The organism is Rhodoglobus galactosidasius (genome assembly GCF_054957775.1).
The window spans coordinates 1-46,733 of sequence record NZ_JBQIAV010000014.1; the positions used below are offsets into that span (position 1 = coordinate 1).

Annotated in this window: 46 protein-coding genes; 22 read left to right on the top strand and 24 right to left on the bottom strand. The window is 61.0% G+C overall.

Annotated features, from left to right (window positions below; translation table 11 throughout):
- Positions 1-161 precede the first annotated feature (161 nt).
- The gene (locus ACTJJW_RS13980) at positions 162-1,454 is read left to right on the top strand and encodes a nicotinate phosphoribosyltransferase (RefSeq protein ID WP_462645663.1); all 1,293 of its coding nucleotides are present in this window, start codon (positions 162-164) and stop codon (positions 1,452-1,454) included.
- A gap of 24 nt (positions 1,455-1,478) precedes the next feature.
- Here ACTJJW_RS13980 and ACTJJW_RS13985 read toward each other — a convergent pair whose 3' ends face one another.
- The 3 genes from ACTJJW_RS13985 to ACTJJW_RS13995 are packed head-to-tail and all read right to left on the bottom strand — an operon-like array spanning position 1,479 to position 4,442.
- Entirely contained in the window at positions 1,479-1,739 is a 261-nt protein-coding gene (locus tag ACTJJW_RS13985; protein ID WP_010206294.1) for a DUF3039 domain-containing protein, read from the bottom strand.
- Between the two features lie 28 nt (positions 1,740-1,767).
- Complete coding sequence (locus tag ACTJJW_RS13990) at positions 1,768-3,339, bottom strand: hypothetical protein (RefSeq protein ID WP_462645666.1); 1,572 nt, start codon at positions 3,337-3,339, stop codon at positions 1,768-1,770.
- The gene (locus tag ACTJJW_RS13995; RefSeq protein ID WP_462645667.1) at positions 3,315-4,442 is read right to left on the bottom strand and encodes an ABC transporter ATP-binding protein; all 1,128 of its coding nucleotides are present in this window, start codon (positions 4,440-4,442) and stop codon (positions 3,315-3,317) included. The genes ACTJJW_RS13990 and ACTJJW_RS13995 overlap by 25 nt, the downstream gene beginning before the upstream one ends.
- Positions 4,443-4,503: 61 nt before the next feature.
- On the opposite strand from ACTJJW_RS13995, the gene ACTJJW_RS14000 reads away from it, so the two are divergent.
- The 5 genes from ACTJJW_RS14000 to ACTJJW_RS14020 all read left to right on the top strand — a co-directional run bounded on the left by ACTJJW_RS14000 (position 4,504) and on the right by ACTJJW_RS14020 (position 8,466).
- Entirely contained in the window at positions 4,504-4,716 is a 213-nt protein-coding gene (locus ACTJJW_RS14000) for a hypothetical protein (RefSeq protein WP_462645669.1), read from the top strand.
- Between the two features lie 426 nt (positions 4,717-5,142).
- Positions 5,143-5,835, top strand: coding sequence for a phosphocholine cytidylyltransferase family protein (locus tag ACTJJW_RS14005; RefSeq protein ID WP_462645670.1), 693 nt, complete (start codon positions 5,143-5,145; stop codon positions 5,833-5,835).
- A 101-nt stretch (positions 5,836-5,936) separates the two neighbouring features.
- Complete coding sequence (locus ACTJJW_RS14010; protein ID WP_462645672.1) at positions 5,937-6,737, top strand: ABC transporter permease; 801 nt, start codon at positions 5,937-5,939, stop codon at positions 6,735-6,737.
- On the top strand, positions 6,737-7,477 hold the full coding sequence (locus ACTJJW_RS14015) for an ABC transporter ATP-binding protein (protein WP_462645674.1): 741 nt from the start codon (positions 6,737-6,739) through the stop codon (positions 7,475-7,477). The genes ACTJJW_RS14010 and ACTJJW_RS14015 overlap by 1 nt, the downstream gene beginning before the upstream one ends.
- 53 nt (positions 7,478-7,530) lie before the next feature.
- Positions 7,531-8,466, top strand: coding sequence for a hypothetical protein (locus ACTJJW_RS14020; protein ID WP_462645676.1), 936 nt, complete (start codon positions 7,531-7,533; stop codon positions 8,464-8,466).
- Between the two features lie 5 nt (positions 8,467-8,471).
- On the opposite strand, the gene ACTJJW_RS14025 is transcribed toward ACTJJW_RS14020, so the two are convergent.
- On the bottom strand, positions 8,472-9,761 hold the full coding sequence (locus tag ACTJJW_RS14025; protein WP_462645677.1) for a CDP-glycerol glycerophosphotransferase family protein: 1,290 nt from the start codon (positions 9,759-9,761) through the stop codon (positions 8,472-8,474).
- Between the two features lie 191 nt (positions 9,762-9,952).
- Here ACTJJW_RS14025 and ACTJJW_RS14030 point away from each other — a divergent pair, with 191 nt between their 5' ends.
- Complete coding sequence (locus tag ACTJJW_RS14030) at positions 9,953-11,881, top strand: DEAD/DEAH box helicase (protein ID WP_462645679.1); 1,929 nt, start codon at positions 9,953-9,955, stop codon at positions 11,879-11,881.
- 31 nt (positions 11,882-11,912) lie between these two features.
- Here the strand turns inward: ACTJJW_RS14030 and ACTJJW_RS14035 are convergent, their stop codons facing one another.
- The 7 genes from ACTJJW_RS14035 to ACTJJW_RS14065 form a co-directional block, all read right to left on the bottom strand.
- Positions 11,913-12,779, bottom strand: coding sequence for a glycosyltransferase family 2 protein (locus tag ACTJJW_RS14035; protein WP_462645681.1), 867 nt, complete (start codon positions 12,777-12,779; stop codon positions 11,913-11,915).
- Positions 12,776-13,594 carry a CDP-alcohol phosphatidyltransferase family protein gene (locus ACTJJW_RS14040; RefSeq protein WP_462645683.1) on the bottom strand — a complete coding sequence of 273 codons (819 nt, stop codon included), beginning with the start codon at positions 13,592-13,594 and terminating at the stop codon, positions 12,776-12,778. Before ACTJJW_RS14040 ends, ACTJJW_RS14035 begins: the two co-directional genes overlap by 4 nt.
- A gap of 4 nt (positions 13,595-13,598) precedes the next feature.
- Positions 13,599-14,627, bottom strand: coding sequence for a glycosyltransferase family 2 protein (locus ACTJJW_RS14045; protein ID WP_462645685.1), 1,029 nt, complete (start codon positions 14,625-14,627; stop codon positions 13,599-13,601).
- Positions 14,628-14,759: 132 nt separating this feature from the next.
- Complete coding sequence (locus ACTJJW_RS14050; protein WP_462645687.1) at positions 14,760-16,145, bottom strand: S1C family serine protease; 1,386 nt, start codon at positions 16,143-16,145, stop codon at positions 14,760-14,762.
- Between the two features lie 105 nt (positions 16,146-16,250).
- Entirely contained in the window at positions 16,251-16,721 is a 471-nt protein-coding gene (locus ACTJJW_RS14055; RefSeq protein ID WP_462645689.1) for a hypothetical protein, read from the bottom strand.
- 39 nt (positions 16,722-16,760) lie between these two features.
- A complete protein-coding gene (locus ACTJJW_RS14060) occupies positions 16,761-17,597 on the bottom strand; it encodes a PKD domain-containing protein (protein ID WP_462645691.1) in 837 nt (278 codons plus the stop codon).
- Positions 17,591-18,145: a hypothetical protein gene (locus ACTJJW_RS14065; RefSeq protein WP_462645693.1), complete on the bottom strand. Its 555-nt coding sequence runs from the start codon at positions 18,143-18,145 to the stop codon at positions 17,591-17,593. Before ACTJJW_RS14065 ends, ACTJJW_RS14060 begins: the two co-directional genes overlap by 7 nt.
- 94 nt (positions 18,146-18,239) lie before the next feature.
- Between ACTJJW_RS14065 and ACTJJW_RS14070 the strand changes: the two genes are divergently transcribed.
- Positions 18,240-19,442, top strand: a complete 1,203-nt coding sequence (locus ACTJJW_RS14070) for an aminotransferase class I/II-fold pyridoxal phosphate-dependent enzyme (RefSeq protein WP_462645695.1) — start codon at positions 18,240-18,242, stop codon at positions 19,440-19,442.
- A gap of 10 nt (positions 19,443-19,452) precedes the next feature.
- On the opposite strand, the gene ACTJJW_RS14075 is transcribed toward ACTJJW_RS14070, so the two are convergent.
- The 7 genes from ACTJJW_RS14075 to ACTJJW_RS14105 form a co-directional block, all read right to left on the bottom strand.
- Positions 19,453-20,268 carry a carbon-nitrogen hydrolase family protein gene (locus tag ACTJJW_RS14075; protein WP_462645696.1) on the bottom strand — a complete coding sequence of 272 codons (816 nt, stop codon included), beginning with the start codon at positions 20,266-20,268 and terminating at the stop codon, positions 19,453-19,455.
- Between the two features lie 72 nt (positions 20,269-20,340).
- The gene (locus ACTJJW_RS14080; protein ID WP_462645698.1) at positions 20,341-21,570 is read right to left on the bottom strand and encodes an NAD(P)/FAD-dependent oxidoreductase; all 1,230 of its coding nucleotides are present in this window, start codon (positions 21,568-21,570) and stop codon (positions 20,341-20,343) included.
- The gene (locus tag ACTJJW_RS14085; RefSeq protein ID WP_009774276.1) at positions 21,570-21,761 is read right to left on the bottom strand and encodes a ferredoxin; all 192 of its coding nucleotides are present in this window, start codon (positions 21,759-21,761) and stop codon (positions 21,570-21,572) included. The genes ACTJJW_RS14080 and ACTJJW_RS14085 overlap by 1 nt, the downstream gene beginning before the upstream one ends.
- The gene (locus tag ACTJJW_RS14090) at positions 21,758-22,636 is read right to left on the bottom strand and encodes a fumarylacetoacetate hydrolase family protein (RefSeq protein ID WP_462645700.1); all 879 of its coding nucleotides are present in this window, start codon (positions 22,634-22,636) and stop codon (positions 21,758-21,760) included. Before ACTJJW_RS14090 ends, ACTJJW_RS14085 begins: the two co-directional genes overlap by 4 nt.
- Complete coding sequence (locus ACTJJW_RS14095) at positions 22,629-23,540, bottom strand: DODA-type extradiol aromatic ring-opening family dioxygenase (RefSeq protein ID WP_462645702.1); 912 nt, start codon at positions 23,538-23,540, stop codon at positions 22,629-22,631. The genes ACTJJW_RS14090 and ACTJJW_RS14095 overlap by 8 nt, the downstream gene beginning before the upstream one ends.
- Positions 23,541-23,542: 2 nt before the next feature.
- Positions 23,543-25,006 (bottom strand): aldehyde dehydrogenase, encoded by a 1,464-nt coding sequence (locus ACTJJW_RS14100; protein WP_462645704.1) that lies wholly within the window; start codon positions 25,004-25,006, stop codon positions 23,543-23,545.
- A 121-nt stretch (positions 25,007-25,127) separates the two neighbouring features.
- Positions 25,128-25,628 (bottom strand): MarR family winged helix-turn-helix transcriptional regulator, encoded by a 501-nt coding sequence (locus ACTJJW_RS14105; protein ID WP_462645706.1) that lies wholly within the window; start codon positions 25,626-25,628, stop codon positions 25,128-25,130.
- Between the two features lie 139 nt (positions 25,629-25,767).
- Here ACTJJW_RS14105 and ACTJJW_RS14110 point away from each other — a divergent pair, with 139 nt between their 5' ends.
- The 4 genes from ACTJJW_RS14110 to ACTJJW_RS14125 all read left to right on the top strand — a co-directional run bounded on the left by ACTJJW_RS14110 (position 25,768) and on the right by ACTJJW_RS14125 (position 29,440).
- A complete protein-coding gene (locus tag ACTJJW_RS14110) occupies positions 25,768-27,021 on the top strand; it encodes a cytochrome P450 (protein ID WP_462645708.1) in 1,254 nt (417 codons plus the stop codon).
- A 4-nt stretch (positions 27,022-27,025) separates the two neighbouring features.
- Positions 27,026-28,396, top strand: coding sequence for a pyridoxal phosphate-dependent decarboxylase family protein (locus tag ACTJJW_RS14115; RefSeq protein ID WP_462645710.1), 1,371 nt, complete (start codon positions 27,026-27,028; stop codon positions 28,394-28,396).
- A gap of 66 nt (positions 28,397-28,462) precedes the next feature.
- Positions 28,463-28,795, top strand: coding sequence for a cupin domain-containing protein (locus tag ACTJJW_RS14120; RefSeq protein ID WP_462645712.1), 333 nt, complete (start codon positions 28,463-28,465; stop codon positions 28,793-28,795).
- A gap of 111 nt (positions 28,796-28,906) precedes the next feature.
- Positions 28,907-29,440 (top strand): hypothetical protein, encoded by a 534-nt coding sequence (locus ACTJJW_RS14125; RefSeq protein WP_462645714.1) that lies wholly within the window; start codon positions 28,907-28,909, stop codon positions 29,438-29,440.
- Positions 29,441-29,541: 101 nt separating this feature from the next.
- On the opposite strand, the gene ACTJJW_RS14130 is transcribed toward ACTJJW_RS14125, so the two are convergent.
- Positions 29,542-30,249 (bottom strand): type 1 glutamine amidotransferase, encoded by a 708-nt coding sequence (locus ACTJJW_RS14130; RefSeq protein WP_462645716.1) that lies wholly within the window; start codon positions 30,247-30,249, stop codon positions 29,542-29,544.
- Positions 30,250-30,357: 108 nt separating this feature from the next.
- Between ACTJJW_RS14130 and ACTJJW_RS14135 the strand changes: the two genes are divergently transcribed.
- Both ACTJJW_RS14135 and ACTJJW_RS14140 read left to right on the top strand, forming a co-directional pair.
- A complete protein-coding gene (locus tag ACTJJW_RS14135; RefSeq protein ID WP_462645718.1) occupies positions 30,358-31,704 on the top strand; it encodes a glutamine synthetase family protein in 1,347 nt (448 codons plus the stop codon).
- A 73-nt stretch (positions 31,705-31,777) separates the two neighbouring features.
- A complete protein-coding gene (locus ACTJJW_RS14140) occupies positions 31,778-31,969 on the top strand; it encodes a hypothetical protein (protein WP_462645719.1) in 192 nt (63 codons plus the stop codon).
- A 5-nt stretch (positions 31,970-31,974) separates the two neighbouring features.
- On the opposite strand, the gene ACTJJW_RS14145 is transcribed toward ACTJJW_RS14140, so the two are convergent.
- Complete coding sequence (locus ACTJJW_RS14145; protein WP_462645721.1) at positions 31,975-32,784, bottom strand: acetoacetate decarboxylase family protein; 810 nt, start codon at positions 32,782-32,784, stop codon at positions 31,975-31,977.
- Positions 32,785-32,926: 142 nt separating this feature from the next.
- Here ACTJJW_RS14145 and ACTJJW_RS14150 point away from each other — a divergent pair, with 142 nt between their 5' ends.
- Positions 32,927-34,423, top strand: coding sequence for an APC family permease (locus tag ACTJJW_RS14150; protein ID WP_462645723.1), 1,497 nt, complete (start codon positions 32,927-32,929; stop codon positions 34,421-34,423).
- Between the two features lie 47 nt (positions 34,424-34,470).
- Here the strand turns inward: ACTJJW_RS14150 and ACTJJW_RS14155 are convergent, their stop codons facing one another.
- Both ACTJJW_RS14155 and ACTJJW_RS14160 read right to left on the bottom strand, forming a co-directional pair.
- A complete protein-coding gene (locus tag ACTJJW_RS14155) occupies positions 34,471-35,331 on the bottom strand; it encodes a sulfurtransferase (RefSeq protein WP_462645725.1) in 861 nt (286 codons plus the stop codon).
- Positions 35,332-35,452: 121 nt separating this feature from the next.
- Positions 35,453-36,997 carry an amino acid permease gene (locus ACTJJW_RS14160; protein ID WP_462645726.1) on the bottom strand — a complete coding sequence of 515 codons (1,545 nt, stop codon included), beginning with the start codon at positions 36,995-36,997 and terminating at the stop codon, positions 35,453-35,455.
- 218 nt (positions 36,998-37,215) lie between these two features.
- Here ACTJJW_RS14160 and ACTJJW_RS14165 point away from each other — a divergent pair, with 218 nt between their 5' ends.
- From ACTJJW_RS14165 to ACTJJW_RS14190, 6 genes are all read left to right on the top strand, one after another.
- On the top strand, positions 37,216-38,583 hold the full coding sequence (locus ACTJJW_RS14165; protein ID WP_462645728.1) for a glutamine synthetase family protein: 1,368 nt from the start codon (positions 37,216-37,218) through the stop codon (positions 38,581-38,583).
- Positions 38,570-39,313, top strand: a complete 744-nt coding sequence (locus ACTJJW_RS14170) for a gamma-glutamyl-gamma-aminobutyrate hydrolase family protein (protein WP_343922444.1) — start codon at positions 38,570-38,572, stop codon at positions 39,311-39,313. Before ACTJJW_RS14165 ends, ACTJJW_RS14170 begins: the two co-directional genes overlap by 14 nt.
- Positions 39,310-40,671: an aldehyde dehydrogenase family protein gene (locus tag ACTJJW_RS14175; protein WP_462645730.1), complete on the top strand. Its 1,362-nt coding sequence runs from the start codon at positions 39,310-39,312 to the stop codon at positions 40,669-40,671. The genes ACTJJW_RS14170 and ACTJJW_RS14175 overlap by 4 nt, the downstream gene beginning before the upstream one ends.
- 33 nt (positions 40,672-40,704) lie before the next feature.
- Entirely contained in the window at positions 40,705-41,493 is a 789-nt protein-coding gene (locus ACTJJW_RS14180) for a 3-oxoacyl-ACP reductase (RefSeq protein ID WP_343922448.1), read from the top strand.
- The gene (locus tag ACTJJW_RS14185) at positions 41,493-42,236 is read left to right on the top strand and encodes a FadR/GntR family transcriptional regulator (protein ID WP_462645732.1); all 744 of its coding nucleotides are present in this window, start codon (positions 41,493-41,495) and stop codon (positions 42,234-42,236) included. Before ACTJJW_RS14180 ends, ACTJJW_RS14185 begins: the two co-directional genes overlap by 1 nt.
- A gap of 69 nt (positions 42,237-42,305) precedes the next feature.
- The gene (locus ACTJJW_RS14190) at positions 42,306-44,552 is read left to right on the top strand and encodes a S9 family peptidase (protein WP_462645734.1); all 2,247 of its coding nucleotides are present in this window, start codon (positions 42,306-42,308) and stop codon (positions 44,550-44,552) included.
- 2 nt (positions 44,553-44,554) lie between these two features.
- On the opposite strand, the gene nadE is transcribed toward ACTJJW_RS14190, so the two are convergent.
- Entirely contained in the window at positions 44,555-45,379 is an 825-nt protein-coding gene (gene nadE / locus ACTJJW_RS14195) for an ammonia-dependent NAD(+) synthetase (RefSeq protein ID WP_462645735.1), read from the bottom strand.
- 114 nt (positions 45,380-45,493) lie between these two features.
- Between nadE and ACTJJW_RS14200 the strand changes: the two genes are divergently transcribed.
- The gene (locus tag ACTJJW_RS14200) at positions 45,494-45,805 is read left to right on the top strand and encodes a hypothetical protein (protein ID WP_462645737.1); all 312 of its coding nucleotides are present in this window, start codon (positions 45,494-45,496) and stop codon (positions 45,803-45,805) included.
- A 44-nt stretch (positions 45,806-45,849) separates the two neighbouring features.
- Here the strand turns inward: ACTJJW_RS14200 and ACTJJW_RS14205 are convergent, their stop codons facing one another.
- Positions 45,850-46,242: a VOC family protein gene (locus ACTJJW_RS14205; protein WP_462645739.1), complete on the bottom strand. Its 393-nt coding sequence runs from the start codon at positions 46,240-46,242 to the stop codon at positions 45,850-45,852.
- Between the last annotated feature and the right edge of the window lie 491 nt (positions 46,243-46,733).

Genomic DNA, 46,733 nt, shown 5'->3' on the forward strand with positions numbered 1-46,733 from the left:
CTGGCGATCTCGATACGGTCTTCCAACGTCAAATGTCGGTATTGTGCGGTCAAGGAAGCGCAACCCCTCTCGGTGTGATCTGAACAACCACAACCTATGAGGTGTTGCGCTTCCGTTTAGAACTCGGACAGCCTTCAGGGTCTGTCGCGTACGCTGATCAGGTGAGTACCGCTCTACTAACAGACCAATACGAGCTCACCATGCTCGACGCCGCAATCGGCAGTGGCCGCCATGAACGTCCGTGTGTGTTCGAGGCATTCGCCCGCCGACTTCCTGACAGCCGTCGCTATGGCGTTGTCGCTGGCACCGGGCGCTTGCTCGAACTGGTCGAGCAGTTCCGTTTCGGCGACGAAGAACTGTCGTTCTTGCAACAGAACAAGATTGTTCGGCCCACCACCATCGACTGGCTCGCCAATTATCGCTTCACTGGCAACATCACCGGCTACCGCGAAGGCGACGCCTACTTCCCCGGCTCCCCCGTGCTGATCGTCGAGGGCTCATTTGCCGAGGCCGTGCTGCTCGAAACTCTCGCGTTGAGCGTGCTCAACTATGACTCAGCAGTCGCGTCCGCTGCTGCGCGCATGGTGTCTGCAGCCGACGCACGACCCATCGCAGAGATGGGATCACGCCGCACCGGAGAACGTTCTGCCGTGGCATCCGCCCGCGCCGCGTATATCGCCGGTTTCAGCGCAACAAGCAACCTAGAAGCTGGCCGCAGTTGGGGCGTGCCCACAATGGGCACCGCAGCCCACTCGTTCACGCTACTGCATGACTCAGAAGAAGAAGCGTTCCAGGCTCAGGTTGATGCCTTCGGGCCGTCGACAACGCTGCTCGTTGACACCTACGACGTAGAGAAAGCCGTAGATCTTGCGGTGAAGGTTGCCGGCACTAAACTCGGGGCGGTGCGAATCGACTCAGGTGACCTCGCCGTGCAAGTCGCTTCCGTGCGGGCACAACTGGACTCTCTGGGAGCCACCAACACCCGCATCACAGTCACCAACGACCTCGACGAGCACGCGATTGCCGCTCTGCGGGCTGCCCCTGTCGACTCGTTCGGCGTCGGCACCTCTGTAGTAACCGGATCCGGGCATCCCGCTGCAGGCATGGTCTACAAGCTCGTTGCGCACCACAACGATGCAGGCGAATGGGTGTCGGTCGCAAAGAAGTCCACGGCCAAAGCCACCATAGGTGGACACAAGGCTGCGATACGAACTCTCGAAGACGGCCTTGCCACTACAGAGTTGATCTATCAGGCATCCGAAGGCCGACCCGATGTGGAGGGGCGCGATCTTATCGTCGATCTGATGACGAATGGATCGGCGGATACCCGCTGGCTGGGCCGCGACGGAACTCTCGCCGCACGAGACCACAGCGAACAGTCGCTGGCAGAGCTGCCGCTTAATGCCTTCCGGCTGTCACGTGGCGAGCCCGTCGTGCCGACCATCTATCGCTAGGCGTTAGCAGTTGCGAGCTAGGCGTTAGCCCTTCATCTTTTCGTAAACCTCTTTGCACGTGGGGCAGACAGGGAACTTCTCTGGGTCGCGCCCTGGCGTCCAGAGTTTTCCGCACAGAGCGCGTATGGGCTTGCCTGAGAGCGCCGATTCCATGATTTTGTTCTTGGGCGCGTAGTGCGAGAAGCGTTCGTGGTCGCCCTCTTCAACTTGCTCCTGATTGAGCAGTTCTTCAAGTTCGCGGTCGAGCGTGTCGGTTCCGCCGCCAGTGTGATCGGTGTCAGCCATGCGTCAATTCTACTTCGTGGTTGTCAATTTAGTTCTGGGAGGACTGGGCGAGCAGTTCTGGACCGCGGCGCACCATGATTCGACCACCCCAATACACTCCGACAACCAACACAATCAGTCCAAGAGGCACACCCACGAGGAAAGCAGCCCAGTGCCGTTCGAGCTCAACGAAGGGGTTGAAGAACACCACGGCGAGCACTGGCGCACCAAAAAGCAGGGTGAGCGCGAACGTAAACGACTGCACCGTTGCGGCGTTGGAGACGAGCGCCTGCGGTTGAATGAATGCGCCATGACCGGGAAGCGGTGCTGCGTACGGGAAGGCTGCTGAACTGACGCTTGACACTCCCAGCCCTGCGAACAGCAGGCACAGGCTGAATCCGATCAGACCGGGTAGCGCTTCGGAGTTGCCGACAATGATGACGGTGATGATGTTGCCGACGATGGCGAGGGGGACTCCTACGAGCAGCCCAGGAACGATTCGACCCCAGCGGTCGTCCGCGCCATGCGTATGGGCAGATACGTGGGTCCAGAGTGCTGTGTTGTCGTGCGCAACATCGTTGTGGGCGCTCCACCCGAGGAACAGGCACATGACGGGCACAGGGATCCATGCGATGACGTCGGCACCGACTCCGCCGACAAGGAGAGCGGCGACCATTCCGATGGGGATGATGGGGATCGCGGCCAGTGCAACAAAATAGCGGGCGTCGCGTGCCCAGTAGCTGAGGCTGCGCGCAGCAATTGCCCCCAGCGGTGTTGACGGCATAAGCCGGAACCAGCCCAACCCTGAGCGATGCGTTTCGACGGCACTTCGTTCAGGGCGCGAGAGCACGTAGCCGAGCATGAAGTACCAGCCTGCGGCGAGCACGACAAGGAATCCGAAAGCTATCGCGAGTTTGGCGGCGGCTCCACTCACATCCCCGGCAGCGCTGGCGGCTGGTGCGCTGAACGCGACTCCCAGCGGGGTCCACTCGAGCACGGAAGCAATGCGCCGAAGCGCGGGCAACACTTGCGACTGATAGTCGGAGAGGGCCAAGAGCACAGCCACCGGAAGCGATGCAATGACGAGAGTGATGGCAACGAAGCCGAAGCTCTCTCGGAGTCGGCGGGTGCTCAAGTAGCGTGCCGCGATCAGGCTGGCCAGTCGCGAACCAATAACTGCGGTGGCAATCACGATGAGGCCTGAGAGCACAGCGACGAGGGTGGATGCAGCAGCTCCCGACCAGGCAATAACCTGCGCAACCGCCAGGCCGATCAGCATCAACGCGGGGATGCTGATCGCGCCGGCAAGCAACAACAGCAGCGCGAGGCGGAGCCTACTGACGGGCAGGTAGGAGAATCGGCGCGGGTCTAGTGCATCATCCGCGTTCCAGCCGAGAGGCATGATGAGGAAGCCGGCGAGGGCCATTGAACCAAAGACAACGAGCGTGCTGCCCGCAACTTCTGGGGTGGTTTCGCGCAGGTTTGCGACCGCGATGATTGCGATGACGAACAGAACTGCGCTGTAGAGCAGCACCAGAGCCATGCTTGACGCAACGAGTGGCCCTCGACGGAAGGTGTTCGCGAGGAGCGTCAGTTTCAGTCGGAGAAACTGCTCAACCACTCGAGCCCTCCCCCACTGGAGGTTGTGCCGGTCAGCTGCACGAAACGATCCTCGAGGGACATTCCGTTTCGGACTTCATCAATCGTTCCGTCAGCGAGCAGCGTGCCTTCTACGATTACGGCGACGTGATTGCAGACGCGCTGCACGAGTTCCATGCGGTGGCTGGAGAGCAGCACAGTTCCGCCGGCGTTCACATACTGCTTGAGGATGCGGGTCACTGTTGCTGCTGAAACGGGGTCGACCGATTCAAAGGGTTCGTCGAGCACCAACAGTCGCGGCGAGTGAATCATTGCGGCGGCGAGCGCCACCTTCTTGAGCATGCCTGACGAGTAGTCGCTCACGAGGCGACCCATCACATCGTCGAGCCCGAAGGCGGTCGCCAAATCTGCGGAGCGCTTGCGTACTTCGGCGGCTTTGAGACCGCGAAGCACTCCCGAGTAGTAGAGCAACTGCGAACCCGTGAGGCGGTCGAAGATGCGCAGACGATCTGGGAGCACACCGATAGACCGCTTGGCGATCTCGGGCGAATCCCACACGTCGATGCCATTGACGCTGGCGGTTCCAGAATCGGGACGCAACAGGCCAGTGATCATCGAAAGCGTCGTCGTTTTACCGGCGCCGTTGGGGCCGACGATGCCGTAGAAGACACCCGCACGCACATTAAGGTCAATGTCGTTGACGGCAACTGTGTCGCCAAAGCCCTTCGAAAGCCCGCGAACTTTCAGAACAATATCTGTGGATGTCGCTTCACCCGCGTGAGAGAGCGTCAACCGCACTGCGGCCACCGCATCGCCCGCAGGTTCAGGTTTCTGGTCGGATTGCGGCTTGGGCTCCTGCTCGAGCGCTTGCTCGGCTGTGGGGTCGGACTCTAGCTCTGGTGCTGGAGTGGGCTGCGGCTTAGTTTTGGGCGCGCGCTTGGGAGTTGTGACTGCCTTGGACACGGCAACAGCATCCGGTGCGATCCCAGCCACAACTTCTACAGCCTGCGGCTCAGACGCGATCTCGGCGGCGGGAGTGGGAGCGGGAACAGTGAACTGAGCCGCAAGCGCGCGCAAGCGAGCGAGGCCCGCAAGCACAGCATCCGGCTTTTCTGCGGGTTTCACGGTCTCAGCTTCGGACGACTCCGCTGGCGCTGCAATCGGCTCGGAGGCCGCGGCGGGCTCAGTGACACTCGACGTGGGCGCATTCGGCGTTGGTGCAGTCTGCTTGGGTGCAGTCTGCTTGGGTGCAGTCTGCTTGGCTACAGTCGTCCGAGGTGTCGTCGCCCGACGCGGCGTCGTTGGTTTCGCGCCAGCCGCCGTCGAACTTGCAGCCGCAGGTGCCGCAGACGTAGGTGCCGGCGCCCTAGTTTCTGCAGCATTCGTTGCTGCAGCCTGAGCTGCACCAGCTTTCGTCGCAGCGGCGCTCTTCCCCGCAGGAGTTTTGGGTGCGGCGGATTTCTTGGCAGCGGGCTTGCGAGTTGCAGACGATGTTGGCGCGACGGTGCTCGATTTTGCTTGAGGCCCTCGGGCCGCAGCGGGCTTCCGGGGGCTCGTTGCGGGCCTCGTTGCCGGCGTTTCTACAGTCTTCTTGCCCTCGTCGGGTGTTTGGGCGTTTTCCACTGTCCAAACCTACCAATCAGATGCCGGGCGCATGAGCGAGTATCACAAATAGACAACAACCCCGCAAAATCTATGGAGTTCTCGGCGGGCACAGCTAGCCTGACTATCGCACAAAGGTGTGTCGATTTTACCAATCTCGGGTGAACACTAGGTTAATCAAGACGCCTAATCCCCGGATCCCAGAACTACTGAGGAGACCACCATGACTACACAAGTCGTTATTTTAGCTGCTGGCATGGGCAGCCGTTTGGGCCGCTCGCTTCCAAAGCCGCTTACTGAGCTCAGCGATGGCCGCACCATCATGAAGCAACAGTTCGACAATATCCACCACGCATTCGGCAACAACGTCAAGGTGACCATCGTTGTTGGCTACAAGCTCGAGCACATCATCGAGGCCTTCCCCGAAGCATCGTTCGTTTACAACGAGCAGTACGACCAGACGAACACTTCGAAGAGCCTCATGCGTGCACTGCAGGCATCCACTCCCGGTGGAGTGCTCTGGATGAACGGCGACGTCGTCTTCGACCCGACCGCACTCGAACGTGCAGCAGCCATGGTTACTCGCGACCAATCATTCGTCAGCGTCAACACCGCCAAGGTTTCTGACGAAGAGGTCAAGTACACGACTGACGCAGAGGGTTTCATCAAGGAACTTTCCAAGACTGTCAAGGGCGGCCTCGGCGAAGCCGTTGGCATCAACTACATTTCGCGCGACGCTAAGGCAACGCTGCTACGCCACCTCAAGAAGGTTGGCGACCAGGACTACTTCGAGCGCGGCATTGAACTCGCCATTGAAGAAGACCGCCTACTCATCGAGCCCATCGATATTTCTGACCTCTACGCAATCGAAGTCGACTTTGCTGAAGACCTCGAGCGCGCAAACCTCTTCGTCTAAGCAGACTTTGTCTGGGCATAGGCCCCCACGAACACGAAACGTCGGTACCGCGTATCAGTGCAGTGCCGACGTTTCGTCATTTGCCCGCCTACTATAGGGGCGTGGCAAACACAGCACTGGGCCGACCTGCATGGTCACCCATCACCCGATACCGCCGCACTCTCTGGTTGCTAACCGTCCGTGACCTGCGTGTGCGGTACTCCACCTCAGCCCTCGGCTATGTGTGGAGCATCCTCGACCCTCTGGTCATGGCGGGCATCTACTGGTTCGTCTTCACTCAGGTCTTTGACCGCACGGTCGGCGAGGAGCCCTATATCGTGTTCCTGCTGACGGCGCTGCTGCCGTGGATGTGGTTCAACGGTGCTGTTTCGGATGCCACCCGTGCCTACTTGCGTGAAGCCAAGCTAATTCGTTCCACCAAAATCCCCCGCACCATCTGGGTAGCGCGACTCGTACTCTCAAAGGGAATCGAGTTCATCGCCAGCCTGCCTGTGCTCGCGGTCTTCGCGCTTGCCACCGGCGCCGTGCTGCACTGGGAAACCGTGTACTTCCTGCTCGGCGTTGTGCTTCAGGCGATCCTCACCGTAGGCGTCGGTCTCATTGTTGCTCCCCTCGTCGTGTTCTTCCGAGACCTAGAGCGCGCAACCAAGCTGGCGCTGCGCTTTCTCTTCTACGCCTCCCCCATCATTTACGGGATCCCTGACTTGCAGAGACTAGGGCTCGACGGCGTGGCCGCGTTCAACCCCCTTGCCGGAATCTTTTCGCTCTACCGCGCTGCCTTCTTTCCCGACCAACTTGACTGGTATGCCGTTCTAATCGGGGCTCTCATGAGCTTGATCTTGGTTGCCGTCGGCATCCTCGTCTTCGTGCGCACCGAACGTGCCGTGCTGAAGGAGATCTAATGGCCGACAATTTTGTGATTCAGGTGCGGGATGCCGGCATCCGGTTTCGACTCAATCGGCGATCACGCCGCAACTTCAAAGACCTGTTTGCCGGTCGAAAGCGTCGCGCACGCGCCAATGAGTTTTGGGCACTGCGCCACGTGAACTTTGATGTGACCGCCGGCGAAGCGATCGGTGTTGTTGGGCGAAACGGCCAAGGCAAATCGACACTTCTCAAGCTGGTTGCCGAAGTCATGCTTGCGGACGAGGGCGACGTGCAGGTCGCTCAGGGCGTGGCCCCGCTCATCGAAATCACCGGAGGCTTTGTCGAAGATCTGAGCGTGCGCGACAACGTGTACCTCACCGCCGGCCTGCACGGAATGACAAAGCGCGAGATCAGCGATCGCTTCGACGAAATCATTAGCTTCGCTGAAATCGAACGTTTCATCGATACCCCCTACAAACATCTCTCGAGCGGCATGAAAGTGCGCATCGCATTCGCCGTAATCTCACGACTCGAAGAACCCATTATTTTGGTGGATGAGGTTCTTGCGGTTGGCGATAAAGCCTTCCGTGAGAAGTGCTACCGCCGCATCGAAGAGCTGCTCGAGGGCGGCCGAACGCTGTTCTTCGTCTCGCACAACGAACGCGACCTTCGTCGCTTCTGCAGCCGCGGTCTCTACCTCGACAAGGGCGAGCTAGTGCTCGACGGCCCCATCAGAGACGTACTGGCCCGCTACAACGCAGATTACGGTTCCTGAACGGCTGCCTAACTCTCGGGGTGGCGTCAGATCGCTCCGGTACGCTTTAACCCATGGCCTCAAGCGAACTAAACACGTCGCACCCCATGGTTGTGCGCGGCATCGACCGTGTACTCACCGTGCAGCGCCCCGTTGTGCTCGCGCACATTCGCAGCATCCGCAAGGGCAAGCCGAACGCGAGCTCGGACGAGATTATCACCATCCTTGAGCGCCGCTATTTGGCCGCGGTGACGACCGGGGGCGCGCTTGTCGGCGCCAGTGCGGCAATCCCCGCGGTGGGCACTGGAGCATCGTTGGCGCTCTCGAGCGTCGAAACAGCAGGCTTTCTCGAGGCCAGTGCGCTCTTCGCCCAATCGGTTACTGAAGTTCATGGAATCGTCGTAGATGACCCCGACCGTGCGCGGGCGCTTGTGATGACGATGGTGCTCGGCAGCGCCGGCAGCGACCTCGTGAAACAGCTTGCCGCACAAGCCACCGGCTCAGGCGCTGCCCGTTCCGCTTACTGGGGCGAGACCCTAGCCAAAGGCGTGCCCACCGCGCTTATGGGGCCCCTCGCCGACCGCATCAAACACACCTTCTTGAAGAAGTTTGCGACAGCTCAGGGCACCAACATTGTTGGACGACTTATGCCCTTCGGCATTGGCGCCGTGATCGGCGGAGGCGGCAACCATATCTTGGGGCGACAAATCATTCGCACCGCCCGTCAAGGCTTCGGCCCTGCACCAGCCATGCTGCCGGCGTGGCTTGAGCCCGTGCTCATTGTCAAGGCGTCCAAGACATCGAAAACTCCCAAGACGCCGAAGGCACTCGGCGAGCGCAAAGAAGTCGGCGAGCGCAAACGGATACCGCAGTTGCCCCAACTGCCCAAGCTGCGCAAACGCCAAGCCTGGGTTGAACTCGAAAGCTTCGCCGAACTCGACGACCACGTCGATATCGACGCCCTGACAACAGACGAAAGTGCAGTTGCCGAGAGGGACGAACGCACCTAGCTCAGCTACTCGGCAGCGGAGGACTCGTCGTCATCCTCAAAAGGATCACCTTCGCTGCCCTGACGATCGCCGATGTGGATTTGTGCATGTCGGTGCCACCGAGCGACCAACGATTCGACAGCATCGTGGAAGCGCGCTGTCGCTGCTCCCGGGCTCGTATCGCCAAAGTGACGCTCAGCCCAATATCCCAGACGTTCTTTCGCTTCTGCATCGAACTGCACACGGCTGACGATCGACAGGATGTCGTCGGCTTGATCGGCGCGCAACCATTCGCACGCTCCTAGGTAGCCTGCCTCGTCGATGTCTGCCGAGGCTGACACCGGTCGAGCAACGATGAGCGGTTTACCCGTGGCGAGCCGGTCATAGACCATTGCCGAAACGTCAGTGATGGCAACATCCGCTGCCACCAACTGCCAACCCAACTCTTTGCCATCGTCGTAAATGTGCTGAACCGAGGGATCGGACTCGTTGGCCTCAGCAATCGCCGCAATGATCGCGATATTCGCCCGATTGTATTCGTCGTCGACAACACCACTGCGCGGGTGCGGACGGTAAATAAAGCGGTGCTTGTCACTGGCAAGAACGGCTTTAGCCAACGCAACACCGTGCGTGGCGATTGAGCCGTACGCCGCAGCCTCCCGGTCGCCCTCCCAAGTAGGCGCATAGAGCACAACAATGCGGTCGTCTGGCGTGTACGGCAGCTCACCGACAAAATGGTCGGCCTGCGGACGCCCGATCGGGATGGCCCGCTTCTCGAGATCGAAATCCCACAGCTTGTGGTTCAGCCGCTCGAGCGCGGCCTCGCCGGCAACAAAGCTGAAGTCATAGGCCTTGAACTGGTTTGTGGTCATGTACATTTTGTCGCTCTCACCATGGTTGATGAAAACGTGCCACATGCGGCCGTAACGGAACATCTGAAAGTTCTTGGAATTCTGATTGACGTAGAACACAATCTTCAGCGGCTGCTCTGACACAAACTTTTCAAGCTCTGACACCCGACGCAGGTAGACAGTCGGAACTGGCGCCTCATCCCACAACGCCAACACCGAACTCGGTGAACGCGCGATGATCGTCACCGGAAAACGTTTCGACAGCTCAGCAAGCGGCGCGTACCACTGGCGTATTTGGTAGAGATTTACCTTGGTGTCGGCGAAGTAGACGGCGATGCTTACTGACCCAGGCGTCGGCAGCGGATGCTCGCCCAAGAGGTTCGCGACGTGTCGCCGATTGTGGCGCGAACGCAGCATTGTGCGCACCACTTTGCGAGCGGTCTTGAAATCTTTCAGTAGCGCCATGGTCTCAATCAAATCGGTGGAGGGCCGGTGCAACGCACTTCCCACCACACCGTTACCGAGCCAATGATGATGCGGTGGCGTGAGATTGGGCCGCGGTCTCGATAGTACCCGCCCTCGCCCACTCCGCATTCGAGGGGGCAGCGTACTGGAAGACGCAGGTTTTCGCAGGTTTAGAAGGTACGATTGATAGAATGACCGATTCTGATTCAACCGCACCGTCTGACACCACCGAGACCGCGATCACTTTCTCCGACCTCGCGCTCAGCGATGCGGTACTGAAAGCGGTCCGTGAAATTGGCTACGAGACGCCTTCTGCGATCCAAGCCGCCACCATTCCTACTCTTCTTGAGGGGCGCGACGTAGTCGGCCTCGCACAGACCGGAACAGGTAAGACTGCAGCGTTTGCGCTGCCCATCCTGTCCCGCCTCGATGTTTCTCAGAGCAAGCCGCAAGCTCTCGTGCTCTCCCCCACCCGCGAACTCGCGTTGCAGGTGTGTGAGGCATTCGAGAAGTATGCAACCCACATGCGTGGCGTTCACGTGCTTCCCGTTTACGGCGGCCAGGCCTACGGTGTGCAGCTTTCTGCACTGCGTCGTGGAGTTCACGTTGTTGTCGGTACTCCCGGCCGCATCATGGACCACCTCGCCAAGGGAACCCTTGACCTCTCTGAGCTCAAGTACCTCGTGCTCGATGAGGCCGACGAAATGCTCAAGATGGGCTTCGCCGAAGACGTTGAGACGATTCTCGCCGACACCCCAGACGACAAGCAGGTCGCGCTGTTCTCGGCCACCATGCCGGCACAGATTCGCCGCATCTCCAAGAAGTACCTGAACAATGCTGAAGAGATCACGGTCAAGTCGCAGACCACCACCTCGGCAAACACCAGCCAGCGTTACCTCGTTGTCTCGTACCCGCAGAAGGTCGACGCACTGACCCGCATCCTCGAAGTCGAAAACTTTGAAGGAATGATCGTCTTCGTTCGCACCAAGAGCGAAACCGAAAACTTGGCTGAGAAGCTGCGTGCGCGTGGCTACTCGGCGGCGGCAATCAGCGGTGACGTGGCTCAGGCCCAGCGCGAGCGCACCGTCAACCAGCTCAAGTCGGGCAAGCTCGACATCCTCGTAGCAACCGATGTTGCTGCTCGCGGACTCGACGTTGACCGCATCAGCCACGTTGTGAACTTCGACATCCCCGTTGACACCGAGTCGTACGTGCACCGCATTGGCCGCACCGGTCGTGCCGGTCGCAGCGGTTCCGCAATCAGCTTTGTCACCCCGCGCGAGCGTCGCCTCCTCACCGCAATCGAGAAAGCCACCCGCCAGCCGCTGACCCAGATGCAGTTGCCGTCGGTTGAAGACGTTAACTCCACACGACTGACTCGCTTCGATGACGCAATCACTGAAGCGCTCAACCAGCAGGCTCGCATTTCTGCATTCCGCGAGATCATCGGTCACTACGTCGAGCACCACGATGTTCCTGAGACGGATGTCGCTGCTGCTCTTGCTGTCGTCGCCCAGGGCGAAACTCCCCTGCTGCTGTCGGCTGAAGAAGAGCGTGCTCAGCGTTTCAGCGAGCGCGAAGAACGCAGCTCACGCAACGATCGTCCTGAGCGTGGCGGAGACCGCGGCGGTGACCGCGGTGACCGTCCCGAGCGTCGTCCCCGTTCCACCAAGCCGATGACTGCGTACCGCATTGAGGTCGGCAAGCGTCAGCGCGTCGAGCCTCGCCAGATCGTTGGTGCACTCGCCAATGAGGGCGGACTGAGCCGCGACGACTTCGGCCACATACAGATTCGTCCCGATTTCTCACTCGTTGAGTTGCCCGCCGACATGTCAAAGGACGTGCTTGGGCGTCTGCGCGACACTCGCATCAGCGGCAAGCTGATCGAGATCAGCCCCGACCGCAAGGCAAATGGCGGCGGAGCGCGCGGCGCTGACGGCAAGTACCCCAGCCGGGACCGTTCGTTCGAGGGTGGCGCCCGCGCTAACCGCGAACGCGAAGAGTCGCGCGGCTACAATAAGCGTGATTCGGGCCCTCGTGACGACGCTGGACGCGATAGCGCTCCTCGCGACAGTGGCAGCCGTTACGAAGATCGCCCCACGCGCAAGCCGCGCAGCTAGCGGATCGTCGCTAGCAGCGGGACGTAGAGACTTAGATCACGGGAGGGCGGCCGGCGCGAGCCATCCGCCCCACGGTCGCCCAGCTGATGCGGCGGCGGCCTCCCGGGTTCTCTCGCCATCCGGCAAACCAGCCGCCCCACCAGGCACGCATGCCAACGGGGTTGCGGGCTGATCGCAGAATCTGAATTGCGGTCCAGCTGGCAACGTAGATTGGCGCGAGCACGACTGGCAGGTTGCGTTTTGCCAACCAGATGCGGTTTCGTGCGTTGAGCCGGTAATAGTAGCTGTGCCGTGCGGGGTCGATGGCTGGGTGATTCGCGACCAGATCTCCGGCATACCAGGCGCGTTTTCCGGCGCCCCACACTCGCCACGCCAGCTCTATGCCTTCGTGGGCATAGAAGTAGGGGTTGCCCCATCCGTCGATCTCGTCGAACAGCAGGCGAGGCATAAGCACTGCACCTTCCCACACGGAGAAGACGTCACTCGGATGCTGTGGGTCACCCTTGCGGATGCGCGGGATCCACCGGCGCGGGTTCTCTTTGCCTTCGGCGTCTTCGACGCGCGGTTGCAGGAGCCCAATCGTGGGGTCGGCAACGATCTTGCCGACAGCATCGCTAAGGAAGGTGGGCGATGGGATGCTGGCGTCGTCGTCAAGAAAGAAAATCCAGTCGCCGTTAACGTGCTCTACACCGCGGTTGCGACCTGCGGGGATGCCGAGGTTTTCCGGCAGGTGAAGGCCCCTCACACCATCCGGAAGCCCGGTGGGCTCCCAACCGTTGCCGACGACCACGATGTCGAGCTCGACGCCTTGCTGCGCTTGTAACGAGGCGAGGCCACGATTGAGGTCGTCGGGGCGCTTTCCCTGAGTGAGGGAAACGACGCCGATGCGGTGGGTCATGAGCGGACGCGCTTGGACGCCATGATCGCCACAAAGTGGCCGGCAAGCGCGAGTGCTGCCAGCGGAAGCAGAATGAGAAGCACGGTGCGTTCGGCCGCGAGAGCCGGCACGAAGAGCGCCACGATCGCTGTCGCGAAAGCAATCATGGTGAGTTCCACCGAGTGGTACAGGCGGTGGAAGGGAACGAAGCGGGCCAGCCGACGCAGTTTCGCGACGACACTGTGGCTCGGTACTGCTTCGCCCTTGCGGTCGCTGAGTTTCTCAAGCCCGGCATTGGCACGCGCAACGTGCACCATGTCGTTGAGGGCTTTGTTCAGCACGATGAGAAGCGCGAGTGCAAAGCCTGCGGTGGTCCAGGCGAAGTCTGCGGGAAAGTCGAGAGGCCAGCCGGCCGCACGGATGCCGAGAGCAATCGGGATGAGCGCCTCTGTTGTGTAGTGCCCGACTTTGTCGAGGAACACCCCGGCCGGTGAGCGCGTGTTGCGCCAGCGGGCAACTTCGCCATCGCTGCAATCGACGAGCATCTGCATTTGGCCGAGCACGAGGGCGAGGGCGGCACCGGTAAAGCCGGGGATGAGGAGGGCTGCTGCGGTGAGCCACCCCGTGAGGATCATGAGCCCGGTTACACCGTTGGCGCTGATGGATGTCTTCAGCAGCATCCATGTCAGGTACGGCGAAATGTCGCGCAGGTAGAGGGAAGCGGTCCAGTGTTCGGCGTTGGCGCGCATCCGCACCTCTGGGGGCTGCGTTACTTCTCGCAGCTGCGCGATGCTCTGCGGGCGGGCTGAGGGCTCTGCTGGTGTGCGGATGGACACGCTGTTACCTTCCCGTTTGCGCAGTGATGTTTTTGGTGAGCTTCAGGAATCCGAGGATGAAGCCTGTGCCCCAACCGAAGTGGATGCACGGCAACACGATCAGATACCAAAGACCTGATCGTAGCCCCTCTTTGGCTGCCGCAATGCCTGACGCTGCAATTACGAAGAGAGCGTAGATCGCTGGTGCGATGTAGGCGAAGCTCAACCAGCCGGCGCTCGTTGCGCTGCCGATGATGCCGAGGATGAGACCGATGAGGGTGCCGAGCACGGCGAGTGGTGGCACGAAGTAGCGCAGGGAGTTTGCGGTGCCGAAGCGGCGTGCGAGTTCTCCGCGCCAAATTCCTGTGGCCACAAATTGGCGGATGAGTTTGCGCAGGCTTGATCGCGGGCGGTAGACGACTTGGAGTTCTGGGGTGAACCAGACTGTGCCGCCGCTGGCGCGGAGTCTGCGGTTGAGTTCCCAGTCTTGGCCGCGCTTGATGTCTTCATCGAAGAGTCCGACTGCGACGAGGCGATCTCGTTGGAAAACACCGAGGTAGGCGGTGTCGGCGGGGCCTGCTTTACCGCCGGTGTGGTGCTGGGTGCCGCCGAGGCCTTCTGGCGATCCGTAGGCGTGCGCGACTGCCCGCTCGAAGGGCGTGCGACCTTCAGCTTTCATGATGCCGCCGACGTTGTCTGCACCGGTGCGTTCGAGTGTCTCTACGGCGACACGGGTGTAGTCAGTTGGCAGTACGGAGTGGGCGTCTACGCGCACCACGATGGGGTAGGTTGACGCGCGAATGGCGGCGTTGAGTCCACCAGGGGTGGAGCCAAGTTCGTTGGGGATGTGACGGATGCGCGGGTCGTGACGGGCCATTTCGTCGATGACGGCGTTGGTTCCGTCGACGCTGGGGCCGAGCGCGAGCACGATTTCGAAGGAGCCTTCGTAGTCTTGCGCTGTCAGGCTGTCGACGGCTGCCTCGATGTGTTCAACTTCGTTGAGTACGGGCATCACGTATGACACACCCGTGAGGGCTTGAGCCTTCTTTGCCATGTGTTCCAATGCGTCAGACCGGGTTGTCGGTCGAGCTTATCGCGTCGGGGGCGAACTCGGGGCGTACACACGTATGCGGCGCGCATGGGCTGGTGTGCCCGTGCGCGCCGCACAGTGGTTGTTGCTTGTGTGTTAGTTCAGCGAACCTAATGTGACGTCGACGGTGTAGGCCTTTCCGGCGCGTACGTAGCTGAGGGTGGTTTTTTCGCCGGCGGATAGTGCTCGCACTTGCGCGGTGAGGTCGGTTTTGTTGGTGATGGGGCGGCCGTCGAATCCGGTGACGATGTCGCCTACCTTGAGTCCTGCATCCGCTGCGGCTCCACCGTCGGATACGTCAACGATGCTTGCGCCGACAACTTGTGCGTCGCTTTGGGCTGGATCATCGGTGACGTCGGCTACTGAGGCTCCGAGGAGGCCGTGGGTTGCGGTTCCGTTTTCGAGGATTTCGTTTGCTACTCGGCTGGCTAGGTTGGCGGGGATTGCGAATCCGACGCCGATGTTGCCTGCGGTGCCTCCGGAGGATGCGATGGCTACGTTGATTCCGATGAGTTCACCGTCGGAGTTCAGTAGTGCACCACCAGAGTTGCCGGGGTTGATGGCCGCGTCAGTTTGGATTACGGAAAGCGCAACGGAGGCTTGGTTTGCGCCGTTTTGGCCGCTGTTTTCGCCGAACAGGTCGAAGTTCCAGAGGTCTGGTGCGTCGCTGTTGTCGGGTTCTGGTGTGGTTTCGGGGTCTGCGGGTAGTGCCGACGATGCAATGGTGATGCTGCGGTTGAGTGCGCTCACGATTCCGCTGGTGACGGTGCCGGAGAGTCCGAGCGGGGCGCCGATGGCAACGGTGCTGTCTCCGACGTTGAGGGCGCTGGAGTCTGCGATGTTGACGTAGGGCATGTCGCTGGCGTCGTCAATGTTGATCACGGCGATGTCTGAGATGGGGTCGAAGCCGACGACGGTTGCGGAGAGTAGGCGGCCGTCGTTTGTGGTGACGGTGACTTTGGGGTCGGCTACTTTACCGTCGAGGGTGACGACGTGGGCGTTGGTGATGACGTTTCCGTCTGCACTGATGATGACGCCTGATCCGCTGCCGCCGGTGTTTTGGCCTGTCACGTTGATGGTGACGATGGCGGGTGCCGCTTTCGCGACGACTGAGGTGACGAGTGTTGCGTTGCCGGGGTCGTTGACGGTGATGGATGTGGGGTTTGCTGCTCCGCTGACCACTGAGGTGGCTTGGTTGCCGACTGCCCAGAGTGCGACGCCGGCTCCGGATGCGCCTCCGAGGAGTGCGACGATTGCGAAGCCTGCGACGAGCCCGAGCGTCATGCTGGACTTTTTCTTCTCGGGTTTCGCGTGACTGTCGTCAGCGCCGGTTGTGGCTGCCGGCCCGAAGCTTGCTCCGGGGGCTGCCTCGGGAATGGTCGCTCCCGCTGCGAGGTCATGCGCCGACGTTGGTTCGCTGGTCGGGGTGGTGTTTTCGCCGGGTGTTGTTGCGGGGGTCGGTTCTTTGGGGACCTCAGTCATGTTGTGCTCCTTTCGGCGGTGCAAGCTTCTATCGCCAACCTGAACATTCTATTTACATGCGCTGTGTGGCGGCTGCGTGGTGGCTGCGAGTCAGCCCGGCTGTTGTCAGATGAGGGTGCTGCCGAGGGCTGCGAGTGTGCCGAATGCGATGCCCCAGAGTGTGATGGAGATGATTTGCCAGAGGATGACACTGTTTTTGGATGCGCCGAAGGAGACCATGGCTGCTGAGGTGATTTGACTGGGGAGGACTGTTTGGCCGAGGAGGCTGACGCCGGGTACTCCGTATTTGTCGAATTGTTTTCGAAGTCGTTCTTTGCGGGGCGTGGCTGGTTTGGGTTCTTTGCGTTTGGTGACGCTGGTGCGTACTCCGTGTGCGCTGAGTACGACGATGATCATGGAGAGTGTGTTGCCGATGATGGCGGCAAGGATCGCGATGATGGGGTTGATGCCGGCGAGGATTCCGATGACGGATCCGAAGTAGGACTCGATGAAGGGAATCGCTGAGGCGAGGATCACGCCTACCCATTGCAGTAAGGGTGGGAGGGATTCGGTGAAGTTTTGGAGTGCGTCGATCATTGGGGCTTTCTTTGTGGTGCGGTGAGGTTCTTTGGCAGGCTAGCAGCCGATGCCGGTGGGGTTAGCGATGCAGTCTTTATCGACGAGCACGGTGGTGGCATGGCCAGCGGTTGCGGTGATTGGTGGCGCGACAATCGTGAGGGTGCCGACAACGTTTCGCCAGCCGGATTCCGCGACGCGGTATTCGGCGGCGTAGGTCACTGACACCGTGATTGTGTAGTTGCCTGGCTCTTCGTAGGCGTGACTGGTGGGTGTGGGGTCAAATTCGGCGATCGTCTGCTTCGCCCACGTAGTGCCTGCGGTGCCCAGTGTCGCGGTTGTGCCGTCGCCGTAGTTCCAGTTGTAGGCGATCGGGGTGAATCGCACTTGGGCTGTGCCGCCGAAGAGCGTTCCGTCGACAATATGGGGGGATGCGTTGGCATAGAAGTTTGTTGCAAGGCCCACGATCATCCACTGGTTGGGTTGCATTGCCGCACTAGGGGATTGCGGGCGGAATGTTGCGATGTCGGAGATAGTAACGGGGCCGGTCTCGCCTGCGTCGTCGTCGGCCGGTGGCGTCCAGGGAACACACTCGATGCGCTGCAAGTCGCACCACGCCTCTTCGACGCTGTCGAGGACGTCGACTGGAGCCTCGAAGCTGACACCGCCTGCAGAGTTGTCGCTCGAACCAGAGCCACCCGATGCGGGCGTCTCAATTGTCGCGCCGAGGGTGACTGCTCCGTCTCCGGGCGCTGCCGTATCAACGCACGCACCGAGATCAGCATCGCTCTCAAGACAAACTGGGCCGCTATCCGCAGTAGCGGTGACCGGTACGCCGGTCACCAACATGGCCGTTGCCAGAATGACCACAGAGAGCCCGTGAGCCGTGGTCAACACTTTCCAGATTCCCAAAGCTGCTGATCCGACACTAGGAGCCGATTACTGGACGGATTCAAGTCGAACGTAACCTGCATCGTTGACTTGTCAGGGCGGCCCTCAACTACCAATGAAACACCCTGCGAATCAAGAACATCGACGTTGGAGACGTCTCTGCATAGGTACACGGCAACAATCTCTTTAGGACCCGTTCCCGGAGAGTATCTCTGCAACGTGAAACCGCTTGCTATCGGGGTCCCTATCCGACTGTTTCCGTCCTCCTCGAAGCTCTCGAACGATTCAACCGAGAGTTCAAGGAATTCTCCGACGGCCACTTCCGAAAGCCGCCCCGGTTCTGCACCGCCGTCAGTGAATATCGCGTCCGCAACTCGCGTGTACTCCGCATACGCCTCTTCGGCCGCCGCTAGCGCCTCTTCGTCGCTTGCGTAGGGCGCGACGAAGGTTGCCGTCGGCTCGGGTGGGGTTGAAGCGTCGGAGGGCGCGCATCCGCTCAGCAAAGCCAAAAGGAGCGCACCGCCCGCCGCGCGTACGAGATTCGGTAGCCGCATACAACGACGTTAAGCATCCGTCACGAATGAGGCGCTGGACTTTCCACAGCTAAAAGCGGAAACCAGCCCCGCAACTAGTTAGGCTTGCGGAACAATGACAGTCACCGGATCTTGGGAACGCGCCGCCAATGGCGCCATGCTGCTTGGCGCCGACGGGCAACTGAGCCAAACAATTTTTGCCGAAATGTCGGCACTCGCCGTCAGTACCGGCGCCATCAACCTAGGCCAGGGCTTCCCTGACGAAGATGGGCCCATCGAGGTTCTGGATGCCGCCCGCAAAGCCATCAGCGACGGCGTCAATCAGTACCCGCCAGGCAACGGCCTGCCCGTGTTGCGCAACGCCATCTCCGAGCACCAAGAACGTTTCTACGGCATCGAAATCGATCCCGACACCGAAGTGCTCGCCACCGCAGGTGCCACTGAAGCGCTTGCTGCCACCATCCTCGCCCTCACTAATGAAGGCGACGAGGTCGTCACCCTCGAACCCTTCTACGACGCCTACGGCGCCATGATCAACTACGCCCGCGCCACCCACATAACCGTGCCGCTGAGAGCGCCCGACTTTCAGCCCAACCACGACGACATCCGGGCCGCCTTCAGCGGACGCACCCGCCTAATCATCCTCAACAGCCCACACAACCCCACCGGTAGTGTGCTCGATCGCGAAACCCTCGAACTCGTCGTCGAACTCGCGCACAAATATGATGCCCTCATCGTGACCGACGAAGTGTACGAACACATCACCTTCGGCTACGAGCACATCCCCATCGCGAGCCTGCCCGGCGCATTCGACCGCACCATCAGCATCTCCAGCGGCGGCAAAACTTTCAACACCACCGGCTGGAAAATCGGCTGGATCACTGCACCCCAGCCCATCCTGCAAGCCATCATGGCCGTAAAGCAGTACCTCACCTACGTCAACGGTGCCCCACTCCAGCACGGAATCGCTGTCGGCCTCGGACTGCCCGACGACTACTTCACCAGCCTTGCCGACGGACTCGCCCGCAAACGCGACACCCTCGGAGCAGGACTCCGCAACGCCGGCTTCGACGTCACCACACCCCAAGCTGGCTACTTCATCATTGCGGATGCCGCACCACTCGGAGTCACCGACGCCGCCGAATTCTGCCGCACCCTCCCCGACCTCGCCGGAGTCGTCGGAATCCCCATCACCGCCTTCGTGCACCCACAGAGCCACGACGACTACAGGACACTCATCCGCTTTGCCTTCTGCAAGCAAAACGACGTGCTCGATCGCGCCGCCGCACAACTCGCCGGAATGAAACTGCGCCACTAGCTAAAGAAAACTAGCGCTCGTCGAGCGGGTGCACGCCATAGCGACGCAACTCAAGCGCGGGATTGATCGCTCGCACCTCCTCAAGGCGAGCGTGCTCAATGTGGGCGACCGCAACATCCGTGCGCTCCCCAATCGTCACCAGCTCAACACCCATCGGGTCAACCACCATACTGTTGCCCACACCAATCGGTGGTGCATGATCGGCTGCCGCAATAAAGACCGTGTTCTCTATCGCCCGCGCCGTGAGCAGCGTGCGCCAGTGGTATTCCTTCAAAGGCCCACGCACCCACTCAGCAGGCACGACAATGAGGTTGGCTCCCGCATCCACCAACCGGCGTGACACCTCAGGGAACCGGATGTCGTAGCAGGTTTGCAAACCGACAGTGAAGCCCTCCCACGTGAACGTCTCAGGCGCACCAATCGACCCCGGAATAACCCAGTCAGACTCGCGCTGCCCAAAGGCGTCATAGAGGTGCTGTTTGCGATACGTCGCCACCACAGCACCCGTCGGCGCAATCGCCACAAGGGTGTTCGAAAAACGGCCGACTTCGTCGCTTGACTCCAACATTCCCGCAGCGACATGAATACGCAACCGCTGCGCTAACGACGTCAGAGCTTGCACGAAAGGGCCATCAAGTGGTTCAGCCGCAGCCAACCAGTCATCACCCATCGTCGGAGTGAAGTACGCCGAATACTCGGGGAACACCACAAAACTCGCCCCGCGCGAAGCTGCGCGCTCGGCAAGCTCCGTAACCTTCGCGATGTTCTCATCGCGGTCGGCACCGGGCGCAAACTGGGCAACAGCAATAGTCGAAGCAGAATTCATGGCCCCAGCCTACGACCCGCCAACGCGAGTCGACACAGCAAGCTCGCCCACCGGCGCGAGCGACACCGCAGATTACTGGTTCGCGCCCTCAGCAATCTGCTTGCGATACGGCAGCAGCGCAGCTTTCATGCCCACACCGAGCACACCCACAAGACGGTCGTCGCGGTAGTAACCCACGGCAACCTGATCGGCCAAGTCTCCCTCAAGGATGCGGATGTCGTCATCCGACACCAACCCCAACAGACCATAAGCCTGCAGCTTGATCTCGAACTGGTTCGACCAGAACGACGGCATCGGAGCGAACGGCTTCGCGACAACGTCATCGAAAGAACCATCATCAGAAAGGTATGCGGCGAGCACTGCGCCAGCACGCTTGCCAGTATCCGTCGGGATGTTCCAGTGCTCAATACGGCGAGGCACATCGTCGAACATCGGGTTCGGGAAGCGGGCAATATCGCCGACGACATACACGTCGTCGCGAGCAACACCGTCGGTCGTCACGGCACGCATCGCATTGTCGGCGAGCACACCATCACCGAGGTCAAGACCGGTGCCCTCAAGCCATTCGATGTTGCACTCCGAGCCAATCGACTCGATCACAACATCGGCGGGCACAACGCGGCCATCGCTCAGCTCAACAGACTCGACCGAAGTCTCGCCATTGATCGCAGCAACAGTCACGCCCGAGAAAATCTCCACGCCCTCAACGTTGAGGCGCCGACGCATTTCCTGAGCAACCAACGAGCCAAGCGGACGGATCATCGGCTCAACACTCGGCGTCACAATCGTGACCGAACAGCCCAACTTGCTGGCGGTCGCGCTCAGCTCGCAGCCCAAGAAGCCCGAGCCGACAACAACCACGCGCGCACCCGGCGTGAGCTCGGCACGCAACGCCATCGCGTCATCGAGCGAACGAACCACGTGGCGGCCAGCGATCGGCGCAAAGTCCAAACGGCGAGCGCGCAAACCCGTCGCAATTACCAGCGCACGCCAGGGCTGCACCTTGCCATCGTCAGTAGTCAGTGTGCGAGCGTCAAGGTCGACCGCGGATGCCCGCACCCCGAGCATCCACTCAACATCACCCATCTCGGCTCGCGACGGGAACGCGACAGCCTCGTGCGTGACATCAGTGGCCAGCACCTCTTTAGAGAGAGGCGGACGGTTATAGGGCGCGTGAAGTTCGTCACCCACCACACGGATAGCACCGGTGTAGCCCGAACGACGAAGAGACTCCGCCGCTCGAAGCCCACCCATCGCCGCACCGACAATAACAACCGGTGCGGCGGGGTTAGCCTCAGACACTATTCGACGATTCGGATGGCCTGCATCGGGCACACGTCTACAGCGGCCTCAATGTTGTCGCGTTCGGAGTCGGGCGCTTCAGCCACGTACTCAAGCTTGTCGTCATCGTTGAGCTTGAAGTTGTCGGGTGCCTCGAACACGCACTGGCCATAATGCTGGCACTGGTTCATGTCGACTTCGATTTTGATCATCGTTTTTCCTCAACTCTCGACGGGTAGAGATCTTTAGATGGAGTTCGAATGCCTCGGAACTCCCAATCGCCACCCATTGCGGTCGACATTACCTCTTCACTCTGGGTGGGCTGTGCACCCACGTCGGTGCGGATAGGAGTCGGGCCGGTAACAATGCGGTTTGTGAGCTTACCGAGCCCCTCAACCTCGACCTCAACAACGTCCCCAGGCTGAACCGGGCGCGAGAACGCGGGCGTTCCCGAGAACAGCATGTCGCCGGGGCTCAGCGTGATCGTGCGCGCAATGTCGGCAACGAGATAGTTCATATCCCACTCCATGTTGTCAGTGTTGTCGTCTTGCTTGACCTCACCGTTCACAATGGTGCGCAACTGCTTGCCACGGAAATCCCAGTCCGTGACCAGGCCGGGGCCAACAGGGGCAAGCGTGTCGCTGCCCTTCACCCGAAGCATGGAACCGGCATCCGTGTCGCGGAAATCGTGCAGACCATAGTCGTTACCGATCGAGTAGCCAGCGATGTAGTCGCTTGCCTCATCGGGAGAAACGTTGCGGCAAGTGCGACCAATGACGATCACGATTTCGCCCTCAAAGTTCAACCACTTGCAGCCCTCGGGACGCACCACATCACCCTTGTGGGTATTGAGTGCGGTGACCGGCTTCTGAAAGTAGGTTGGCGCCGACGGCAGCTTGGTCATGAACTCTTCAGTGCGACTTGCATAATTCAAGTGCACGGCGATGATCTTGCTTGGCTCAGTCGGAGGCAAATGGATGGCGTCGTCGACGCCCACCTCGCGGCCGTCGCCAGCAACAAGCGTGTCGCCATGGCGCGTTACCTGCGTCGGGTATCCATCAAGAAGTACTCTGCGGTACTCAGTCACGAGAAAGGACCACATCCTTTGCTGCCGGGAAGCCACCTTCTGGCTTCGGGAACCATACGTGCACCTGTCCGGTGCCGATTGAATTTTCGTACTCGCTGTACATCACGCCGGGGGCGGTGCACTCGTCTTCACCGATCGCGCCAGCAGTCATCAGCCAGTGGCCGAACATCGCTTCGGGGCGAACCTTGTGGAACGCGGGCATGGTTTCCAACACCTTGGCGTGGTTACCCTCCTTGAACCAGTCAAGACGCTCGTAGTCTGCCTCGCGGGCAGCATCCGAGAAGATGTGGGCCGGATCGGCCATCTCGTGCTTGCGCAGATCACGCAGTTTGAAGAAGGTGTGCGAGAGAGCACCGGAGGCGAGCAGGATGACGCGGCGGTCGCTCTTAGCGATAGCCTCACCGATCGCACGCCCCGCGCGCAAGAAGTCTTCATCGGTGGCGGTCTGGCAAATCGAGACGCTCACCCACTTCTTGTCTGGCAGGCCCTTGCCGAGGTAGTCCCACAGGTTGATCGTGGCGTACATCACCGGAAGGTTCTCGTCGTCGATCGGGGTGATCCACGTGCCGTTCTTCTCAGCCTGCTCCCCCATGAGCTTCGCAAGCTCAGGGTCGCCCTTGTAGTCAAACGGAACACTGCTCATGCCGCGTGGCAGTTCCTCCGAAGTGAACTTGCCGTGACGACGCTCATGCGATGTCACAACAAACTCAACCGTGGTTGCCCAGTGGCTGTCGAGCACGACAACAGTGTCGTAGTCGTCGTTCTCGAAGTAATCCTTGCGGAGCCGTTCGAGTCCATCAACGAGCGTCGAGTCTTTGCCCTCATTGAGCTCCATACGGATCTCCTTGGGCAACATGATCGTGGGTACGTGAGCAATCAGCCCAACCCCAACAATTTCTCCCATGACTATTCCTTCCATCCGTTCGGCGAAACCACCGTGTTCTTAACATCTGCGTAGAAATCAAACGACCAGGTGCCGCCTTCGCGACCAATACCCGACTTCTTGGAACCGCCGAAGGGTGCGCGCAGGTCGCGCACGAAGAAGCAGTTGACCCAGATCGTGCCGGCCACCAACTGCTTGGCGATCAGATCGGCGTGGTCCCGGTTGCCCGACACCAGAATCGCGGCCAGGCCAAACTCGGTGCCGTTGGCCATCGCCACGACTTCCTCATCGGTGCGGAATATCTGCATCGTCAGCACCGGCCCGAAGACCTCCTGCGTAACAATCTCGCTGTCCGGCTCAGGGTTCTTCACCAGGGTCGGCGCAAAGTAGAGGCCACCGAGTTCAGCATTGGGGGCACCACCGAAGACGATGTTTGCCCCGCCATCCTTGGCGCGATCGACGAATCCCTTGATCCGCTCAAAGTGCACGCGGTGAACCTGCGGCCCAATGTCGGTCTCGATGTCGCGAGGGTCACCCTGACGCAGGGTCGCAACCTTGGCCTTGAAGGCCTCGGCAAAGGCATCCGCAATGTCTTCATGAACGAGGATGCGCGTGCCCGAGAGACATACCTGCCCGGCGTTGTCGTACTGCTCCACCGCAAGGGTTGCTGCCAGTTCGAGGTCGGCATCCCCCATGACGATGCAGGGACTCTTGCCGCCGAGCTCGAAGCTGCACGGAGTGAGGTTGTCGGCTGCTGCCCGCGCAATTGACTTGGCGGTCGGCACTGAACCGGTGAACGAGATGCGGCTGAGGTCGGGGTGGGCAACGAGGGCTGCACCCGCTTCTTTTCCGTAGCCCTGCACGACGTTGAACACGCCTGCCGGCAAGCCTGCTTCTGCGGTGATGTCAGCGAAGAGGGATGCAGTAAGTGGCGTCCACTCTGCGGGCTTCAACACCACGGTGTCCCCGGCGGCGAGCGCGGGGGCAATCTTCCACGTGGCGAGCATGAGTGGCGCGTTCCATGGGGTGATGAGGGCGGCAACTCCCGAGGGATCCCACGAGACGTGGTTGTTGTGACCACGCGTTTCGAAGTCGGGATGCCCAAGGTCATTCACGAGGTAGTCAGCGAAGAACCTGAAGTTGTGTGCCACTCGCGGCATCACGCCGCGTAGGTGGCTGCGCAGGAGCGCACCGTTGTCCATGGTTTCGACGTTGGCGAGGTCGCTGACGCGCTCTTCGACGAGGTCGGCGATCTTGTGCATGATTGCTGCACGGTCTTCGGGGCTGGTGGCGGCCCATCCGGGAAACGCTGCGCGAGCTGCGGCGACTGCGAGGTCGACTTCTTGTTGGCCACCGCGGGAGATTTCTCCGAGCGGGCTAGCGTCGATGGGAGAGGTGTTCGTGAAGGTCTCGTCGGAGGCTACGCGTTCTCCGTTGATGAAGTGCCGCGTATCGACGGTCACCCCGGCTACGTTGATCGTGGTCATTGTGGTCCCGTCTCGAATTGCTCGCCGTTAAGTCATTCGGATACTAATGACTTACCTTAGCGAGTGATTCCGAGCCAAACAAGCGTTCGCGGGATCCGACCACCGAAAAAAAGAGCGAACGCTAGTTCTTGGGCTCAACGGCCGCCGTGATGACCCGCAACATTTCGGCCAGTTCTTCGCGTTTGCTTGGGTCAACGGGACTGGTGACTGCCTGCTCTTGGAGATTGAACGCAGGGAAGAGCTCATCCATAAGCTCGCGGCCACGATCGGTGAGTTTCACAACGACAAGGCGCCCGTCGCTCGCGCTGCGTTCACGTGTGAGCCAACCGCGGCGTTCAAGCGTGGAGAGCACACCAGTGAGGGTCGCTTTGGAGAAACCGCCCTCGAGCGCAATCTGGCGAGTCTCGATAGGCTCCCAGATCCAGGTGACCCACAGCACGACAAAGGCCGTCCACGACAGGTTGTGCTCAGAAAGGACTGTGCGTTCGAAGTGATTGCGCACAGCGTTTGCCGCGCGAAAGAGGTTCGACGCAACCGCCATTGCTGAGTAGTCCAGCGGCAGGCCGCCGACTCTCGCCTGTACTCGGCGCTCTGTTTCGGTGAGTGTGTGTGGTCCGGCCACGGAGGTCCCCTCGCTTGCGTTTAGCTGCGGTCACTCTATCTAACCCGCGGCGGCGAGAAAGTTTTTGTTTCCCAGCTCTCGCCGAAACGTGACCAAGTAGCCTATTGTTTGTATCCAAACAACCCACCGGAGGATTGAGTTGACTTCAACGGCGAACGTCACCCTGGCAGACCTAGATCTTTTCGAAAACGGCACACCGTGGCACGTATTCGACAAGCTTCGAGCAGATGCACCCGTGCATTGGTCAGAAGAACCAGCACCCAACCATGGCTTTTGGTCACTCACGCGCTACCACGACATTGTGTCGGTACTGCGTGACACCGAAACGTTCTCGAGCGAGCGCGGCACCGTCAACCTCGAAGAACTTGACGCGGATCAGATCGAGGCCCGCAAGTCGATGCTCGAGACTGATGGCGTACGCCACCGCGCACTACGCCGCCTCATGCAGGGCGAGTTCACGCCCCGTGCGGTCGCAGGATATGAGACCTTCCTCCGTGGTCTCACCGCAAGCACTCTTGATGCGGCATTTGCTAACAAGGAGTTTGAGTTCGTCGATCAGGTCGCGGCCGACTTCCCCATCCGGGTGCTGGCCAAGATGCTCGACGTGCCCGACACAGACATCTACAAGCTCATTGACTGGGGCAACCGGATGATCGGCAACGACGATCCGGAACATGCTGACGTTCTGGCAAGCTCTGCCGAGAGCGAAGAGTTTAGGCTTCTGCCCTTTCGCTCCCCCGCCGCCCGGGAGGTCTTCGAGTACGGCAACGATCTCGCCAATCAGCGCCGTGGAAAAGATGGCACCGACCTCGTCTCACGCCTGGTCAATCAGGAACCGATGGATGGCAAGTCGCTGAGCGAGCGCGATTTCAATAGCTACTTCTTGCTGCTCGTCGTCGCCGGCAACGAGACCACCCGCCACACGATCACGCACTCCATGAACTACCTCATGGACAATCCCGACCAAATGGCGCTCTTACAAGAAAAGCCCGAGCTCATCCCGTGGGCTGTTGAAGAGTTCTTGCGTCTGGCGAGCCCGGTGTACCACTTCCGTCGCACTGCGACTAAAGATACCGAGGTTAACGGTCAAGCCATTAAGGAAGGCCAGAAGGTCGTTACGTGGTTTGCCGCAGGCAACCGTGACCCCGAGGTCTTCGAGAATCCATACCAAATGGATGTCATGCGCAACCCGAACGAGCACATGGCGTTCGGTCGTGGTGGCCCGCACATGTGTCTCGGAAACTCTCTTGCACGCCTTGAGATCCGTATCATGTTCGAGAACCTGTTGCCCCGGATTTCCGGCATGACGAAGCTGAGTGAACCAGATCGTCTGCGCAGCAATTTCGTCAACGGAATCAAACGACTCCCGGTACGCGTCGAACTAGCAAAGTAGGCACATGAGCGAGGTACGCCCACAAGGCAGACCACACGCAGTATGGGGCGACGAAACTGAAGTAGTGCAGCTCGCCCTGGACTGGACCGCCAAACGAATGGTCCGCGAAACCGACCCCCTGTCAACAGCACGGCCAGCGGCCGAGTTAGCGGCAGCAGTCGGCGACGCGATCCGCCCAGAGGGCATCGGCGGCGCAGAAGCGCTACGCATTTTCGATGAAGTGCTTGAGCCAGCAACTCGTGCTCAAGACGACCCACTGAACCTCGCGTACATTGCTGCAGCGCCCACACGGGCTGCCGTCGCGTTCGACCTCGTCACCAGTGCTGCCAACATTTTTGGCGGACTCTGGGAGTCGGGCGCTGGCGCAATCTTCGCCGAGAACCAAGCACTTCAGTGGATTATCAGGCTGCTTGATTGGCCAGAAACCGCCGGGGGCACTTTCGTTTCGGGTGGCACCTCTGGCAATCTCTCTGCGCTCATGACCGCACGCGAAACTGCCAAGACTCGTCATGGCGGTCGCCCGGCTGGCGGTTGGCAACTCGCCTGCACCACCAATGCGCACTCGTCGATCCAGTCAGCTGCGAAGGCGCTCGACGTCGACGTGGTCGATGTACCCATCGACGACCGAGGTCACATGACCGGCGCTGCCCTGCGGGCCGTGCTTCAACAGTCACCGAACGTGTTTGCAGTCGTGGCATCCGCGGGAACCACCAATGAAGGCCTCGTTGACGACCTCTCGGACATCGCAGACGTCTGCGAGGAGTTCGGGGTGTGGATGCACGTCGACGGCGCTTACGGCGGTGCAGGGCTCGCAGCCCCGAGCATCCGCCACATCTTCGACGGTATTGAACGGGCAGACAGCTTTATCGTCGACCCCCACAAGTGGCTTTTTGCGCCCTATGACTGCTGCGCGCTCGTGTATCGCGAACCTGAGCTTGCCCGGACCGTGCACTCACAGCACGCCAGCTATCTGGATGCCATCGACCGCAACGAGTGGAATCCCAGCGAACTGGCCCTGCACCTCTCGCGGCGCGTGCGAGGGCTTCCGCTCTGGTTCAGCCTTGCCACTCACGGCACCGACAAGTACCGGGATGCGATCGAAACGTCCGTGACGACGGCTCGCGAAGTTGCCCGGGCGATCGACGAAAGTGACTATCTGGAACTCGTGCGCGAACCCGAGCTCTCGGTGCTGCTATTCGAACGCAAAGGCTGGACAGCCGAACAGTACTCCGCGTGGTCAAAGCAAGTTGCCCACGACGGCGTGATCCTGTGCGTGCCCACCTCCTGGCGTGGCAAGAGCGTGTTGCGGCTCGCTTTCGTGAACCCAGACACCGAGACCGCGAAGGTAATGGCGGCGCTCGAAACGCTGCGGTAGGGCGGGCTGGGGTAGCTTTAGCCCACGGCGCAGTGTCGCCGACCAGTGCACGAAAGGCGTGACGAGATGAACACGACAGTTTCTTTGACCGAGTTGGCGGCAACAGAGTTAGCGAGTGCTGTCGCGTCTAACAACGGGCGCAGCGCTGTGACCGTGCGCGGTGGTCGCGATGCCCAATTGCGCCAGACGCTGATGGCCCTGCGCGCCGGCGAGGGCCTCGCGGAGCACTCCAGCCCGGGCGAGGCGACGCTGCAGGTACTTTTGGGCCGCATCACACTCCGATCGGGCGAGAGCTCGTGGGAGGGCACACCCGGCGATCTGCTCCCGATCCCCACCGGACTTCATGCGGTGGATGCCCTCGAAGACTCAGTGATCTTGCTCACGGTCGTGAAGGCGTAGTAGCGGAGCCGCTAGACCGTTGGCTTTCAATAAACCAAAGATATACTTGGTTTTATGAAACCACGGGTTCCGACGTTGACACCGCTTCTTCGCTCGGACACACAAGGACGCATGCTCGCGGCACTCTACCTGAACCCTGAGCGCGAATACCGCGCCACCGAACTCGCGCGCGAAGCGCAGGTTAGCCTGCCGACAATTCTTCGGGATATCGATCGGCTAGCGGAATCTGGATACATCACCGAGCGCACTTCAGGACGCAACCGATACCTGCGGGTCAATATCGAGCATCCAATCTTCGAGTCGCTAGCCTCGGTGCTTCGCTACGCGTACGGTCCGCTCGCAATACTGCCCCCGCTACTCGGCGCCATCCCTGATGTTACCGAGGCCTACATCTTCGGCTCCTGGGCAGCCCGCTACCAGGGAACCACCGGCCCCGACCCGCACGACATCGATGTCATTGCCATCGGGGATGCTGACCGCATGAAGATCTACGAAGCCGCGAGCGAAGCAAGCTCGCAAATGGGACGAGAAGTAAACATCCGCGCTGTGAGCGACGCGGACTGGCGCAACACTAACGATCTATTCATAAGAACGATCAAAAGTGGCTCGCTAATTAGCCTCCCCATTGACGGAGACTCCGAGTGATCGCTCGCTGGGAACAGGGTAGAGCGACCATCGAGGCGATGCCGACATTCGGTAGCTAAAACTGCGCCGGAATTGCGCCACTAACCGAGCTAGGCGCGGTACTACCCAAGCTTCGCGACTTGCTGCAGGAAAGCATCCACAAGGTCGGCCGTGCGCTGGCCCGCGATGCTTTCTTCGGCGCTCGTTTGGGCAAGCATGATCTCGGGATTTTGACCGTCGGCGATGACTTCGTTGATGCCGCCCTGATCAAGCCAGCCCTTCAAGATGGCGGTGTTGAGTTCGGGATGGAACTGCACGGCAAGGCTGCGGCCATAGGTGAATGCTTGGGGCGCAACAGGGTTGCGGGCGATCTCGACGGCGCCTTCGGGCATCGTCCACTGGTCGTAGTGAAACTGGAACCACGGGCCGTTAGAGACCAAAGACGTGTCGTCGCTGTGGATCGGCGTCCAGCCTATTTCGGCCTTCACTCCGCGGGCAACGGTTCCGCCGAGCGCGCGAGCAATCAGTTGACCACCAAAGCAGATACCGAGCACCGGGATGTCCGCCTCGATTGTTGTGCGAACCCACTCAAGTTCGGGCGCCAACCAACGGCCGATGCAGGCGTCATCCCACGCACCCCACGGCGCACCCATCGGGATTACGAGGTCGTACTGGGAAGCATCCGGAAATTCAAAGTCCACATTGGGGTTCTCGAAGTTCTCTTCGGTGACGACCATGATTTCGTCAATCTCGAAACCGCGTTCGCGGAGGCGATCGCCCACTGGCCCGCTCGCAGTGACGTGATCGTGCTGCACGAAAAGCGCTCTCATCTGTATACCTTTCGGGTAAATTCTCGCGAGGAGTGGACAGCTACACCGCTGTGTGGCTTAGTATCGCACTAATCGTTCAGTGCCGAACGATTTATTTCCGGAGGAAGAATGACTCTCGACATAACAGCACTTCAAGCAGACTTGCAGGCCAAAGGGATCGATGTTTTGCGCCTGATTTTCCCGGACGTACTGGGAATCACCCGCTCCAAGGATCTCCTCGTCAGCCAACTGCACCACACCAAGTCTCCTATGTTCTGCCAGGGCGTGTGGGTCACCACCACGGGCGGTGATGTGCTCGACGGCAACGACATCATGTCGTCCGGCCTCCCCGATCTCCTCACCCAGATTGATCCCAACACGCTCACGATGATGCCGTGGGAACCGGGTGTCGCGATGGTCGTCGGTGATGCGTTCAACCCCGACCAGAGCGTCAGCGAAGTCGCACCACGCTCCGTGCTACACAGCGTGATCGCCCAGTACACAGCACTCGGCCTCACTCCGACCCTCGGCCCCGAGCTCGAGTTCTATATCGCCAACTACGACGAGGAAAATGGCTGGAGCCGCAGCCTCAGCCGCACAGGCCGCGTTTATACAACCGGCGAAAGCGTCGACCCCGGCGGCCAGTTCCTTCACCTCATGCGCATGCTCGACGGCATGGACATCGGCGTCTTCGCCGGCAACCACGAATTCAGCCCATCGCAGTACGAGATCAACCTCTGGCACAGCGAAGCACTGGATGCCGCTGACCGCACCTTCCTCTTCAAGACCGCCGTGCGCGACATCGTTGCTCACACCGGCAAGCACGCCCTCTTCGTTGGCAAGCCCTGGGACGACGAAGGCGGCAGCGGATTCCACCTGCACTTCTCCGTCGTTGACGAACAAGGGAACAACATCATGTCGGATGGCGGCCAAGGCCTCTCCGAAATCGCCAACCACATGATTGCGGGCATCCTCGAAAACGCTGGAGCGATCGCAGCACTCTCGAACCCCACCGTGAACGCCTACAAGCGCCTCGGCCCAGACACGCTGGCTCCGTACCGCGCAAACTGGGGCCACGACAATCGCAGCGCGATGCTGCGGGTACCGCCCGAGCGCGGCGGCGGCACGCGACTGGAAATGCGACTCGGAGACAGTGCGGCGAACCCGTACCTGCTGATCGCGTCCGTACTGGCAGCCGGGCTTGATGGCATCACACGGAGCCTCACAGCCCCAGCACCGGTCGCAGGTTGGGCTTACGAAGACAACTCCGCCCCAATCCTGCCGATGACCCTCAGCGCAGCCCTAGACGCGCTGGATGCCGACACTGTCATGCGCAACGCGATGGGCAGCACCATCATCGACGTCTTCAGCGTGCTCAAGCGTGACGAAGTGAGGCGCTACGAAGGGTCAGTCGCGGATAACAACACTCGCGACGTGAGCCAGTGGGAGATCGACGAATACTTCGCCGACTACTAAACCGCGCATGATCGTGTGGGCCTTCGGTGCCGCCTCTTGACAGGGTGTCAGTCGTCGGCGGCACACTAAGTTCATGACAAATATCGCGTTGTTTCATTCTGTGCTTGGCGCGCGACCCGGATTTCACGCTGCAGCAGAGCGGCTGCGCGCTGAGGGCCACGACGTCACGGCTGTTGATCAGTACGACGGCCGCACCTTCGATGCGGAGTCCACCGAACTGCTGTGGTCGCGCGTTCTGCCCTTCTGCGCCTCTCCCCCGGCCTAGTTCAGCTAGACCGCGTTCGAGCGGTCGGCGAGCAGGTCGCCACCGTTGAAGGTGACACCGAGTTCGCGGTAGTAGCCGCCGAGAATTTCTTCGACGGGCAAAATCGAGTGCAATTCGTCCCACTGGGAATCACCCAAGTGGAGCTCCGCGTCGCCCTTCCATGCCTGGCCGAGGTCGACATCCGTGCCGCCCATCGTGATGAGCTGGTCGAGCGACATGCCGCCGCCCTCCTTGATCGATGGCATGAAACGGCTGTGAAGCATCTTGTGACCATTGACGAAGCCGTTGCCTTCAGCAGGCTCGCGCAAGGTCACGACGGCCGAGGCAAGACGGTGGTCGTAGGCCGAAACTGACGCACCAAACTGGCCGCCGTTTTCGAGCTTGGGCGTTGCTTTGCCGTGGTTGAACACGCGAGTGACCGCGATGTTGCCGAGCTTCTTGGGGTAGCCCTGGAACCAGCCTCGGCCAATGGCAAAGTCTTTTGTGACCCAGATAGCAACGCAGCGACTGTAGGTCTCGCCTTTGTAGGAGCAGCGCACCACCATGAATGCTTCGAGGTACTGCGAGCGCACCGGGTCAAGGAGTTCGAGACCCCCTGAGCTGCAGGACTGCCAGTCGGCCCAGATCATGGCGACGGCGCCTGGTCGGTCTGGGGCGAGGTCGATATCGGGCGGAAGAATCGCACGTACGTTGGCTGGATCGGTCAGATACTCGACGGTGAGTAGCGTTCCCGAGTAGTACCAGGGCATCTCAGGCACGAGCGAACTCGACCCTTGCGGTGTGAGCGGCGGGAGAAATCCTTTGAGTTCGGTCATGCGCCAGAGTGTAGCCCAGAACAGTTCGTATCCGAATGAATTTCAAAAATCGCTTGACGTGGAGGGTCAACCTTCGCCATTGTGGAACCCAACTCGTTCGGATACGGACGACTTGATTCAGAACTCAACGAGGAGTTTCACTATGGCGCTTGACCAAAAAACCCAGGAAAGCCCCGATCGCACCCTCCGAAAAGGGCAACTTGGCGTAATCGGAATCGTCTTCTTTGTCGTAGCCGCCGCTGCGCCGCTGGTCGGAATGACCGGCGCAGTACCCGTAGCAATCGTGCTCGGCAACGGAGCCGCCGCCCCCGGCGCCTACCTATTCGCCGGCATCATCCTGCTGCTGTTTAGTGTCGGCTATGCCGCAATGAGCCAACGTGTGACCAACACGGGAGCGTTCTTCGCCTACATCGGTCGCGGACTCGGTCGCAATGCTGGAATCGCCGCGTCATTCGTTTCGGTGCTCGCCTACCTCACGATTCAGCTCGCGATCTACGGATTCTTTGGTGGCCTCATGGAGGCACAAGTCGGAGTGCTCCCCTGGTGGGGCTGGACTTTTGTCGCGTGGCTCGTCGTCACTGCCCTTTCGCTCCTACGCGTCGATGTCGGCGCCAAGTTGCTCGGTGTGTTGATGCTCGCAGAACTCACCGTGCTCGTGATCGCGGCTGTTGCCATCCTCATCGATGGTGGCCCTGAGGGCCTCAACTTCGGTGCCTCGTTCTCGCCTGACCTGATTCTGGCAGGCGGCCTTGCCGGTTCCGCCGGAATCGCCTTCGCCTTCGCCTTCGCCTCATTCATCGGCTTTGAAGCGACCGCGATCTACGGTGAAGAGAGTAAGAACCCGAAGCGTGCAGTACCACGGGCAACTTACCTCGCTGTCGGCGTCATCACCGTACTCTTCGCTGTAACCGCCTTCGCACTCGTCACCGGGATGGGTGCCTCGAACGTGATCGAGGAAACGCTTGCGCGCTCTGAAGGCCTCGAAAACCCGGCGGGCGTGCTCTTCTCGCTCGCTAGCGAATACGTCGGCCCGTGGCTCGCGACCGTGATGGGCATCCTCGTACTCTCAAGCCTGTTCGCTGGACTGCTCGCGTTCCAGAACGCAGCAAGCCGCTACCTCTTCGCCCTCGGTCGTGGTGGCGTGATTGCGAGCTCGGCGGGAACCGTAAATGGTCGCGGAGCTCCCGGCCGCGCATCCATCATCGTGTCAATCATTACCGGCATCGTGATGATCCTGTTCGCCGCCTTCCAGCTCGACCCCATCGGCAACATGTTCTTCTGGTTCAGCGGCCTCGCGGTCGTTGCGATCGTGCTGATTGAAGCGCTCGTGTGTATTGCGATCATCCGCTTCTTCGTGCAAAACAAGGGCACCGAGAACGTGTTCGTCACAATGGTTGCGCCGATCCTGGCCTTCATCGGTCTCGTGCTCGCCGAATACCTGCTGATGTCGCGCTTTGGTCTGCTCGCCGGTGAGCTCACCCTCTCCGCAGGAGTCGACCCCACGGTTACCGCATTCGGACTCAACACCTTCGGTTGGTTCCTCGTGCTCTCACCATTTATCGTTCTCGTGATCGGCTACATCGTGTCGCTGGTGCGCAAGAACCTCAACGAAGAACTGCTTCAGGATGTAATTTCCTAAGCCGCACTCGACGGGCCCTGACACTGCGGTGTCGGGGCTTTTCGGCGTTAAGGAGTTGCGCCGGTCGCGACGGGACGTTCTGGCTGATTTGCCCACGCCGACCATGAACCGGGGAAGAGCGCCGGACGGAAGCCCGCAACAGTCAGGGCCAGCGCATCGTGTGCCGCCGTGATTCCGGAACCGCAATACACACCGACCGCGCGATCAACACTGACACCGAGCGCCTCGTAGCGCTCTCGCAACGTATCGTCGTCGAGAAAGTGGCCAGCGGCATCCAAGTTGCCTGAGGTTGGGGCGCTGATGGCTCCGGGAATATGCCCGGCACGCGGATCGATCGGTTCAGCTTCACCGCGGTAGCGTTCGCCCGCACGGGCATCCAGCAGCACTCCACTCTCGGGCAGCGAGGCCGCGTCGTCGGCACTGAGCACAGGTTCGTGTCCCGCGCTGAGCGTGATGGTGCCCGGGCTGACGCTCCTCATGTCGTCGGCACCGGTGGCGAGTGGATGCCCGGCCGCCGTCCATGCGGGCAGCGCACCGTCGAGCACGCGCACGTCGGCGACACCCATGTAGCGCAGCAGCCACCAGGCGCGGCCTGCGGCGAGGCTATTCCAATTGTCGTACACAACAACCGTTTCGCCGCCGTTAAGGCCCCAGGCGCGTGCGGCCGTCTGAAAGTCCTCGACCGTGGGCAGTGGATGACGCCCCTCAGCCGGTTCGCCGTGACGAGCCAGCTCGGTGTCGAGATCAACATACACGGCACCCGGAACGTGGCCACCTTCATAGAGAGGTAGCCCAGCAGGCCCGCCCAAACTCCAGCGCACATCGAGCAGCCGAATTGGTGCTCCCCCGTTAGCGGCTTCGTGGAGCAGCGCAGCAAGTTCGTTCGCGGTGACAAGGGGGTGGGGCATCCGAGGCTCCGATCATTGGGGTAGCTCCATGATCGCACTCACCACAGGCGGTTCTCGCCCGCTTGGATGTGTTCCCATCGACCAAGTGAACACGGCCGATGGGAACACAACACTTAGTTAGCTAGCTGCGGGGTTCGTCGCGCCCATCGCTTGCGAGGAGCTCCTCTTCAAGAGCACCACCGTAGCCATCCTTCTGCGGGTCTCCGTGCAGACCACCGGAGATCGCATATTCCTCCTCTGGCGAGAGCACGAGACGCTTGCGTCCGTAGAAGGCGAAGATGACAAGCATGACGATGTAGACCACGGCGATCGCAGCAATGGCCGGACGAGCCGGTTCGTTGATGAAGAACCCGAAGAAGATCGCGAGCGAAAGAACACCGCCGATGATCGCGCCGGGTACACCCCAGGGGCTCCGGTACGGGCGGCTCGCGTTCGGGAACTTCTTGCGCAGGATCAGGAACGAAACCATCTGTAGCACGTAGGCAATTACCGCACCCCAGACCGCGATGTTCAACACGATTGCGCCAGCCACGCCGTCTGCGCCGCCGAGCGAGTCCACGAGCACCAAAGCGACGAATCCGATGATGGCACCGACGAGCAGTGCGACGGCGGGAGTCTGGCGCTTACCGGTGAGCGAGAGGAACTTCGGGTAGTAGCCAGCCCGTGAGAGCGAGTACATGTTGCGCCCGTAAGCGAACATGATCCCCTGCAGCGACGCGAGCAGCCCGACCAGTGCGAACAATGCGAGCGCCGCCGCGGCCTGGTCGCCGACCATCGCACGGAAGCCGTCGAGGAGAGGTTCGCCCGACTCAGCGGTCTTCGATGCACCGACAATGCCCGTGTTGAGAAATAGCACCAGCAGACCCGTGATGATCAGAGTGGTGCGGGCAATCAATCCAGCCTTCGGGATGTCGCGAACGGGGTTGTGCGCCTCTTCAGCGGCGAGCGGGAGTTCCTCAATACCGAGGAAGAACCACATCGCGTAGGGAAGGGCGAACAGGATCGGAATCACGCCGTGAGGCAAGAACGCCGACTGGCCGGGGTCAGGAGCGATGTCGAAGAGGTTATCCCAGCTGAACAGCCCCGAGAATGCCGCCATTGCCGAGAAGACGAGAAGGATAGCAATCGACAGGATTGCGACAGTGATAGCAAATTTGAAAGAGATGGCGGCGCCGGCGGAGTTGAGTCCGATGAATACGACGTACAGGATCAACCACCAGACAGGCGCGGGAAGCGAGAAGCCAAGAAGCTCACTGGTAATGCCATCCGCATAGGACGCAGAGAAGTAGACAATGACCGCGGTGGTGGCAACGTATTCGATCGTCTCGGCCAGGCCGGTGACGAAACCGCCCCACGGTCCCATTGCTGCTCGGGCGAAGGAATACGCGCCTCCCGTGTGTGGCATGGCCGAGGCCATCTCACCAATGCTGAAGATCATGCCGTAGTACATGAAGACCAGCAGGGCAAAGGCGATCAGCATTCCTCCGAAGCCGGCGAAGCCGATGCCGAAGTTCCAGCCGGAGAAGTCCCCGGAGATAACCGCTGCTACGGCGAGACCCCAGAGGCCCCAGATCCCGGCGGTACGTTTGAGGGTGCGTTTCTCGAAGTACCCGGCCTCGGCCGTGGTGTACTTCACCCCGGAGACGTTCAGCGTGTCTTTGGACATCCTGTTTCCTTTGCGCTCTGGTTGCGCGCGCCGACGGGTCGGCCACACAACGCTGTGAGAATACCTGCGACGACTATACGGGTATCAATGGTTGCTGACTACCCATAATCAGCATAAATTTTCCCTGCGGCCGCGATAATTGTGGGGACAGCATCCACTCATCTGTGATCTAATGGTCGGAAAGCGCACCATTTGACCGTCTCAATGAGGAGAAATTCATGACCCACGGCTCCGGAAACCTCACGCTCGAAGAACTCTCAGCAGACGTCGCCACTGGCGCCATCGACACGGTTCTCGTGGCGTTCACCGATATGCAGGGGCGTCTGGTGGGCAAGCGCCTCTCGGCGAGACTCTTCCTCGAAGATGCCGCTTCTCACGGCGCGGAGTGCTGCAACTATCTGCTCGCCGTCGATGTGGACATGAACACGGTTGACGGTTACGCCATGTCGAGCTGGTCGCGCGGCTACGGCGACATGGTCATGCTCCCCGATCTGGCCACTCTTCGTCGTGCGCCCTGGCTTCAGGCCACGGCCCTCGTCACCGCTGATCTCCGCTGGCACGACGAATCACCCGTTGCACCCTCGCCCCGTCAGATCCTCAAGGCCCAGCTCGAGCGTCTCGCTGAGCGTGGCCTGGACACCTTCGTCGCCACCGAACTCGAATTCATCGTCTTCGATGACAGTTACCGGGAGGCGTGGAAGAAGGGTTACCGCGCACTGGCCACCGCCAGCGATTACAACATCGACTACAACGTGTTGGCCTCGACCCGAATGGAACCGCTCCTCCGCGACATTCGTAACGGCATGGATGGCGCCGGAATGTACTGCGAAGGCGTCAAAGGCGAGTGCAACCTCGGCCAGCAAGAAATCGGATTCCGGTACGCATCCGCACTAGACACTTGCGATAACCACTCGATCTACAAGAACGGCGCGAAAGAGATCGCCGACGCGCACGGCAAGAGCCTCACCTTCATGGCGAAGTTCGATGAGCGTGAAGGCAACAGCTGCCACATTCACATCAGCCTTCGCGGAACAGATGGCACTGCAGTCTTTGCCGACAAAGATGCCGAACACGGCATGTCAAAGATGTTTCGTCACTTCATTGCTGGCCAGCTCGCCGTAATGCGTGAGCTGACCCTCTTCTCTGCACCGAACATCAACTCCTATAAGCGTTACGTTCCGGGAAGCTTCGCCCCCACCGCGCTGGCCTGGGGTCTCGACAATCGCACCTGCGCGCTGCGTGTGGTTGGCCAGGGCCTGGGAATGCGGGTTGAGAACCGCGTGCCCGGCGGCGACGTCAACCAGTACCTGGCGGTCAGCGCCCTCATCGCGGCCGGTCTCTACGGAATCGATAACGAGCTTGAGCTTGAGGATGCCTACGCGGGCAATGCCTACACGAGCGACGTCGCTCGCGTACCGGCAACGTTGCGGGAAGCCACGGAGCTGTTCGCGGCGTCGACATTCGCCCGCGAAGCGTTCGGCGACGAAGTAGTCGACCACTACCTCAATAACGCCGCGATCGAGTTGGCAGCCTACAACTCCGCAGTGACCGACTGGGAAAAGGTGCGCGGCTTTGAACGTCTCTGATCGGCCCCTTATCGGCCTGACCACCTACCTCGAGCAGTCCCAGACCGGCGTCTGGGATGTTCCGGCAGCGTTCTTGCCGAAGGCATACTTTGAGGCCGTCACGCGGGCCGGCGGCATCGCGGTGCTGCTTCCACCCCAGCCCGTCAGCCCCGAGATCGCCCGCCGGGTGCTCCACGGACTCGACGGATTGATCATCACCGGCGGCAAGGATTTCAACCCGGCTCGCTACGGCCAAGAACCCCACCCGACCACGGACGCACCTCGTCTCGACCGTGACGCGTGGGAAGACGAGCTCCTTCGCCAGGCGCTCGATGCTGACCTTCCATTCCTCGGCATTTGCCGGGGGGCGCAAGTGCTCAATGTGGCCCTCGGCGGCACCCTGCACCAGCACCTCCCCGACATCGTCGGCCACACCAGGTATCAGGCTGGCGGTGGAGTCTTCAACCACGTGCCGGTCGAGCTCGAAGGGGATTTGCTCACTCGAGCGATGCTCGGAGGCCAGCCTGCACCGCTGGTCGTCCCGGTGTACCATCACCAGTCCATCGACCGCCTCGCCGACGGACTCGTTGTCTCGGCGCGCACCAGCGACGGCGTGATTCAGGCTGTCGAACTGCCGGCGGCTACTTTCGGGGTTGCCGTGCAGTGGCATCCGGAGGCAGCACCAGAAGACATCCGACTGTTCGAGGGCCTAGTGGATGCGGCCCGACACTACCGAAAGGCTCTCGCGTGAGCACCTATACCGTCATCAACCCAGCGAATGAGACCGAGATCGGCGTTGTCGATCTGCTCGGCATCGAGGCCACGGACGAGGCAATCGCCCGGGCCGCCGTCGCACAAAAGGCGTGGGCGCAGGTCTCCCCCGCAGACAAATCTCTGCTGCTGCGTCGTTTCGCGCAGACCGTAGACGGAGACCTCGAAAACCTTGCCGCACTGGAGGTCAGCAACTCCGGTCATCCGATCTCGCAGGCTCGTTGGGAAGCCGGCCACGTGCGCGACGTTCTTAATTACTACGCGGCAGCACCCGAGCGGATGTTCGGCCAGCAAATTCCCGTGGCGGGCGGCATCAACGTCACGTTCCACGAACCCCTCGGCGTCGTCGGTGTCATTACTCCGTGGAACTTCCCGATGACCATCGCGGCCTGGGGTTTCGCCCCAGCACTCGCGGCAGGCAACGCCGTGTTGCTGAAGCCCGCCGAGTGGACGCCGCTGACCAGCATCCGTCTGGGCGAACTCGCGCTCGAAGCCGGCCTGCCTGAGGGCCTGTTCCAGGTCTTGCCTGGCAAGGGCTCCGTTGTGGGCGAGCGATTCGTCACCAATCCCACTGTGCGCAAAGTCGTGTTCACCGGGTCGACCGCCGTGGGCAAGCAGATCATGGCCGGATGCGCCGACCAGGTGAAGCGGGTGACGCTAGAGCTCGGCGGCAAGAGCGCCAACATCGTGTTCGCCGATGCCGATCTGGAGAAAGCTGCTGCTGCGGCACCGTACGGAGTGTTCGAGAACGCCGGCCAAGACTGCTGTGCCCGCAGCCGCATCCTCGTGGAACGCAGCGCCTATGACCGTTTCATGGAACTCCTCGAACCTGCTGTTGCCGGCGTGCGCGTGGGAGACCCTGGCGACGAAGCGACCGAAATGGGTCCGCTGGTCTCGGCGAAGCACTTGGCTTCAGTGCAGTCGTACGTTCCGGCAGACGCTCCCGTCGCGTTCCGGGGTTCTGCGCCAGAGGGCCCGGGCTACTGGTTCGCGCCAACCGTGTTGACTCCTCAGTCACGCAATGACCGTTGCGTGACTGACGAGATCTTCGGACCCGTCGTGACCGTGCTCCCCTTCGACGATGAGACCGATGCGTTGCAGCTGGCCAATGACTCCGAGTACGGGTTGTCTGGCTCCATCTGGACGAGGGATATCAGCCGCGCAATCCGAGTGTCCCGCGGAGTCGAGGCGGGCAACCTGTCGGTCAACTCGCACGCGTCCGTGCGCTACTCCACGCCGTTCGGCGGCTTCAAGCAATCGGGCCTCGGGCGCGAGCTCGGCCCCGATGCACCGCTGAACTTTACCGAAACTAAGAACGTTTTTATTGCCGTCGACTGACAACCCCACCCCTTTTCACTCAAGGAGCATCGAATGAGCATCACCCCTATTGACCTTACCCAGCGTCTCGCCGGCAAAGTCGCCGTCATCACCGGCGGAGCGAGCGGAATTGGTCTCGCCACCGCCCGACGGTTCGCAGCCGAGGGCGCAACCGTCATCATCGGCGACATGGACGAGACAACGGGCCTCGCTTCTGCCGAACTCGTTGGCGGACACTTCATCAAGGTCAACGTGACGGATGAGGAACAGGTGAACGCACTGTTCGACACCACCGCCAGCACTTATGGGTCAGTCGATATTGCGTTCAATAACGCTGGGATCTCGCCTCCCGAGGACGACTCAATCGTCACCACGGAACTGCCAGCGTGGGAAAAGGTGCAAGACGTCAACCTTAAGTCGGTGTACCTTTGCTGCCGTGCCGCTCTCCGGCACATGGTCAAGCAAGGGAAGGGGTCAATCATCAACACGGCCTCCTTCGTTGCCATTATGGGATCGGCGACCAGCCAGATTTCCTATACCGCCTCCAAGGGTGGCGTGCTCGCGATGAGCCGTGAGTTGGGCGTGCAATTCGCCCGAGACGGAATACGCGTCAATGCGCTCTGCCCTGGGCCGACGAGCACACCCCTGCTTCAGGAACTTTTCGCGAAGGATCCCGAGCGCGCAGCTCGTCGCCTCGTGCACATCCCGATGGGACGTTTCGCCGAGGCAGAGGAACTTGCAGCCGCGGTTGCATTCTTGGCCAGCGATGACTCCTCGTTCATTACCGCCTCGACGTTCATCGTCGACGGCGGTATCAGCTCCGCCTACACAACTCCCCTGTAATGGATGAGCCAGCCGGTCTCCACGGTGAGTTGCTGCTGCGCCCTGTGCGTGGTGGCAACTCATTTGAGGAGACCGTTCAGCGGCTGCTGCAGACGGTGCGCCTCGGCTTAGTCGGGCCGGGTGAACGCCTTCCCGCCGAACGTGAACTCGCAACCATGCTCTCGGTTAGTCGCGATACCGTGCGCGACGCCATCGCCTCCCTCAGCGACGCCGGGTATCTCGTATCCCGGCGCGGTCGGTATGGGGGAACGTTCGTCAGCGAGGTTCTGCCGACACACACTCCAGGAGCGCACCAGGACGATGCGTTGGAACCCGCACGCGACCTCTCGCCAGAAGTCATCGAAGATACGCTCACCTTGCGCGAGATCCTCGAGGTGGGTGGCGCGCGTCACGCGGCCGGCCGCGCCCTCACTCCCAGCGAACGCGAACTGCTCTGGCTGAGCCTCGTCGAGGCGAACGAAGCGACCGACGAGGAGTACCGCCGTCTTGATTCGCGCTTCCACCTCATGGTTGGTGAGCTAGCCGGGTCGGCCTCGCTGACTCCGCTCATCGCCGATGTGCGGATGCGCGTCAACGAGCTGCTCGACAACATCCCCTCGCTCGGGCCGAACATCGCCCACTCCAACACCCAGCACGAGCAAATCGCCATCGCAATCCTCACCGGCCGTCCGGATGCCGCCGCTCAGGCGATGACCGAGCACCTCGCGGGCACGGCGCTACTGCTGCGCGGGTTCCTCGAGTAGCGCCTCGCATGGAGTCCAGTCACTCGGCGGGCACGCCCAGAACGATGAATTTCGGCATACGCTGAAGTCATGCTCACGCCACCAGAAGCCGCGAAGGTTCCCACCGAACGCATCCACCACGGCGATCACTACGTCGACAATTACGAGTGGATGCGCGACAAAGAGAGTCCCGATACCCTCGCGCACCTCCATGCCGAGAACGCCTTCACGTCAGCGCGCACGAGCCACCTCAGCGTGCTGCAGGAGCAGATCTTTGAAGAGATCAAGGCTCGCACGCTGGAGACGGATCTGAGTGTTCCCGTGCGCCGCGGCCAGTGGTGGTATTTCAACCGCACCGAAGAAGGCAAGCAGTACTCGATTCACTGCCGTGCGCCGATCACCGGTGCCGACGACTGGACTCCGCCGACGATTGCTGCGCCAGACGCAACGGCGGGCACAACCGCAGGCGACGACGCAGCCTCCAACGCCGCCACCGCGCCCGCCACGCTCCCCGGCGAGCAAATCCTTCTCGACAACAACATCGAAGCCGAAGGTCACGACTTCTTTAGCCTAGGCAGTTTCTCGCTCAGCGACGACGGCACCCTCCTTCTCTACGGCGTGGATGTCGAGGGCGACGAGCGTTACACGCTGCGCCTGCGCCAGCTAGGCGACTCCCCCGCTCTGACTGCGAGCGCCGCAAATGCAAGCGCAACTGCCGTCGGCGACGAGGTCACCCGCTTCAGTTCCGCCGACGACCTTCCCGATGAGATCCCCGGCACCGCTTCAGGTGCGCTGCTGGATGTCTCTGGCCACTACGTCTTCTATACGACGGTCGATGACGCGTGGCGGCCCGATACCGTCTGGCGTTACGAGCTGGGCACTGCTGGGGCATCCGCGGTCCAGGTTTTTCACGAACCAGATGAGAGTTTCTGGGTGGGCGTTGGTCGTTCGCGCAGTGGCAAGTATTTGGCGATCGAGGCCGGCTCGCGCCTGACGAGCGAGACACGCCTGCTCGACACGAGCACCCCAACCGGCGACTTCGAGGTCGTGTGGCCTCGCGAAGTTGGTGTCGAGTACGACGTTGAGCATGTGATTGTCGGCACTCAGGATCGCCTGCTGATCGTTCACAACAAAAACGCGATCAACTTTGAGCTCGTGAGTGTCGCCGCTGATGATGCTCTCGGCGAGCGCCGCGTGATTCTGCCCCACAACCAAGCCGTGCGCCTTGAGGGCGTGGATGCGTTCCGTGACTTCGTGGCCATCGAGTACCGCCGCGAAGGCCTCACCCGGGTGGCTGTGGCGATCGTCCCCAAGCATGGCGGCCGCTACGAAGACACCCCGCACGAACTGCAGTTCGACGACGAACTCTTCACCGTGGGCCTCAGTTCCAACCCCGAATGGAACCAGCCGAGCATCCGCCTCAGCTATGGAAGTTTCGTGACCCCCACCATCGTTTACGACTACCTGGTGGATGACAACGAGCTGCTGCTGCGCAAACAGCAGCCGGTGTTGGGCCGCTTCGATCCCGCGCTGTACACACAGCATCGGGAGTGGGCCACCGCATCCGATGGCACTCGCGTGCCGATCTCGCTCGTATACCGCAACGACCTCGTGGCTCCCGGAAACCCTGCACCTACCGTGCTCTACGGCTACGGGTCTTACGAGATCAGTATCGACCCCGGCTTCGCGGTCGGTCGGTTGAGCCTGCTCGACCGCGGCATGGTGTTCGCGGTCGCGCACGTACGCGGTGGTGGCGAACTCGGACGCACCTGGTATGAGGGCGGCAAGAAGCTGCACAAGCGCAACACCTTCACCGACTTTGTGGCGTGTGCCCGACACCTCATCGATATCGATGCGACCTCGAGTGACCGACTCGTTGCGGAGGGCGGAAGCGCCGGTGGCCTCCTGATGGGCGCCGTCGCCAACCTTGCCCCGCAACTGTTCTCGGGCATCCTCGCGGTCGTCCCGTTCGTTGACCCGCTCACGTCGATCCTCGACCCCTCGCTGCCGCTGACGGTGATCGAGTGGGATGAATGGGGCGACCCCCTCCACAACGAGGAGGTGTACCACTACATGAAGTCGTACTCGCCGCTCGAGAATGTGCACGATACGCATTACCCGCGCATCCTCGCCGTGACCTCGCTCAATGACACCCGCGTGCTCTACGTCGAGCCAGCCAAGTGGGTTGCCCGACTACGCGAGGTAGGGGCGGATGCTCTGCTCAAGACCGAGATGGCAGCAGGCCACGGCGGCGTCTCGGGGCGCTACGATGCGTGGCGCGAGCGTGCCTTCAACTCCGCGTGGATGATTGACGCGGCGCGCGGTTCAGCCCACTAGCGCTACTCGGTCCACCACTCGTCATACATCGACACCGGCACGGTGCGCTTATGGCGAGTGTTGAGGTACTTGGTCTCGATCTCGACGGCGACGTCGGCGGGCACGTCGCGGCCCTCGAGATAGTCGTCGACGTGCTCATACGTCACACCGAGATTGGCCTCGTCGGCCTGGCCCGGCGTGTGATCGAGTAGGTCAGCGGTCGGCACCTTCTCGTAGAGACGCTCCGGGGCGTTGAGGTGCTTGAGGAGTTGCTTGCCCTGACGCTTGGTGAGCGCCGTCAGCGGCAACAGGTCAGCGCCGCCGTCTCCGAACTTAGTGAAGAAGCCTGTGACTGCTTCGGCGGCATGGTCGGTTCCGACCACAAGATAGCCGAGCTGCCCCGCGATCGCGTACTGTGCCACCATGCGCTCCCGAGCTTTCACGTTCCCCTTGTTGAAATCTGTGATCGGCTCGCCCATGGCATCCGCAAAATCGGCAGCGATACCATCAACGGCACGCTGGATGTTGAAGGTCACCTCACGGTCAGCCTCAATAAAGTCGAGCGCCAATTGCGCATCGTCCTCGTCGTGTTGCACTCCGTGCGGAAGTCGCACCGCCACAAACTGAGCCTCGGCACCCTCAGTACGAAGCTCGGTGACCGCCAACTGGCAGAGTCGCCCAGCCAGCGAAGAGTCCTGCCCACCGCTGATGCCCAACACGAGTCCCTTAGCGTGCGACGCCTTCAGGTACTCCTTGAGAAAGTCGATGCGCATGCGAACCTGCTCTGCAGCATCGATTGCGGGCTGGGTGTTCAAGTCGTAGATGATGCGCGCTTGCAACGGAGTCATGACTTAAATCTAACCCCCGCATCCGGCATTAGGATTATTCACTTTTGCTTTACCGCGCACTCTCAGCGGGTTAGCCTAAAAATGCAACATCCGCGAAACAAAGGGAGCCTTACGATGCTTGACCAACTGCTTCGGCCCAAGGTTGCGTTTCTTGTCGGCATCGGACTGCTCGTCGTAGGGTTCCTCTTCGAAGTTGCCATTTATCCTGCAGCCATCTATGCCGCACAGTCGATCGGCTATCCGCTCGCATCAGACTTCGCCCAAGGGCTTGTGCAAATCGTCAGCACTATCTCGTGGATCATTCGTTTCGTCGGTCCCGCGCTCATCGCTGCGTCGCTCGTGCTCCTCAAGCTCGACCGCCTGTCGGCCGCGGGAACATTTCGCCCCACACCAACCGGCGCTACGCACGACGAAGCTCACGACTAGGCAGATCCCCTTCTCGCCAGCGGGCTGCAGTCCGAGTGAGGGCTCTAGCCGAGCTCCTGAGCGATCTCCCACGGCAACCCCGACGGATCGAGAAACACCGCAGTGCGGCGACCCCACGGCCGGTCAACGGGGCCATTGATAAGTTCCACACCGTTTCTTGCAAGGGCAGCGCACACGGCATCCGCGTCATCCACGTTCACTGTCAGCATTACGGATGCGGGCGCGCCAGCGTGGGCAACAGGTGCCGGTTCGACAAGCCCGGGGGCTTCCGAGCGCGCCAACACGTTGATCACGAGCGAACCAACCCGTACCGCCGCCGACACCTCATCCTCGAAGAGAAGGGATGCCGCGAAGGTCTGGGTATAGAAATCGCGCGAGGCCACCACATCATCCGAAAAGACCGTGATTGCTTCGACATTGTTCAATGCTTCGATCACAGGCGCCTCCAGAGTCTCGGGGTCGATCGCGGCTTCAGGCGTGACTCGAACAGGGAAATAGCATGCACCCGCGCGACAGCCTCGGCAACCCTTCCGTGCAGCCGTTGGGGGCTTCTCCTCAGCCCGATCGCCTCCCTCTCCATGCAGGGCATGATCGGCGCTGCCGGGGACATAGTGCCACGAAGCTAAACCACGCCCTCCCGCTGACGCCAGCGGGCCCCAACGCAAGCCTTTGAGCTGCGCCACATTCGCCGTTGCCGAAGATTCCGCGTACGTTTTCATAGAGATCGGTTCGCCAGAGAAAGAGGTCAGTTGACGATGAGAGTTGCGATGCGCCGCCTGAGCGTGCAAATACTCGTCATCGCGGAAGGTGTCAACCTTTATGAGTCAGTTTCTTTAGCCGGTCATTGAGTTCGTTCCTTCCTTTTCGGGTTCGTTGATCCACGTCGTCGTCGGGAATGTTGGCGGCTGCGGGAGCTTCCGAACGAAGC

Coding starts and splice junctions, on each gene's coding strand:
- ACTJJW_RS14125 (WP_462645714.1), top strand. CDS start 28,907: ATGCTCGCGGCACTCTACCTGAACCCTGAGCGCGAATACCGCGCCACC.
- ACTJJW_RS14070 (WP_462645695.1), top strand. CDS start 18,240: ATGACAGTCACCGGATCTTGGGAACGCGCCGCCAATGGCGCCATGCTG.
- ACTJJW_RS14095 (WP_462645702.1), bottom strand. CDS start 23,540: ATGGGAGAAATTGTTGGGGTTGGGCTGATTGCTCACGTACCCACGATC.
- ACTJJW_RS14020 (WP_462645676.1), top strand. CDS start 7,531: ATGGCCTCAAGCGAACTAAACACGTCGCACCCCATGGTTGTGCGCGGC.
- ACTJJW_RS14160 (WP_462645726.1), bottom strand. CDS start 36,997: ATGTCCAAAGACACGCTGAACGTCTCCGGGGTGAAGTACACCACGGCC.
- ACTJJW_RS14050 (WP_462645687.1), bottom strand. CDS start 16,145: ATGACTGAGGTCCCCAAAGAACCGACCCCCGCAACAACACCCGGCGAA.
- ACTJJW_RS14165 (WP_462645728.1), top strand. CDS start 37,216: ATGACCCACGGCTCCGGAAACCTCACGCTCGAAGAACTCTCAGCAGAC.
- ACTJJW_RS14135 (WP_462645718.1), top strand. CDS start 30,358: ATGACTCTCGACATAACAGCACTTCAAGCAGACTTGCAGGCCAAAGGG.
- ACTJJW_RS14100 (WP_462645704.1), bottom strand. CDS start 25,006: ATGACCACGATCAACGTAGCCGGGGTGACCGTCGATACGCGGCACTTC.
- ACTJJW_RS14055 (WP_462645689.1), bottom strand. CDS start 16,721: ATGATCGACGCACTCCAAAACTTCACCGAATCCCTCCCACCCTTACTG.
- ACTJJW_RS14005 (WP_462645670.1), top strand. CDS start 5,143: ATGACTACACAAGTCGTTATTTTAGCTGCTGGCATGGGCAGCCGTTTG.
- ACTJJW_RS14045 (WP_462645685.1), bottom strand. CDS start 14,627: ATGGCAAAGAAGGCTCAAGCCCTCACGGGTGTGTCATACGTGATGCCC.
- ACTJJW_RS14120 (WP_462645712.1), top strand. CDS start 28,463: ATGAACACGACAGTTTCTTTGACCGAGTTGGCGGCAACAGAGTTAGCG.
- nadE (WP_462645735.1), bottom strand. CDS start 45,379: ATGACTCCGTTGCAAGCGCGCATCATCTACGACTTGAACACCCAGCCC.
- ACTJJW_RS14185 (WP_462645732.1), top strand. CDS start 41,493: ATGGATGAGCCAGCCGGTCTCCACGGTGAGTTGCTGCTGCGCCCTGTG.
- ACTJJW_RS14065 (WP_462645693.1), bottom strand. CDS start 18,145: ATGCGGCTACCGAATCTCGTACGCGCGGCGGGCGGTGCGCTCCTTTTG.
- ACTJJW_RS14115 (WP_462645710.1), top strand. CDS start 27,026: ATGAGCGAGGTACGCCCACAAGGCAGACCACACGCAGTATGGGGCGAC.
- ACTJJW_RS14030 (WP_462645679.1), top strand. CDS start 9,953: ATGACCGATTCTGATTCAACCGCACCGTCTGACACCACCGAGACCGCG.
- ACTJJW_RS14180 (WP_343922448.1), top strand. CDS start 40,705: ATGAGCATCACCCCTATTGACCTTACCCAGCGTCTCGCCGGCAAAGTC.
- ACTJJW_RS14025 (WP_462645677.1), bottom strand. CDS start 9,761: ATGGCGCTACTGAAAGATTTCAAGACCGCTCGCAAAGTGGTGCGCACA.
- ACTJJW_RS14190 (WP_462645734.1), top strand. CDS start 42,306: ATGCTCACGCCACCAGAAGCCGCGAAGGTTCCCACCGAACGCATCCAC.
- ACTJJW_RS14150 (WP_462645723.1), top strand. CDS start 32,927: ATGGCGCTTGACCAAAAAACCCAGGAAAGCCCCGATCGCACCCTCCGA.
- ACTJJW_RS14200 (WP_462645737.1), top strand. CDS start 45,494: ATGCTTGACCAACTGCTTCGGCCCAAGGTTGCGTTTCTTGTCGGCATC.
- ACTJJW_RS13985 (WP_010206294.1), bottom strand. CDS start 1,739: ATGGCTGACACCGATCACACTGGCGGCGGAACCGACACGCTCGACCGC.
- ACTJJW_RS14140 (WP_462645719.1), top strand. CDS start 31,778: ATGACAAATATCGCGTTGTTTCATTCTGTGCTTGGCGCGCGACCCGGA.
- ACTJJW_RS14085 (WP_009774276.1), bottom strand. CDS start 21,761: ATGATCAAAATCGAAGTCGACATGAACCAGTGCCAGCATTATGGCCAG.
- ACTJJW_RS14155 (WP_462645725.1), bottom strand. CDS start 35,331: ATGCCCCACCCCCTTGTCACCGCGAACGAACTTGCTGCGCTGCTCCAC.
- ACTJJW_RS14015 (WP_462645674.1), top strand. CDS start 6,737: ATGGCCGACAATTTTGTGATTCAGGTGCGGGATGCCGGCATCCGGTTT.
- ACTJJW_RS14130 (WP_462645716.1), bottom strand. CDS start 30,249: ATGAGAGCGCTTTTCGTGCAGCACGATCACGTCACTGCGAGCGGGCCA.
- ACTJJW_RS14035 (WP_462645681.1), bottom strand. CDS start 12,779: ATGACCCACCGCATCGGCGTCGTTTCCCTCACTCAGGGAAAGCGCCCC.
- ACTJJW_RS14145 (WP_462645721.1), bottom strand. CDS start 32,784: ATGACCGAACTCAAAGGATTTCTCCCGCCGCTCACACCGCAAGGGTCG.
- ACTJJW_RS14075 (WP_462645696.1), bottom strand. CDS start 20,268: ATGAATTCTGCTTCGACTATTGCTGTTGCCCAGTTTGCGCCCGGTGCC.